The following is a 57,671-nucleotide window of genomic DNA, read 5'->3' on the forward strand; positions in this document are numbered from 1 at the left end:
GCAGTATCGCAACAGATCCGCGAGATCTTCGCTGAATATACGCCGCTGATCGAACCGCTATCGCTCGATGAGGCCTACCTCGATGTGACGGAGAATCTGAAGGGCATGGAGATCGCCACGGAGATCGCGCTGGAGATCCGCGCCAAGATCAAAGAAGTCACCGGGCTTAACGCGTCGGCCGGCATCTCCTACAACAAGTTCCTGGCGAAGATGGCAAGCGATCTGAACAAGCCGAATGGCCAGGCGGTCATCACCCCGAAGAACGGACCAGGTTTCGTCGAGGCCCTCCCCGTGAAGAAATTCCATGGCGTTGGGCCGGCCACCGCCGAGCGGATGAAACGGCATGGAATCGAGACGGGGCTTGATCTTAAGTCGAAGTCCCTCGCCTTCCTTCAGCAGCACTTTGGCAAGTCCGGTCCGTATTTCTACGGCATTGCCCGTGGGATCGACGAACGCCGGGTTAGACCTGATCGCATCCGGAAGTCCGTCGGCGCGGAAGACACCTTCGTTGAAGACATCGACAATTTCGATCTCGCCAAAGCCGAGCTGCGGCCATTGGCCGAGAAAGTCCGGCGCTACTGCGAGGCGCACGAGATCACGGGAAAGACCGTAACAGTCAAAATCAAATACTCGGATTTCAGCCAGGCGACACGGAGCCAGACAGTGTCGGGAGCCGTCTCCGACGTCGACCAGATGCTGGAGATTGCGGAATTCCTGCTTGCCTCGGTGTTCCCGTTCAAACGTCCAGTGCGGCTCCTGGGGATAACCCTGTCGTCCCTTAACACGGAAGAAAGCGGGCGAGAACCGCAGCTCGATCTGGGGCTTTGATGCAGCCGGGCCTGAAAACGAAAAAGCCTGCCGCGGGAGGAGATGCGGCAGGCTTTTCGAAAAGAACCGAACAGCGACCGGGAGGAGGAGTGCCGCTGTTCCTACAGACGTCCCTGGGAGGAGGAGTGGGCCGTCTGAAACTCGAAGCTCTGCGGGAGGAGGTGCATCGCTTCGATGAAACCAAGATACCCATTCTCTCCGCACATTAAATAGACTTTGCTGCAGTGCAGCTCTGCGGGAAATGCACGGCCTAATTCTGATGAGAGCGATCTCCAACTCCGGGCTTCGTGGCAGGCCAGGCACGGAAACGCCCGCGTCATCAGCGGGCGTAGTGTCATTCAGGATGGGCAGGAAAATGTCGCTTAGCGAGCGACCGACTGGCGGGCAACGCTTTGGATGTCGGCACGATTGATACCGAGGTCCTGCAGCTCGCGCGAGCTCATGCGGCCAAGTTCGGAAACGGTCTGACGGTACTTGCGCCAGTTGTTGAAGGAGCGTGCTACGTTCATGATGATCCCCTTTCGTGAGGTCTCTTGACGCCAGCAACCTTGCTTCGGCTCCAACGTCGTTTCGATGGTTGGGATATAAGCCCTTGCCCGGCCGTCGATAAGGCACAAGGTCTCAGGTCGGCCATGCGCTCAAAGCATGGGTCCAACCAGAAATGTGCTGAAGGGGGCTATCAGGCCCGGAACCGGTCGAAGGCAGTGAGGCGTTTGATTGGAGGATCGGCGTCTGGATAACGGTAGATTTCGGCTCTGAGATAGCGGAGTTCATCGTCAAGCGCATCTTCACCCACCTCAATCCACCAGGATTTCGGGCGGCCATCGCTTCCGTCGGACCAGCGGCAGCCTCGGACCTTGAGATGATCCTTCATATCGAACGGCTGTTCTCCGCAAAGATCCGCACACGCGACTTTTGACTTACTTCATAGAGATCGGCGAAAGCGATTGAGGCCGATCCATCCACTCCTCGAGCGAGAACCTCGAAAAGTGCGAAACAATCATCAACGGCCCGATGACCGTCATGGAAATAGCCCGCTTGCCCGATCAGGTAACCGAGCTTGGTGCCCCATATCCCCGCGACGCCCAATCGATCTCGGAGTTGGAGCACGCCCAAGCCTTGCCCATGGAGCAGCACCGGTGTTGGTGCCGGGTTGGGCACTTTAAATGCTGTCTACGGCCCAGCCCCATAGTTAATCCATTGAGATCCTCCTGCCATTCACCTGGACAACGAGATCGACTGCGTTTCTTGCGAGAGGTGTGGGCCAGTCTCGTCGACTCGAAGGACGAAGGTATCAAAATCTCTGAAAATCGAAGGCACGCGCGAATTCGAATTCCGCGAGGAGAATTTCAGCCGCAACTCCGTCGCGGTCGGAAAGAATCTTGCATTTGAACTTGTGAGATGAATGCTATCGCCCAACTGTTCGTCACTAAGTGCAGCAATAAACCGCTCGCTATCATAAGAATCGACATTGCCTCGGCGAATGGCACTTTGACATAGCATTGCGAGGTAGTGCGTCCTGCTCTTGCCAGACATCCAATGCGATAACCGTCTCAACTGATAGGAATACAGTGTCCAAACGGTGCCCGACTTAGCCGCAAAGGCACAGATATCGCGCGGAGTAACAATCAGTTGGCCGGTGCTCTCGAGATGGGAGAGAACCGTCAAGGCATTTGCATCGTCAAGGAGAATCAGCCGATCAACACCTCCCAAATCTATGTGCGGAATCTGCTCGAAGGAATAACGCCGGTCGCTTGGTTTTCCGCGAGCAACAACTAGTTCGAACCGATCAGAAGGCCCTTTAAGCTGATACACCTGCCCATGCTCAGCTTCGGCAGATTCTCGGATTTCCCAACCTTTCAGACGAGTAATGTTCTCAATTGTCTTGCAATGCCTGTTCCATCCCATCCCCTCTGAAGGCAGATGATCAACGATGATCGCGGCGTCAATTCGCCGCTTCCGCTTTGTACTTGTTGGGATCTGTTCACGCGTGAAATCCGGAAAGAACAAGCGAGCAATATCATCACTCTCTGCATCGGGCCTTCTGTCACTTTCACTCAGAAAAGCAATACCGGCAGTCGACCCAACTCCAAGCTTCCTGCATCTCTCGTAGATTTGAGCCCATGCGTCATTTGACCGATCCGGTCCTAAACCGCTTGCGCGCATAAAAATACTCTTGTCGAACGGAACGGACCATCTATTTCTTTCGGTCGTGTTGGCGCTGAGCAAGTTGACAGCATCTCGCAACTCCCCGGAAATGACATTTTGAGTAAAGCCGGAGGGGCTTCGCCGTGTAATGATGATTGTTGGGTGAGGGTAGCGCGAGAGCGCCTCGGTCTCGGCGCGTGACAGCCTGGGTGTAGCTTTTGTCCGTAATGCCAAACCCAACGGCCTTCTTTGCGCATAATGCATAGTGGCAGGTTCAATATGTCCATATGCATCGTCGAGTAAGAAACCTACAAATGATGGTCCTTCGAAACCGACCGAGTCAGCGATAAACTGTTCCGACTGGCCGGGCGGATAAACGCCGATAGAATCGATCCTTGCACTTAAGTTGGGATCCGTTGGCGGAGTGCCTTCGTCGGCAACGTAGACCAACGCGTCGAGGGACGACAAATCAAAACTCAAACTACGCGGATAAGCCGTTTCACCTCGGGAGCTCGGAAGGCGATAATTCCAACCCTCGCTTGCCTGCTCGTAGAGCCCGCGCAAATCGCGAAGTGTGTTTTCAATGATGTCTCTTAGCAGAGCCCAAGACCGGCTTTGCGTGGATCCGGGCACTGTACCCCGCACAATAACCTGTCTTCCCTCAACACGAAGGGTGACCGGCCCCAGGGCCGCCATGTCCGATAAGTCTCGCTGGGAGGCTTTTTTCCGCACCAGCGTTGCATTGACATCTTCTGTCAGGATCGCCAGGTCCCTCCATCGGTCGGCGACGTCAGGTCTGTCGCGCCTCATTTTTTCGTAAATCTTATTGGCGAGAGTGTTTCGATCGGCATGGAGGCCGAGGAATTCGGCCACCTCAAGCGCCAATAGGGGGCGTTCTAACAAAAAACGGCCATGAAGTGCTGTTTCCAGTTCTCTGCGGTTTTCGTCGCCTTGACCCACGATAGTCTTGCCGCCAAGGCCAAACGCCCAGTACGGCCACTCACCAATCTGGCTGTTGTTTCTTGGGGCATCCAGAATCTTAGTTTCCTGCGGCTGCAGAGGTGCAAAGCCGGCAACACGCCCATCTTCGTCTCGCTCTTCAACTAGCAGCGCGTTTGACATCGGATGAGAGAAGACAGGAATCAGGAATCCGGTTTTCTTTTCTATTGGATCAGCAAGGCCGACCAACTCGCATCGCTCGATCCTATCGCTCATGCGAACTGCCCCTGATCGGTCAGGAATGTATCGACCTTCTCATACAATGCGTGCGCGAATGACAATGGATCGGACCGCCCATAAGTCTTGTACGGAAGGGGAACCGCGTTGGCACATTCTTGCAAAGCCTCCTGCATGTCGGGGTCGCTGAGAAGAGCAGCGGGCGCCACGACGGCACGTAATGCTGTCTTCAACGATACTGCGGTAGAAAACTGCACCTCAATCGTGCCGCACCGATCATCGATCGCGCGCATGGATGGATCGGCAATCAGTCGCGCATATGCCCTGGACGACGCGCGCGTTATCGGAATCTTGCGTTCCGCGAGGGTGGGAAGCTGGTCGTAATAATTTCGATTTGTGTCGTAGAATGCACTAATGAGGCGCATGGGCTGCATCCCTGATGTCCCCAGCTCGAATTCTTCTAACGTCAAACCAGGTCCGAGTAGAGGCGTGTAACGGGCGAAGCCACCGCTATCAAACGGGAGAACCCGAATCGCGGAACTTAAGACTGTTGGATCGATGACAAGGCAAACTGGTGCCAAATCAATAAGGCTGCTCGGACCAGATCCGGCGGCTGGTTTGTAGGCAGGGCGGCCATAGAACATGTATAAAAGATCGGTCTTATAAACGGGGCAGCTTGTAGGACCAAGACTCCGTTCCTCTAACGCTCTCATGGAAGCAAGTGCAGTCGTACAGTGCATCAAATGGAGGTTCGGCGCCGCAGGAATCGCGCTCCGAATAAAGTCTTTTATAGCGACTGGCATGATTTCGGTTCTCGGCACAGAATTTAAGTGATCAAATTGGGATCACCGCGGAGCGCGAAAGAGCCGCGGCTGATGATGACGAAAGTAACCATCTTTTTTTGCAATCGCCACGGCGACAAGCAAATCGAATTGATAACCTACCTGGGCCTTTAGGCGAGACGTTACACGATTCACGTAGATCCAACGGCTGCCGCTCAGAACCGGAAGCAATTCTCCTTTTCTCGATTCCACCAGGCACAAATCTCGTGGGTCTGAGGAGTTCTTGAATAGGAACAGGCCGACTTGATCTCGCCGGCGATATCGGCTCGCCTTATAAAAAGGGACTGAATTGAGCCGGATATCAGAGACCTCATGCTCAAAGCCCCTCGCCTCCAGGACTTGCTTGGTCATTCTCCCCGCCATCTGCTTGAAGCGATCCAGCAAGATCGGCTCACCAATTTCTTCGAGCAAGATGTCTTCGACAGGTGCGAGCGCAGGCTGGCCGAGATCACTTGCCGTCTCCATTCGCAAGACTACATCCGCGCGGTTCAGTACCTGCCATAGCTTTTGGCCCGGGGTACTTGCGTACTCTGAAGCAAATTGTGCGGCGTCAAAGTCATCCATATCAAGACCCAATTAGACCGGGTAAAATCACCCTGCATCTAGCTTAGATAACCGGGCGAAATCACCCGGTCAAGGCGATTCCGAAAAATATTACACCTCCTGTGTTCCGCCCGACATTTTCCGCATGACGCGCGATGACTTTCTCGTCGATTCGCTGGAAGCAGACCAGGACCAGCTGTTAAGGGGCGTTAGTCGCATCAACCACGAGTCTCTCTCGCTCATTGAGGTTGTCGAAAAACTGGTCACGATTGGACCCCGCTTCGCATCGAAGGTTTTGACAATCATGGAACGTCCAAAAAGCTGGCTAAATCTTGGCTTCGTTCACGCTCGGTGCGGACGCGTTCCCCACGGGCCATCAAAGTATTTACCTTAGAGCAATACGGTAAGGCGAATCGCTTTCTAGTTCGAGGCCCAATGATCCGCTTTCTTCTTGACCGATTCCCATGCGTCGCAGTGCTGGGGGTGTACATGGCCCCGGCGCTGTCATTCGTCTTCCCTGACCCCGAACTGTTCTATCTGAAGGGTGCGGCGCTCTATTTTCTTTTTACCGTAGCCTTATTTTTCATTTTGAATCTTCCGATGCCGCTGTCGTCGAACGCTCGAGCAAAAATTCTGAACCATGGTATTGTTCACTTCACATCGCCGCAAAACCGGCAAGGAATCGTCACCACTGAAGAAAGTGGACGCAATACGGTATGGGTAAAACCAAGCTGCGGCACGGTGGCAAACTTCCCAAACTTCATATGGCCCGGCCCGGCGGCCTTTTTCTTTTCGCACGAGCCAAACGCTTTGCAGCGCTTTGTCAATTTATGCGGTCGCCATCACGTTAATAGAAGCGCTCGTGTGGTTGTGGCTGGCGAGCACATTCCCGCCAAATGCTATACTCCCATATGGGATGGAAGCATCCTCATCGTAGGTGGATACAACGGCGTGGGTACCTTCCAAGAGAGCGACGAAATATAGTGGCCTACGTACCCAGCGTTATCTGAAATTCTGCGTCTTTGCCCCGACCTGATCGATGGGCCGATAGGTATCGATGAAACGCATACTTTCGGCAAGCGGCGCAAATGGGGCGCGCGAGGCATTAAGTATTTTTCTGTTTAAGAGCCTGCCGCAAGGCGGCGGGTAGGCTACGGCACTCGGCAATCCGGGAGCCTAGCAGCCCCACCACCCACTCGTGGTGACGCTCAGGTATCGCCATTCGAGCGCCTCTGAGGCCATTGAAGACCACCTCTGCGATACCGTCGGAGCCGAGCGCGGAGGCCACCCGCTTGCAGTTCAGGATATCGGCAGTCGCCAGGATTTCGACGGTAGGAAATCTTTCGCCAGCAATCCTAATTGCCTTCCGCTCGTCTATCACGGCGCCGCGGTTCAGCGAAACCGCAAGCGAAAGCGTTGCGGCCTCGCCATCATCGAGCGTACTGACGGCATCACCGCTGATGAGGCTCTCGAATATAAGTTCACTCTCGTCGTCAAAGGGCAGGAATATCAAAAGGCCGCGCTGTACGAGGGCCTCCGCCATTGCAGCGTCGTTTCGCCCATTTAAGCGATCGAGAACTAGTTCGTCGCGAACAATGTCGCTCGCGCAAAACGTCGTGCCATAGGACCGGATGATATCCTCCGCTCTCCCTGTCGCGTTGAGGTTGATGATGACGCTGGAGTCGACGACGACGGGCACGGGGACATTACCGGAGGATGGAGGTTGCCGCATTGGCCCCGCTTTCCTCGGCGTCTATGTCGCTTAGCAAATCACGCACCTGCACCCGATCGAGATGCAGCAGTCTTGCGAGCTGGCCTTCGCTGAGAAGGCCGCGTTGTGCGGCTTGATACGCCATCAAACTCGTTTTGAGTGAAACCGGAAGGGCCGCTTCGTCCTTTAGCCGGTCGCTCTTGTCAGCATCACCAAGCACCTGCCGAGCCTGATCGTCGGTGATGTCGCCGTTGGCTTTAAACCAGTCCCACGTTCCTCTTTTGGTCAGCTGAAGCTCCTCGAGTCGACGTACAATGGCCTCCCGGGATACGTGAAAAATGTGCGCTAGGACGATGACATGGCGGCGGGTCAGGCTTGACGATCCTGCAGTCACTTCCGCAAATTTTTGTCGAACGGCCTGTGCCGGGGTTAAAAAACCGCGTGCGAATGCGTTTGCATATTTCTCTTCTCGCGAGCTCTCGAGTTCGTCGATTTCATTGACCTCGGCGTCCATCCGCGTGGATACCAAATGCCCGAGCTCATGCGCGGCCGTTTGGGTCCTACGGTCGAGAGGATGGTTGGCATTCAGGAGAATGCAGGCGCCGACACTCTCATCGAACGCAAACAGTCCGGAGATCTTTGCCGCGAGACGCCGGGAGTAGACACGTACCCCCATCTGCAGTTCGAGCAACGACACGATATCTGCGACCGGCGCCAGACCAAGGCCGAGCCAGTGGCGGAGTTCGAGGGCGTGCTGTTCTGCCTGTTGCCGAACATCGCCGGTAAGAATACGCCGCTCGGGCGGAAGGTTTCGCACATGCTCGATACCCAACAAGCTCTCCAGCTCGACCTCGGCGCGAACCAGTTGAGCCATCAGCTCGGCGGCCTCCGTGACAGCCTTTTCCTCATTTTCTCCAAGCTTGCGGAATTTTGGCGTCAACTCGACGTGGACCGCTTCCTTACGCAAAAGTCCGTTTGCGCTCGTTCCGAACAGACGAGCGAGCTGCTGCAATTCCGCGATTTTGACACGCCTTGCACCTTTCTCCATCGCCACCAGAGTCGTTCGAGCGACACCAATGGCTTCGGCGGCATCTGCCTGGGTCCTGCCAGCGCTTTCACGCGCGACACGCAGGCGCTCGCCGATTTGCTCCTGCGTCAGCTGATCGGTGACCTCGCTCATCGCGATGAGACCAGCCACTGAGCTATGAATGACTTGGGTCCGAGATACTTCATAAAGGCCTTCCATTCTATTTCATGCTGTTCTAGCAAACCGTGCAGCTCCCTTTCAGCCTCGGCGTGCGTCAGACCTAGTTCCTGTGACAAAAGCCAGGCGTGTCGGCTCACCCGTTTGCGGTTGACGAGTGAAGAGCGCAAATCGGCGAGATGATCAAGATGCAAAGCGCCAGCGATTGCGTAATGTTCCATCGCGCCGGTGATCTTGTTGAAACCCTTTGCGGCGCCATTTGCAAAATCGTGGGTATGCAGATTTTCCCAGATGTAATTTTCTTTGGGCTCATCGACGCGAGCTGCGTGAAAGCTCAGTCTCCGCAACATGCATGCCGCACAAATCCCGCAATGGCGCCGTTTCCCATTGACCGACGAATTGCGATTTTGCTGCCAGCATGAGCGCGTTTCCTGGAATTCCTTCGGATCGACGCCAAGAGCTGCGAATTCGCTAAGGGTCTGGCCTTTGGTCTTCCATAGACGCGGGAGCCTATAGGCGACCTGATGGTCCAGAATTGCGGCAACGAACCGTTCCATTTTGCCAAAGAACCGCGGATGATTTCGGTAGTCCTCGTATCCGTGACTGGTCTGAACCAATGACGGCCCTAGTGCCCCCTGCCCGCTTTCGGGCATGACGATGTCACGCGTGCCGACGAGATAGGCGGCGATGGCGCTCAGAAGCGTGAACTTGAAGCCGCGGCTTCGAACAGACGATTCCCTGATCCCACCGGGGCCGACAGTGACTTTGAACGGGATTTTGAGAAAGGGAGCTTTGCGGCTTTTGTGGTTCGGCCGATCATCCGATTTAGATCCCACGCGAACCCGGATCAGCTGGTCGGTCCGCCCACCGGCGGTGAGGAGCGCGGTGACCGCCCTTGAGTCCAGGCCATCGCTGAACGGCGTTACGGTCTTGGAGGTATCGTCGAATTCGAGGCGGCTTTGCCGGCCGATGTCCTGTCCAGCGGGCGAGCGTGATTTGTAAAACTCGATCTTCCATTTATCGCCGGTTAGAAATTTCAGAGCCGATGCCAGCGCGTCTCCGACCTCAGGTGACTGCCATTTCTCGAAGTTGGCATCTTGGACAGGCAAGCAAAGCTCGATGCTTCGGATCCACCCCAAGGCCGGTCGTCTAATCGTTTTGTCGCAGAATTCGACGGCAGCGATCAGCACCATGAGATCATAGATGCGGCTGTTCCAGTTTTTGGTCCGATAGTCGTCGAGATCCTTCATATTGAACACAATGGATTTACCGAGTTCTACTGTCTGCCACCCCTCCATATGGTGCGCGCCTGGCTCGGTGACGGCCACGCGGACTGCTGGGTACTCGCCTTGTAAGACCTTCATTGCAGCGGCACCCCTTCATCAAGACCATCGTGAACGGATGGTGCCCTCAAGACCGTCGCGGACGTATCGCCGATGATTGACAGCGCCATTCGCGAGAAGGAGCCGTTCGCGTCCATAGCATCCACCGTTTGAGCCAAGCGAACCCGAATATCGAGAGAGGCTCCGCGGCCCTCTTTAACGAGATAATGTTCTTCCGAAGAACGGGAATTCGCCGAGAGACGTTCAGTTAGGGCGGTGGCTACCGCTTCGCGAACAGCGTCCCGTCCGTTTAATCCAGCATGGACTGCCATCTGCGCGCATTCGATGGCACTCGCTGCCAAAGGCTGAATGGCCGGATCGTCTCGCAGCTGGCTCAGCTGCCCCTGAACAAGATCGGGGAGCCTGCTGAAAAGATCATTGCCATCGACGATGCTCATGAACTGCCGCATTGCGGGCGCAAGTTCGATAGTTGCGTCGCGCAACAGGGCCGCCTCGGCTGCCTCGCAGAGCTGTGTAATTGCGAATGCGGGCTTGGACGCCCATTCAGCGAGCTTCCTGTATCTCGGACGCAAAGGCAGACTTTTATGCGGACCATCGCTCATTCGAATCTCCTAATGTCAGATATCTTGATAAAATTTATCTGACATGTCAATATACATCTGTCGGTCGCCAGATTCGAATGTCACAACTGAACGAATGGAGAGTGTGGAATGGATAAGTACCGAAATTTCGCGCAGCTCCGCGTAGAGGAGGAATCGGGTGCATTCGCTCTCGACTTAAGTGATCGGGGCACAGCAGCAGTGATCATCGCTCCTCACGGCGGCAAAATCGAACCCGGGACGTCGGAACTGGCGCGAGCGGTCGCAGGAACCACATACAGTGTCTACGTATTCGAGGGCCTGAAGGCGAACGACAACCGCCATCTGCATCTCACATCGACAAATTTCGACGAGCCCCATGGCGACATGCTGGTGAAGAGCAGTCAGTTCGCAATCGCTTTCCACGGCTGCGTCGGCGCGGACGAGGTGATCTACGTTGGGGGGCTCCACGACGAATTGATCGATCTATTGCGGGAAAATCTGCTGGAGCGCGGGTTCACCGTCGCTCGTCATGCGAACGCAGATCTCCAAGGAACGAGTGCGGCAAATATTTGTAACCGAGGCCGTTCTGGAAGCGGGGTGCAATTTGAAATCACCCGCAGCTTACGCGACCGCCTTTTAGATAAAAAGCTGGGTAGTAAGCGACCCTCCATGGGTGACCTTGTTGATGCTGTGAGGAATGCTATCAACTTTCACGAGAATCGCACAAGCTTACTTTGATTGAAAATTTCCAGCGCACAGGGGAGTGATGCGTGGCCGAGTATTTCACTGACACAGAATATGGAAAGCGCCCGCGCAATATAGAAGAGATCGATGAGCGTGTCTGGGCTGGTCTGCTCACTTTGATCCGGATGAGGATCGACGATGGGTCTTTCGGCTATCGATTTCCGCTCCGATGCCCTGACGGAAATGCCGCGTACGGCTGTGACGAGCAGGCTTTCAAGCGAATTTTATCTGTCGAAGTGCCCTGGCTGGACTGGCCACCCGCGATCGACGAGGTGCCGGAAACGCCCATTGTATTGGATCTTCTGGTGTTTTGCGCAGAGTCCGCAGGCAAACCCGTTTCGGAGGGGCACCATGGATACTTCAATCACGATCATCTGAGCTGGGATCGAGAGCCTGGCCTCGAACGATTTGCCGCCGACGTGAACCGTCTTTTCGCCCGCAGTGGCGTGGGGTTCGAGATGAAAGCCGATGGCGGCATACAGCGGCTGATGCCTGCAGCTTTCGCAGAAATCGTCGGCTGGACGGTCTATCAGACGGGGGACAGCGAGACAGACGCTCTGCTAGAGCGGTCAATGAAACTGATCAACTCTGCGAAGATCGACGATCGAAAGGATGGGCTCGAGAAGATTTGGGATGCATTCGAGCGAATCAAGACGATTGAGCCAGGCGCAAACAAAAAAGCGCAAGCGGACGCCCTCCTGGACCGTGCCGCCACCAGCGGCTCGCGTTTCCGCCAGGAGCTCGGCACTGAGGCATCAGCGCTTACTTCGATCGGCAACACGTTCCGCATCCGGCACAGCGAGACAGGTCAAGAAAATCTAAGCCGGCCGGAATACCTCGACTATCTGTTTTTCCGGATGTTGTCTTTCATTCAACTCGCCCTGAAGACCACAGGCAGGACCACGAGCTGAAAGCCCAGGGGAGTATTGATGGCGCGTATAAGAAAAATTGAGATAAGGAATTTTCGTAGCATTGCTACGTTCGATTGGTTTCCGAACCCAGGCATCAATTGCTTGATCGGCCCAGGGGACAGCGGAAAATCGACGATCCTAGACGCTATAGATTTATGCCTTGGTGCTCGCAGGAACATTGTTTTCTCGGATGACGATTTCTATAATTTGGATACGGCAAACCCGATCTGTATTGCCGTGACCCTCAGCGAGCTCGATGGAAATCTGCGTTCCCTGGAAACGTATGGGGCTTGGTTGCGAGGGTTCCATCCCGTCAGTGGGGTCATAGAAGACGAGCCAGGCAATGGCCTGGAAACTGTACTAACCGTGCAGCTCAAGGTGGCAGATGACCTGGAACCGCAATGGTCCTTGGTTTCCGAACGCGCGACAGCGCAAGGCCTCGAACGAAATCTGTCGTGGGCCGATCGCCTCGTCCTATCCCCCACGCGCCTGGGTGAAAGCTCGGAGAGCAATCTTAGTTGGAAAAGAGGTTCCATTCTTAACAAAGTGTCCGGGGAGCGAGCGGATCTCGGTGCGTCCCTGGCCCGGGCTGTACGAGACGCGCGTGCGTCTTTCGGGAATGCGGCCGAGTTGCAGCTGGGTCAGGCACTCGCGACCGTGCAAGCTACCGCAACGCGCCTGGGGGTTCCTACCGGACCAAAGGTTCAAGCTCTCCTCGACGCGCATTCTGTGAGCATTTCGAGCGGAACCATCTCGCTCCATGGGAGCAACGGCGTGCCGTTAAGGGATTTGGGGCTCGGATCGATGCGGCTTTTAATCGCTGGCTTGCAAAGGCATGTCGCTGGTACGTCACCCATCATGCTTGCTGACGAACTTGAATATGGTCTTGAACCCCATCGTATCATTGCGTTACTTGGAGAGTTGGGAGCGAAAGATCCGGTCGCGCAATTTCAAGTATTTGTAACCACCCATTCTCCCGTTGCAGTTCGCGAACTCTATGCCACCCAGCTACATGTCGTACGCAGATATGGCGCACAGCACTATGTAAACTGGCTTGGCAATTCGCCTGATGTTCAAGGAACGATAAGATTATTCCCCGACGCCCTTTTGGCACGGTCGATCGTGGTCTGCGAGGGGGCGACAGAAATTGGACTGCTGCGGGGTCTCGACCTCGGCTCCCAAACCGCCAGCACGCCGTCTTTCGCCGCGATGGGCGCATCCCTGGTCGATGGAGGTGGAGATACCACGTTTGCCCGTGCTCTGGCTTTTCAAAAAATGGGCTATCGTACCGCAATCCTCCGGGACAGCGACGTTGCTGCAAATCCCGACTTAGAAAGCCAGTTTCGAAAAGATGGGAGCGCTGTTTTTTCGTGGCGTCCAGGCTACGCGCTTGAGGATGAACTCTTCGCCTGTGTGAGCCTCAACGCGCTCAACCAACTGATCGCCCGTGCCATCGATCTAAAGGAAGAGCAGGTCGTGGACGACCATATTCGTTCTACCTCGAACGGCGCACATTCTCTTTCCAGCCTGGCTACGTCGCTAATACAGCCGGGCTTAATTCCGGAAGTCAGATCCATGCTCGGTCGCGCGTCGCGTACGAAAAAAGGTTGGTTCAAGTCTATCACGGCAATGGAAGCGGTCGCGAGAGACATCGTCATACCCGACTGGCAAAACTGTTCATCAGACCTCAGAACACCGATAGACATGTTATTTGGATGGATGCGTGCCTCCTGACCTCCTCACTATCGAACGGGGTTCCGTCGTCGCGCCGGCTGGCTGCGGGAAAACCGAGCTTCTGGCGCGCGCGCTCACGCGTCACACCGGCCGGCTTCCCGTACTTGTCCTAACGCACACGAATGCGGGCGTCATGGCATTGCGGACGCGACTGAACAAGTCGGGTGTCAGTCCGAGCTCCTACAAGCTCACCACAATCGACGGCTGGTCCATGCGATTGATCACACTATTCCCGCATCGATCATCACACGATCCGGGGATCATGAACGGCCGGTTTCCGCAATATGGGGAAATTCGTCGCTTTGCCGCGAACCTTATCGAAAGCGGGCATTTGAGCGATATCATAAAGGGAACGTATTCGCGCGTCCTGATCGACGAATACCAAGACTGCTCCACGCTCCAGCACCGCATCGCAGTGGCTCTTTCCCAAGTGCTGCCGACTTGCGTGGTGGGTGACCCGATGCAGGCAATTTTCGGATTTGATCGGTCGGATCCTTTACCCGACTGGGATCGATCCGTGCTGGACTACTTTCAGCCTGCTGGTTTTCTGAATGACCCACACCGATGGCTTAACGCCGGGACAGCGCAACTGGGGCATTGGCTTTTGTCAGCTCGGACTGCATTACAATCCGGCGTTAAGGTTGACATCAGAAGTGCGCCTCCGCAACTAACCTGGATCCCGTTGGATGGATCCAACGGAGATCACCCACGAATGCTCGCTGCCGGCCGGATGGTGGCGCCGACGCCCGGCGGGACCGTGCTTATAATGGGAGATAGCCGCAACCCTTCTGGACAACAGCGTTTCGCAAGCCAAGTGCCTGGCGCAATTACTGTGGAGTCGGTGGATCTCAAAGATCTCGTCACTTTTGCCGAACGTTTCCAGTTGAACGCGCCCGATGCTACACGCGTGCTCGTGGAATTCGCTCAGCAACTCATGACGAACCTCAGCGGCCCCGAAATGCTGCAACGCCTCGATACTCTCAGGCGCGGACAAGAGAGGAAGCCTGCTACAGAAGCCGAATCCGCAGCATTGGCGTTTGAGGTCGACCGGAGCTACTCAAGGGCGGCCTCTCTACTCTCCGCTCTCAATAAACAGGGCGGCGTGAGGGTTTACCGTCCGGCAGTGTTCAGAGGATGTTTGCAGTCTTTAGGCCGCGCTGATCAGGATGGATGTTCATTTGCTGAAGCCGCGATTGCGACAAGGGAGCAGAACCGGCTCGCCGGCCGTGCACTGCCGAATCGCGCAGTAGGAAGTACCCTGCTTCTGAAGGGGCTGGAAGCTGATGTTGCTGTTATATTAAATGCCGACGAGTTGGATACCAAACATCTTTATGTGGCTTTGACCAGAGGGTCGCGCCAAGTGGTCGTCTGCTCGAAGTCCCCATTGCTTGGATGAGAAATTTCTGTTCAGGCAAATGCACCTGCTTCACCAGTGCGGTACCGCCGTTTTTCGCATATTGGTCGGCCGTGATCCCAGGTGTCGCCGTGATTTCACACTACTCGATGGTCTGCCGGATATCAGCACGTAGAACCGTTTACGCCTGCGCCGTCCTTCATCAAGGCTGTCTCAGACCATATTCCTGCCAAGCTAGGCGCGCGTGGCCCCAAGCCAAACGATTCCACCGTGATCTCGAAGACCACTCGCAAGCAAGTCCTGCCAGGAGCCAGCCTTCGCCGCGGAGGTCTTCTTCGTAAGAGGGAAAATCCTCGGACGGTTGCATCAGAAAGCCAAAGAGGACGTCGTGTGATTGACGCACGCTGCGCCGGGAATATTGTCCAGCAAACCACGTTTCAAACGCAAATCACAGACTACATCGATGGCTAGCCCAGCGAGCTGCACGAATGAAAACTCACGGACGGATTATGTATGTTAAACTTGTTTGATCCCCGATTTCCGGAAGCAAAACTCCACGATCACTTTCGTCTCATCAACGCCCACCCCGACTATGCTAAGGTCAAGCCTGTCATCCAAGACTGGGCGACTGGCTTGCTGGATAGGAGGGGCGAGAGCCAAAAATTCATCAAGGAGTTTCAATCGACGTTCAATTCTTCGATGTGGGAGCTATATCTCAACAGGGCTCTGATCGATTTGGGATGTAGTGTGGACTTTTCGAAGTCGGCGCCGGATTTCTTCGTCCGAGGACCCGGAAACTACGAGTTCAACATAGAAGCTGTCATCTCTGATCAGCCTCCGACTGCGAAGCAGCGGAAAACCTTTGACGAGCAGGATTTCAAAAACCGTGGTGCGCTGAAACTTGCTGGGAAGATCAGGGATAAGGTGGATCTTTACCGCGGAAGCAATGGAAAGAAGCACCCGTATTCCTCGATGAGCCACGTGTGCGGTCGGCCATTTGTCATAGCGATCGCCCCATTCGATAGCGACCTCTCGCTCACGCAAAACAACGAACTCATCAACATGGTCCTTTTTGGCTTGGCGCCGCCTGTGCTCGAAGGGCAAGACCAAGGAAAGCAAGACAAGATAACCTATCTCCTGAAGCCTTCGGGTGCGCCAGTTGAGATGGGAATTTTCACGAACGACTCGTTCACGGAGATCAGCGCCGTCTTCTTTTCGACAGTCGGGACCTTTGGAAAAGCCGTCGTTGAAAGTAAAATTGCTAGGCTCGTCCGGGCAACGCGCTACAGGCTGATCGACAAGGACCAGGTTGAACCCGGTTCGCAGCTCTGGCAGGTCGGGACGCACCGGTTTCAGCTCGCTGCGCGGAACTACCTCCTCACGCAACGACGAGAAACCGAGCACCAGATCGGCGGTGCAGATATGCTTATTCAACACTCGTCGTTTCATCGTGAAACCCATCTGGATGGGCTTCAGGTCTATTTCAATCCTTATGCAGACGTGCCGTTTGACCCTAAATTCCCATGGCCCGAAGAAGTCGCTCTCAATTATTACGATGTCGAAAGCGGTGAGCACATCCAAGCGCATCCTGACGGCGCGCTCGTTTCAAGGCAGGTTTATGAAATAACCCCAGAATCCATTCGGCTTCTGCTCGGCACATATGGCTTCCTTTGACGATGGGAGCCGACTCGTGGAATGCAAGTTTCACGAGGCGCTGACTGGTTTAAACGCCGAGAAACAAGCCCCCCGGCTAGTCGTCTCTTTTCAGAGACGAGAACATCGACCGGAGATCTTCATTGGAGAAACCCCTGTCGTAGGCGGGCCGCGACTGGCCGGACGACTGCGAGCGGGGCGCTGAACCTCTCGTTTCCTCCATCCGCTGTCGATAATCCTCCATTTGTTGGATTGACGCGAGCCGCTCGTCGAAGTCCTTTCGTTTCCAGTAGAACGCAGACGTCGAAGTCAGGCTTTCGATCTTATCGAAATGATCCAACCACTCTCCAATTACCTGCTCAGCATCTTGGTCCTTGCTGATCGAGCTCAATTCGAGGACATCCCCCGCTTCTTCAGCTGCCTCATTGAAATTGCGATAGAATTCCTCCGACATTTCGACCGGTGAGGCCACGAGGCTCGTCGCGAGCTCGGAGAGTTCTTCAATCTCCATCGCGTACTCACGTTCTGAAGAAACATACCTGTATACCTCCAGCCTGAGATATCTTCCGTAGGCTTTGGCATGAGGAAGATGGCTGTACACACCGGTCTCTAGCTCGCCGACGAATACTGGAAGCTTCGCGGTCACCGTCCAGAAGAGTTTCTCAAGCCCTTGCCTACGGAGGTGCTGGCAGAAGTCGGCATTACCAGTTTTGAGAACGAGTTCGCCGACGAAACCTGTGAGGTCATGTAGGGCAATCTTCCCAGTGACTGATGAGCCCGACAAAGCTTCCAGCATCGATGCGGCGACCTGGTGCCGAACGCTTTCAGCAACCTGGGGATCGAGCTTTTTCCATATCGACAATGCTCCCGCCACTGTCGGTACGCAGCGAGCAAGCGTAGCAGCAACAGTGGCGTCTGAGGACTCGCGAGAAAGGTAATCTTGCACTGAAGGATTTATGAAGTTCGCCTTGTCATTCTCAATCACCACGAACGAGGACTTCACCTCGCGGAGCGTCTCTTCAAAGATCGAACCTCGCAGTTCTGCCCTCCTAATAGCGCCAAATTCCACGATCGCGCGATCGAAGAAGCTTCTGAGGGTGCCCAGTTGGATGCCGCTGTTGGAGTACCGGTCTTGTTCGGCAAAGAACATGCAATGGAGTAGGATCTGTGCCCTCCTGCTGATGTGCTGCTTGAATGCCTTCTCCCAAATCTTCTCCGGGTTGGCAAGCGTATCGAGAAATGCCTTCGGATAATCGGTTGCGGCCACATTCCGTTGCATCATCTCGTCCGTCATCCACTGGATGATGCGCGGCATGTAGTTGCGGTGATCCACAATCTGGCGAACCGTGTCACCTTTGAGAAGCGCATCGATCGAAGCTCGATCCATTTCCGAATGGTAGAGATGGTTATAAAGAATTCGCGCCTTCAATTCTCGGGTGTAGGTAGCGAGATTGAGCACCATCTCTGACATCTCGACCTTCCTGTCGTCGAGAGCCTCGGAAAGCTCCCGCGCGGCGTTGAAGATATAGGCCCGCGTCGTGAGGATAAACCGCTTTGTCTTGTCCCTATGTACCATGGACATGAACCGCGCGATTTTTCCGTCGTCGCGTGCCAGAGAAGCTGCATCGAGCCTGATCTTCCCCAGAAAATCGTCGAAGACAAAGACCTGTGGTGTGTCGCGTCGAAATGCTCGGAAGGCGTCATTGATTGAAGCGACCGATGCAAGCTCCCAGCCCTCGTCGCTGTATTCTGCGACAAGTACCTGAGCGAGGGTCGTCTTGCCGACTCCTGGGGGGCCCGAAATGATTAGGCAGTGTGTTGCCTTCAGGATTTCCGCGGATCGGTTGAGGCTCGGATTGACGACAAAGACCTTCAAAATCCGTTCGATTTCCTCAGCTGTCGCTTCGGTGAATACCGCAATGTCACTCTTGAGCAGTCTGTCAAGCACCGCAGCACTGGATAGCCAAAGCTTGATGTGCCGCCTCTCTACCGCGGAATGTTTCGCGAGGTAGCCGTTCAACTCCGAGCGTCCCCAGACACGAGATGAATCGACTGAGGGATGCTCCAGCAAGGATACCAGTTTAGCCTTTCTGTTTGGGGTCAGAGGTTGCGACGTAAGGAGGTAGTACTCCGACGGTTTCAGCGTTGCTACGTTCTTCTTCTCCGCCTTCACCGCCTTCTGCAGGTCCGACCAGGTGCTGTTCTTGTAGTGCTTCGCCTGGATGATGAGGTCGCCGTCGGCTCTGGCGTGACGGCCATCGACACCGCCGTCAGCGCCTTCGGAGAACGTCTCGAACCGAAGCCTGGTTTCCGCTGCCACCAGATCTGCGCATAAACGCTCGAACTCGATCGGCGACAAGTTGGCGAAATCGTATCGGTCGGACACTGGCATGCGACTCCTGGGAGAACTATGCCGTCATGCTACCAATGGAATACGGTCCGTCCATATATTCCTTCTCGCAGATAGTTAGGAGTACCCCCGTCCCCAACTTTTTCCCTAGCCGTTCCAATCTCAATGGCTTCATCCAGCAATGGCGTGAAAGACGACGACGCGCTCGATATCCGCCTGAAAGCTCGCGACTATCTCACAGGGTCCACTCTCGAGTTTAGAAAAAGCGTGACTGAGAATAGCAGTATTGTGCACCCAGCAACCGCGGATCATAAATGGCCCTGGGCGATGTGAAGTTTCGCTCAGATTATCCCCCACGCCCGAAACCTCCCCCTGCCCGTCATCTCCCTGAGGCCGAGCTCCAAAACAATCCGCCGCGCTGCCTGCGGCGTGACGTCGAGGGTGTTCGCCACCATGCCGGCCGACACCAGCGGTTTTGCCATGACCAGCTCAACCAGCTCCGGCAGTTTCGAAGACGTTCGTCTTCCCGTCAATTTGCGTTCCATCATCTGTCGCGCCAGCGCCAGCCGGGCATGCTCTTTCAGACCAATCTCAGCCGCCGCGATCAAGCCTTGCGTGATCGCGATCAACCGGGTTTCGCGATCACGATGCCGGCGCCGATCGACGGGAATGGTTTTGAGGCCGAGATTGATGGTGGCGAGATGGGCGCCGGTGGTGACGCCGGCATCGCGCAGGATCGAGGCGGCCAGTAGCCGGCCGAGCCACGGCGCATGCTGCAGTACCGACAATTCATTCCAGGCATCGAGCGCGACAATCGCCTGCAGCACCGCCGGCAGGTCACGCGCTTGCCGCAACACACCGCGCCATTCCTCAAGTCGCTCGTCCTCGTCCCAGTCGAGATCGTAAACCAGCGGATCCTTTTCCGGGGCGCCGGCGCGGCTGGGCCGTTTTGCCTGTTCGATCGCCGCTTCCGATCGGGCCAGCACTGCATCGATGGCGGCGAATTCGGCGTCGAGCGGGCTGACACCATCATCGACCTCTTCCCCCTCCACTCCTCCGACCGGACAGTCGGCGGCCGCCTCGACCTCGCTGCTCGCAGTGGTGTCAGCCGACGCCACCGTCGCCGCCTGGCCCCGCAGGCTCCGGAGCCCATCGGCAGATAGCGTCCAAGCGGGCGGATTCGCGGAAATCCGTCGGCGAGTTTTCAGGACGTCGCGGGCGATGGTCAGTTCATGGGTGGGCGTGCGAATATCTTTCGTGGCGTCGTGGAGGACGAGGTCTTCGAGATGCACCAACTCGCCGTCGATCCACAGCGAGGCGCAGGCGTCAGCAAAATGGAATCGTTCGATCGATCCCTGGCCAACCGGTGAGCGAGCGATGCGCTCATCTAGACGCGCCAACTCGATACCAGCGCGAAAAGCGGGCTCCATCAGGGCTGTCATGCTGATTTTAGCAAAATCGTAAACCATTGAAATCATAGTAAATGATTTGTTAAAGGAACTCTATGTAATTATTGCGGTTCGCCACATTGTATGATTGTCGGTTGGGCTTCTAACCATCGATAACTGCCGCTTATCGATGGTAGATCGACAGAGGCCGCGAATCCGTCTAATCTGGGCCAAACCCCGCACAGTAAAGGTTTTTTCATGGAAGATCGCGTCCGTTTCGCCCTCGAAAAGCTGCTCAATATCGCCCATCAGAATACCGGCCAGGGCGGCCGCGTCGCCAACTTCCTGCTGGCCTGGTGGAACGCCGAGGTGCATGGCGGTTTCGATCTCACCGATCTGGCCAATGTCGATCGCGAGGTTGCCGAGGATATGGCGACGATCTTCACCTGGCTCGCGCGTGAAGAGGACCTCTCCTACCCCCACGACTATCGCAGCGAAATCGAGCAGATCATCGCTCGCTGGCGGCCGCAGGCAAAGCCAGCGTGATGGCGAACGCTCACAAGTCAGTTGCTCTATCCGGGGTCCAGCGGCGATCCGTCGAGCTTGACACGATCGCATCAGTGTTGCCGATCGATCGTCGCGACGAGCTGGCCGAGCTGCTCACCGACAAAGACATCGAGACGCTGCGTCATCTGGTCAACGAGGGCATGGGCGCCAACACGCTGCGGGCGCTGACCTCGGACCTTGCCTACCTTGAAGCCTGGGGGCTGGCGGCGACCAAAAAATCCTTGCCCTGGCCGGCGCCCGAAGCACTGCTTTTAAAATTCGTCGCCCATCATCTCTGGGACCCGCAGCACCGCGAAACTGATCCCGATCACGGCATGCCGGCCGACGTTGACGAGAACCTCCGGAGCCAAGGATTCCTCAAATCCGTCGGCCCGCACGCGCCGGCGACGGTGCGGCGGCGGCTGGCCAATTGGTCGACGCTGACCAAATGGCGCGGTTTTGACGGCGCCTTCGCCTCCCCTGCCCTCAAATCCGCCATTCGTCTGGCGATCCGAGCCGCGCCAAGACAACGTCTTCGCAAGAGCGCCAAGGCGGTCACCGGCGACGTCCTGGCAAGACTGCTGGCGACCTGCGCGACCGAGAGCCTGCGCGACCTGCGTGACCGCGCAATATTGATGGTGGCGTTTGCGTCCGGCGGCCGTCGCCGCAGCGAGATCGCCGGCTTGCGCCGTGAGCAGCTGACCGTCGAGCCGCCGATCCCAGTGGAGAATGGCGCCCCCCTCCCCTCTCTCTCCATCCATCTCGGTCGCACCAAGACCAGCAGTGGGGAACAGGATGATGTCGTCTATCTGACCGGCCGGCCGGTAGAGGCGCTCGATGCCTGGCTGGGCGCCGCGAAGATCGAAAGCGGAAGCGTGTTTCGGGCCATCGGGCGATGGGGGACTGTTTCGCGGCGCGCGATCGATCCGCAGTCGGTCAATGCCATTATCAAGCAACGGGCGGTGTTGGCTGGATTGGAGAGCGGGGAGTTTTCGGCGCACGGATTGCGGTCGGGATACCTCACGGAAGCCGCCAACCGCGGTATTCCCCTCCCTGAGGCAATGGAGCAGTCACGACACCGATCGGTACAGCAGGCCTCCAGCTACTACAACAACAGCACACGACGGACAGGTCGGGCAGCCCGTATGATTTAACCGCGATAGCGAACGGTTTCTCTATTAAACTCTAGCGTGGTTCGCCCAACGAAAAATGATATGCAAGTTGTGTAGCCTCGGAGAAGGAGCGATGAGGATGAATGACAATCCGGCAGTCAGGGTGGTCCTTTTGACTGAGCAAGCCACTCCACCAGAATACAAAACGAGCGGCTCAGCGGGAGCTGACCTCTTCGCGGCATTCAACGGCCCAGCCATAGTCTTGGGGCCAGGCCAGCGAGCAAACATTCCAACGGGAATTTGCATAGAAATTCCCGAATCCATGGAAGCACAGGTTCGTCCGCGATCAGGCCTTGCGTCGCACCATGGAGTAACCGTCCTGAACTCCCCTGGTACGATCGACAGTGACTATCGCGGCGAGGTTATCGTCATCCTTTTAAATACCTCCGAGACCTCCTACACAATCAAATCAGGAGATCGCATCGCACAGATGGTGATCGCCCCGGTGGTCAAGGCGGCATTTGACACCGTTACGAAGCTTGGTAGCTCCGCCCGGGGCCATTCCGGTCTGGGGAGTACCGGAAGCTAGCCCCAAAATGTCGCATTGCGCCACCCTCAGCGTGTCCATGGGATCTTCTTAATGATCCATTTGTTCACTTCTGAAAGATCCGGGGCACTGGCGTCGAGTTTGGCTTTCAGGGACTCTTCACTGGCGGGCGTCAGTTTCATTCTTTGAAGCGCGAGGCTAAGTAAGAATTCGCTTAGCGCTTCGCCGTGCGGCAGATGCTGCAAATCTACCATTCTCCCGACTAGGTCCGCCATACGTTCACTTTCGATTGGGGCATCGCGATAGTCGAGTTCGATCGGGAGGGACGCCCTGATAAAGGCCGCTTGTATTATCCCATCGTTGAAGCGGAAGAATGTCTCGGCTGCAATAACACAGTGGTTATACGCATCATTGAGGAGCCGTTCGGATTGCATCGAGTCCTTTCCCGAGCGGATGTTTGCCACAATGGCCGCTATCGTGGTGAACACGTCTGCTTGAGACGACGTTGAACAGTTCACGGTACGGGGCCAAAAAGCGAAATTATCTCTTAGTTTAAGTTTGCCACCCAGCCCTTCAAGGAACAAATTGTCGATGAGACCAAGGGAGCTATCCAATTCCCCCAGGCGCTTTTCGAGTTCATTTGGAAGATTGTCGTCCTCAACGAGCAGCGCTCGTTCCGCGTGCCAGCTCTCCGCTAGCCGTTCTCGATCAATCAAGATGTCAAACCATTTGTGGAATTTATACGTAGGCTGCTCCAGGTTGCTCTTCAGCGCCGAGGAGAAGGCAGGAGAGGAAGGCATCGCTGCGGTAGTAATGTAGATCCTGTGAGAGGCAGGCGCGTATTTCCGGAGCGCTCGACTCGCCATAAGGAACTCCGCGCCGTGGCCAGTGGCACCTCCAACAACTACGACTGGGGCTTCGCAGATTTCCCAATCCATTTTCCCGGACTCGATTTCCTTCAGAGTAAGGATCCGGCACTCCACCAACTGTCCTCCCTGCGCGTGCACTTCAGCCGTGATGGCCGAAGCAAGCGTTTTGGACGAGGGGTCATCGTCAAAATGAACGATCGCACGTGTCGAAGCCGGAATACTCGTCGCCACGAGTGTTCTAACCCATTTCCTGAAGAAGTCGGTAAGGACCAATTTTTCTACGTCAATCCAAATAGCTCTCCGCGAATTGGCGATAAGGCTTGACTTATAGGCTCGAAAGACTTCCTGCCCTACTAATTGGGGCAGAAATCCTTTCACAACGTCAGGCTTGTCGTCAAGCTTGGGGACGATCGCTCTGGGGCCGTCGGGAACCGCATGGAAATGCTCACCGATCAGGTTGATAGGCCGGCTGTTTTTGGGGTCAATTCGCGTGGTCTCCGGTCGGATCCCATGTGGGTTCAGCTCGCCATCGTAAACTAGGTCCGCAAGAGTAGTCGTGTTGGGAACGCTGGCCGGAGCCGTGGAAAACAGCGTCACAACCATCTTCGGGTCGGCAACCACCTTCGAGATCCCCTTAGCCATTTCCCCCGACTGGGAGGCGGAGATAAGCACCAGCTCCTTCCTGTCTTTGTGGAAGGGGTGCGTATCTTTGCCATCATAGGACTTGAACGTCGTTATGACTGGAACGGTTTTTCGATCCTTCATAAGCACGGCCGCGAAGGCCAGACTGGCGATTGCCGACGTGTCGACATGGATCCTCTGAACGTCATCGGTCAGCAATTCAAGGATCCAGAACGCGCAGAAAAAAATTTCCGCCCCCTCCGCCAATGCGTGTGCCGCTCGCAGAAAGCGACTGTCTGCTCGGCCTGAAGGCTTCATAAAATGCGCGGTTGGCCCGGCTTCTAGTAATCCTCCGCGATCGCGAAAGAGCTTGGTCAGCCCCTGCCGCCGAATTGGCTCCAAGTTGAGAGTCTTAGGAGGGTCAGCTCGGAAGGCCCGCAAAAATCGCACATGTCCGCAGCGGTCGTATACATAAGCGCCGATTGGAACGTCACGTGCAATTGGCGCAAAGATATCATCCAACTCGTCACCGAGATCGGTGAGAACCTTGGTCAATAATTCCGGGAATAGGATTACCACCAATTCGGGCGACAGATCATTTCTCGTCTGGTCGGAAACAGCTGTCGTCAGATCGTTGGCATCGAATTCACCCGGCCCAGAAAAGATTACGAGCGTTGAAGCCCCATTGGGCGCCTCAGCGCTCCGGCATCGAAACGAATAGAGGCTATTCATTGATTACGCTCTCGGTTCAAAGGCAACATTGCGGTTATGAGAGTTCCATCTGCCCATGCGCGAGGCTGATTAGGTCGGCCACCGTCAATCGAGTCCTCCAAACCTTCGTCAACGTCGGATTGGTGTCCAGGTACGCCGGCGACGTGGACAAGTGAAAGCCTTCCAGAACGAACGCGAATGAACCCACCATTATCGCTGACAACGCGCATTATTCTAAAAAGCCCGTTACCGCTCGTCTCGCCTCCTTTGGTTGTCCCACCCTTTCGAAAGCATGAAAGTATGGCTTCGAACTCATCGTCGATTGATATTTGACTACCAAGAATTCCCGTGGAAACTCGCCCCTTCTTCTGTAGCCACGTTTGGGCCATCCCAGCGCCGCTGTCAAAAATAGACATCTCCACAAACTGTGCGTGTTGGGCTGCTGGGTGATCGGGCCGCCAGGCTTGAAAGTAGTCCTCAATCGGTCTGTGCCCGGATGCACTTGGAACAAGCTTATCTCGCTTAATGTACCTGGAGCCGATGAGGACCCCCCGGACGGACCTCCTATAGGCATTGCCTGCGGCGTCGGCCTGGGCGTGTTCATGTGTGTTCAGAAAAGCCTCGTACATGAGGCTGGCTGCAGCACTTATTAGTCGCGGATCACTGATAGGACGAGATCGAGGAACGATCACCCCTCCGGCTGCATGGAGCAAATCGGCAAAATCGCGGCGGCTTCTGACCTGATCGCTGTTTGGGCTGTAGAGACGGTTGGGGCGTGCCAGACGTTTAGCGTTATCGATGCATATTAAAGGAATGGTCGTTTTTGCGAACTCTCGGAGATCTCTGAGGTGGCCGAAGTGCATCGCTTCAACAAACGGCAAGGCTGTTTCCATGGCCTTAGATCGCTCGATCGCCGCATTTCCGTATCCGCGAATTGCCCGAGCAAAATTCAACGCCACCAGACCGACCGCGGTACGTGAAAAGTGCCCAATCGACACCTCGTCGTTCCCATCCGCGTAAATTCGCAAAGGGGTATTTTCAGTTGCTCGACGGGCCCAGGTGATAACCAGCTGCAACAGAGAAGCCTGACCGCCAATCGCATCAGCTTTTAACGTGTTCGGTAGTCTTAGTTCCTGTTCAGGGTCTGCCCAGAGATTGTCGAGATAGGTCTCGAAATCACCGAGCGAGAAGCTCTTCTCGACACTAAGCAATCCTTCTTCCTCCAGCCCTGAGCGCGATATCGGCAGATCTACCAGCCTGCTGGTTTCAATTGTCTTATAGTGTCAGCCTACAGCTTAGCCCACTTGAACCCGCGCGCACATTGCGGAGCCGCACCTGACTTGGTTCACAGGGCACTGACGGTCAGAAGACAAAGGCTATAGATTCATTTGGAGAACCAAAGATATCAGTCGACGGTGTCCAAGGTCCGAACCGCACCGGTTTGCGGGAGGCGCTGAATGTGACCGAGGTTACCGGAGGACGTTGGTTTAGGTTATGCGGCCAAGGCCTGATGCGTTTACCATATGAGGTTCAGCGATTTCAATGGTTTAATGTGTCGTCAGCTGACAACAGCGCGCACTTCTATCGTTCAGACAGACGTCACTGGCTGGTTCACCTCTTCATGCACGCATCGCCCCTTCTGAATTGACCTTGAGGAGCGCCAGAAGCATCGGGCCGAGAGAAAACTCGCCGCGCCGTGTTCTTGACGTGAGATCACGAAGATATCCCCCGGCCGAATTGATGTGCCCTGCCCGTTCAAGTATAGCAGCCATCGCGACGGCCGCATTTTCGGCGCCCATATCTCCGCCTGATCAGTGTCCAGGAGCGGTAGCGCTCGACGAGCGCCCGATGCACGCGAGAAGCTTTACCGGAACCGCCGAATTCTTACGTTTAAGTGCCAAACGACATGAAGCGCACATAGCGTTCCAGCGCCATCAATACATCTCAATGCTATCAAGTGATTGTATTGTATACTAAAACCACGAAAAAAAACGGCTGACAAGCCTACGGGGGCGCTGCCCCTTGGATGTTCCCTTACGGGAAGCCCATCCTCCACCGATCATCAACCCGCGCGTTGAGATCTCTCTCCGTTTGCCTTGAGCAGCGCCATCAGCATAGGTCCCAGCGAAAACCCTCCAAGCTCCGCGCGCTTCGTAAGATCGCGCAGATATCCGCCGGCCGAATTTATGAAGCTCGATCTCTCAAGAATGCACGCCATTGCCACCGCCGCGTTTTCCGCCGTCATGGCAACGCACGCTTCCTCGTAGGCCGACGGACTGACCCCGAGCATTGATCGAACCACGACTGCAGCGGACATCAGGTCGCGCCAGCACGCAACCGTCCCGCCAGGGCCGTACATCGCAATATCCGGGCATGCCTTCAGCACCATCCCAAGCGGGAAGGCTTTTATCGGCTCACGCAGAACCCGGATGGCTTGGCTCGATTTCGCCCCCTGCTCTTTTTCAGAGCGCGGTTCAGATTCATAGATGGATTCGGTATTTGAATTCTGTATGTGGCGTTCATTTTGGACAGCATTGCCATCCGTTTTTTCAGAATTTACCTGCATTTCCAGCAGGTTGATGATTTCTTCGCGTAACATCTCCATTTCCTCGGCAACCGGCTCCATATCAGCGGCTGTGGGGCTCTTCGGAACCCTCGCCATGAGGCCGATGTAATGCTCTTCGATCATGCCCCAATCACCGGCAGCTCCCTCCTCAACGGCCGCGGAGATGAGCTTGCGAACGTCGCGCAGGCAGATCGACAGCCGTTCTTTGGTCAGTCGGAGGGCTTTACGGTCGGCAGCGACTTGCTGAGCCATGTGGGCGAGTTCTTCAGACCTTGCGAGCATTGGAGCCAGGCTGAAGCCAAACGCGTCCTTGATGGAGCCTGAGCCATCCTTGTGCGCATAGCGCTTCCCGTTCGGACTGTCCTTGCGGATAATCAGACCGGCATCGACAAGTGCCGCCAGGTGACGGCGAAGCGTTGTGCCGGTTATACCGTGTGCCCGCACCGTCAACTGATTGTTCGACGGGAATACGATCAGTCCACGCTCATCGGACAATTGCTGCTCCGGATAGAACGACAACAGGGCGTTCAATACCGATAGCGCCCTATCTGTCAGGCCGAGAACGATCCGTGCCTCACACGCGTCGCGAAACACTTTCCATTTATCGACCGACTTGCCGGGCTTTATGTCTGCTGTGGCCAGCTGACCTTTCACCAGGGCAAGCGTCATCGGCCGCCGCCCAAAGGGCGTCGTCACACTTCCAACCTGCATTTTCTTTCACCTTCTAAAAGGCAACAGAAATCAGCTCACCAAAAACAGTGCCAAAGACTCTTGACTGTGATTCGGGGAAATGCGATTCTCGATCTTGCTAAGGATAACGAGAGAGGCTTCCACGGTTTACCGTTTGGGGGCCTTTTTCTTTTGCGGTTTAATCTCCATTATGTTCGGGTTTTGACCGTCTGTACTCCTCGTACAGTCGATCCATTCGGCCGGAAAGCCAATCGCTGAAGGGCTTCGCTTCGAGATTCGAAAGCTCTATCGCAACCTTCTTAGACTTGGCGTTCATGACCAAATTCAATGAACTATCACTCGACGTCCATTCCTTCGCGGACTGCACGCTCTTAGGCTTCTTTGCCGCCGATTTCAGTTTGTACCGCTTCAGATATTCGTGGAGATCGTCGAACCGTTTGTCGCCCGCGAGTTCGATAAACTCGGCGGTTCCTGCATAGTCCGTTGCGACCCTCAGAAGGGCAGGGGCGAGCAGCAGTTGGCGCAAGCTCAACCATTTATCACGGCCGATCTTCTTGCATGCGCCGAGCACCGTTATGACTGGCGAAGGAACGATCTCGACAACACCAAGCATCTTCGAAAGCATGGCCTCATCAATCGCGAGCGATGACTTGATCGCATCCTTCGTCAGTCCCGATGCAAGGAGGTTCTGTGCGAAATATGCGCGTTCTATGAATGACAGATTCGAGCGGGCGGAGTTTTCCTGCCCTTGCGCGATGGCAGAGGTGACGTCGTCCAACTTCTTGACGACGGCCTTGACCGGTATTTCAAGCTCCCGAGCGACCCGCAGACGTCGATGGCCAAAAACGACCATATAGCGCTTGTCGTCCACTGAACTCGGTCGAACCAGAATTGGCGTGGTTTGCCCGGACGCTTTGATCGCCTCCTTGAGTTCTTGGAACTCTTCGCCATCCTCGGAAAGGCGGTCGGCAACAAAGGAAACGTCAATCAACCGCGGATCCAGATCCACGATCACCTCGCCTTTCATCAGCTTCTTGCTGTTCTCGGCCAGATCCTCGATGGACCGAACGACTGTCTTCGCCGCACCTGTCATGCCGTAGCCGGGCTTCGTTGGCGTCTGGTTGGCCGAGATGGAAGCCATGTCTAATTTCGCAAATGGATTTTCACGGGACATAACCGACCTCCAGCTTTCCCCTCAACCTCGATAAGCCATTGGCTCGTCTCATCAAAACGGGCATTAAAACGGCTGACAAGTTCATAGTTTCCGCCCCCATGAGCCGTGTATAAGTTCCATGATTTCGCCGTTGGCTGCATTCAGGCTTTCCATGGCACGGTCGTAGGTGGAACGAACGAAATCGCCTCGCTCGACCTCATACAAGGTCTGCTTCTTTATCGAAGCATCGGAAATTGCAGTCGACTTCAGGACGTGATTTCGCAGCATTTGCTGGGCAAACATGGATTGCATGAACCCGACCATCTGCGCTTGCGGGATGTCGGTCGGCTCGAAGCGCGTAACAAGATAGCGGAACCATTCGACACGCATCTCGGCGCCAGCCTCTGCGACCGGGCCCATGATTCCACCCAACATCATCAGGAACTGGCTCATCGACATGATGTCTAGCATCTGGGGATGGATAGTGATCAGAATGCCTGTGGAGGCCATAAGCGCCGTGATCGTCAGGTATCCCAGCTGTGGCGGGCAATCGATCACGACCACGTCGTATCTGTCATCCACCTGCTTCAGCGCATTGAAAATGCGCATGTAGAACAACCGACCATCCTCTCCCTTCTTTGAGGAGATTGCCAGGGGTACGTCATACTCGTATTCCTGCAGAACCAGATTTGCAGGAACTACATCAAGGCCAGGAATGTTGGTTGGCTGGATAACGTCCGTTATAAATTTCCGCTCATCATCAAAACGAAGCGCCTCGTACAATGACGCAGTATCATCGAGTTCTGGCTGAATTCCGAACAGGGAAGTCAGCGAAGCCTGGGGATCGAGGTCGACCGCAAGTACGCGATGGCCGGTGAGGGCGAGATATTGCGCAAGGTGCGCTGCTGTCGTAGTCTTTCCGCTTCCGCCCTTGAAATTCACTACAGATACGACCTGCATCGGCTCGGCTTCACGACGCCGAGGCACGTAGTACCTCTTGTCGGATTTTTTGTTGGCCTCAAGATAGTCTCGAAGCTCCAACATCTGGTCAGCCGTATAATAGCGCCGTCCACTGACCGATTCTATTTCGGGTCCCTTGCCCTCCGAATGAATTTGTCGAAGATGGCTTTGGGTGACGCCGATGAAGTCAGCCACTTCTCCCAGTTGGAATTTGCGCAATCCTTTGCGAGCATCGGGGGGATATTGCTGGCTGCGCAGCATATGCAACGCATTTGAGATCTTCGCCCCTTGCTGGGCAATCTCGATATCAAATCGGTTGGGCTGCGAATGGCTCATTTTGCAAACTATTCCTCGGGAGGCTAAACTTTCGAAAAAATGGCCCCATAGCCATAATTTTCGCAACTATCTCCCGATTCTCAAATCGCCGCAAGAGATTTAAGGTTAACAAAGGGTTAACCGGAAATCGACAGATTGCACGTTTACAAATTCTTTTTGTTGCGTTTTCATGTATTTAGCAACTGGCATGGCCTGTCGCGTTCACGGTCTGTTTTACTGTGAATCCTACAAATGCGCCCGCTTATGTGGGCGCACAGGGCCGCCCTCAATCACTCTTTGTCGCTTGGCCTGCTCAACTCACGTTGAGTGCGACTTGTAGGATTCTACAACTGCCGCCCGATTCCAATCTGTGTTGATTTCCTCGCCGTCCAACAACGACGGAGAAAATCATGCAGGTTCTCGCTTTCTCAACGCCCCGGACGATCCAAGAAGCGCATCTCCTTCACATCCACTACCAGCTTCGAGCGCGGGTGTTTTCCGATCGCCTGGGTTGGGAAGTCGATGTAACGGCCGGGTGTGAGTCAGATAGCTTTGACGCACTTCGGCCGACCTATGTTCTCGCGATCGCAGAGACCGGCCAACTGGCGGGATGCGCGAGGCTCCTTCCTACGCTTGGGCCGACAATGGTGGCGGACGTTTTCTCGTCGCTTCTTCCCGGCGGTCGACTCAACGGTCATGCCGCGATGATCGAGAGTTCCCGCTTCTGCGTCGACACTACGCTCGCGGAGGGGAGGGGGAACGGCTCGGTCCACGAGGCGACGCTGACTATGCTTGCGGGGATCATCGAATGGTCCATGGCGAATGGCTACACCGAGATTGTCACGGTGACCGATCTTCGGTTCGAGCGCATCCTCGCTCGCGTCGGATGGCCGCTGCAGCGTTTGGGCGAACCCAAGAAGATTGGCGTGACGATCGCCGTCGCCGGCACCCTCCCAGCCGATCGCGACACGTTCCTAAGGCTCCGCCCCGCCAACTTCCGTTCTGAACTCACCCCTGTCAGCCAGGCAGCGTAAGGAGAAATCCGTGAACCAGCTTCGATCTCACCCCCGACTTGTCCGCAAACTTCAGGAGGCACTCGGCGATCAGCTTTGTGTTGCCCTGGACGACGCGAATGTCGTCGAGATTATGCTCAATCCGGACGGAAAGCTGTTCATCGAACGCCTGGGTCACGGCGTTGCGCCTGCCGGCGAGATGTCGTCTGCTGCCGCGGAGATGGTGATCGGAACTGTGGCGCATGCGCTTCAATCCGAAGTGGACACGGAGCAGCCGATCATCTCCGGCGAGCTGCCGATCGGCGGTCACCGCTTCGAGGGTCTTTTGCCTCCCGTCGTCGCCAAGCCTGCCTTCACCATTCGGCGTCGGGCATCACGCCTCATTCCGCTTGAGGACTATGTCCGCACTGGCGTGATGACGGACTACCAGGCCTCCACGATCCGCAGCGCCATTTCCGCGAGGCTCAACATAGTCATTTCCGGGGGAACAGGCTCGGGCAAGACGACGCTTGCGAATGCCGTTATCAACGAGATCGTCAAATCGACGCCGGAGGACCGCCTCGTCATTCTTGAGGATACCGCGGAAATCCAATGCGCGGCCGAAAACGCCGTTCTCCTCCATACCAGCGATACGATCGATATGGCGCGGCTCTTAAAGAGCACCATGCGGCTGCGTCCCGACCGGATCGTCGTTGGCGAAGTCCGCGACGGTGCGGCCTTGACCTTGCTCAAGGCCTGGAACACCGGCCACCCGGGCGGCGTGGCGACCATTCACTCCAACACTGCCATGTCGGCGCTACGCCGTCTTGAGCAGCTCACGGCCGAGGCAAGTCAGCAGCCGATGCACGAGGTCATCGGAGAGGCCGTCGACCTGGTCATCTCGATCGAGCGGACGCCGCGCGGCCGGCTTGTTCGCGACATCATCCAAGTCGAGCGATTCATCAACGGACAGTACGAGATCGAATCCGATCAGCTCACCGAAGAACAGGAGGCGCGCCATGTCGCGTAAGCATGCACTCATCGCAGCCGCGCTCGTGGCGACGCCCATCATTCTTGCCTCGGTCGCGCCGGCGCTCGCCAGTTCCGGCGGAAGCCTCCCATGGGAAGGGCCACTGCAGCAGATTCAGGAGTCGATAACCGGCCCGGTCGCGGGTGCGATCGCGCTTGCAGCCGTGGCCATCGCCGGCGGAATGCTCATCTTCGGCGGTGAACTCAACGATTTCGCGCGTCGACTTGTGTATGTCGTTCTTGTCGCCGGCATCCTGCTCGGCGCCACCAACATTGTCGGCCTGTTCGGTGCGACCGGCGCTTCGATCGGGCTATCCGACGAGCAGGTCATCTCAATTGGTTCGAACGAAGGAGGGGAGGGCGATCATGGCTGAGTCCCTGTCCGGCCTGCGGCGCAACCGCATCCATCGCGCGCTCTCCCGCCCGAACCTACTCATGGGCGCCGACCGGGAGCTGGTGCTGATCACCGGTCTTGCAGCGGTGATCCTGATCTTCGTCGTGCTTACGGCCTATTCGGCGCTTTTCGGCGTCGCTGTCTGGGTCGTGATCGTCGGGCTGCTCAGGATGATGGCGAAGGCCGATCCGCACATGCGGCAGGTCTATATCAGGCACATTTCCTACAAGCCCTATTACAAGGCGACCACTTCGCCGTGGCGGCGGTACTGAGGAGGCGGCCATGGTAGCTCTCAAACGCTTCCGGGTGACCGGCCCATCCTTTGCCGATCTCGTTCCCTATGCCGGCCTTGTCGACAATGGTGTCCTCCTCTTAAAGGACGGAAGTCTGATGGCCGGCTGGTATTTCGCTGGCCCGGACTCCGAAAGCGCGACCGACCTCGAGCGCAACGAGCTGTCGAGGCAGATCAATGCCGTTCTGTCGCGGCTCGGAAGCGGGTGGATGATCCAGGTCGAGGCCATCCGCATTCCGACGGTCGACTATCCCACAGAAGACCGTTGCCATTTCCCGGACCCGGTGACCCGCGCGATCGATGCCGAGCGTCGGGCGCATTTCGCGCGCGAGCAGGGGCATTTCGAGAGCAAGCATGCGCTGATCCTGACCTACCGGCCCCTCGAGTCCAAAAAGACCGCTCTCAGCAAATACATCTATTCGGATGAGGAAAGCCGGAAAAAATCCTACGCGGACACGGTGCTCTTCGTGTTCAAGAACGCGGTGCGAGAGCTTGAGCAGTATTTTGCCAACACTCTTTCGATCCGGCGAATGGAAACCCGCGAAACGGTCGAAAGGGGAGGGGAGCGAATTGCCCGATACGACGAGCTGCTGCAGTTCGCGCGGTTCTGCACCACCGGGGAAAGCCATCCGATCAGGCTTCCTGATGTTCCCATGTATCTTGACTGGATCGCGACGGCCGAGCTTGAGCACGGACTGACGCCAAAGGTCGAAAACCGTTTCCTCGGCGTCGTTGCGATCGACGGTCTGCCGGCCGAGAGCTGGCCCGGTATTCTCAACAGCCTAGACCTGATGCCGCTGACCTATCGATGGTCATCGCGCTTCATTTTCCTTGATGCCGAGGAGGCCCGGCAAAAGCTCGAACGCACACGCAAGAAATGGCAGCAGAAGGTCCGGCCGTTCTTCGACCAGATATTCCAGACACAAAGTCGATCCGTCGACCAGGACGCGATGACCATGGTGGTCGAGACGGAGGATGCCATCGCACAGGCCTCGTCGCAGCTGGTTGCCTATGGCTATTACACACCGGTCGTCGTGCTGTTCGACAGCGATCGAGAAGCACTGCAGGAAAAGGCCGAAGCGATCCGGCGGCTGATCCAGGCGGAAGGTTTCGGTGCGCGGATCGAAACGTTGAACGCCACCGACGCCTATCTCGGTAGCCTGCCGGGAAACTGGTATTGCAACATCCGTGAGCCGCTGATCAACACCAGCAATCTCGCCGACTTGATCCCGCTGAACTCGGTCTGGTCCGGAAACCCGGTTGCGCCATGCCCCTTTTACCCACCGAATTCCCCGCCCTTGATGCAGGTTGCGAGCGGATCGACAGCGTTCCATCTGAACCTGCACGTCGATGATGTCGGCCACACACTGATTTTCGGTCCAACCGGCTCAGGCAAGTCGACGCTTCTGGCCCTGATCGCCGCGCAGTTTCGCCGGTACGAAAATGCACAGATCTTCGCCTTTGACAAAGGCAGTTCACTTCTCCCCCTGACGCTCGCAGCCGGCGGCGCTCATTATGAGATCGGCGGCGACAATGCGGAAGAGGGGAGGGCATTGGCCTTCTGCCCACTCTCCGAACTCAAAAGTGATGCCGACCGGGCTTGGGCGACGGAATGGATCGAGATGCTGGTCGGTCTGCAGGGCGTCACCATCACCCCCGATCATCGTAACGCAATCTCTCGGCAGGTCGGACTGATGGCGAGTGCATCAGGTCGCTCGCTCTCGGATTTCGTCAGCGGCGTGCAGCTGCGCGAGATCAAGGATGCGTTGCACCACTACACCGTCGATGGCCCGATGGGCCAGCTCCTCGATGCGGAAGAAGACGGCCTCACGCTCGGAGCCTTCCAGACTTTCGAGATCGAGCAACTGATGAATATGGGCGAGCGCAATCTCGTGCCGGTGCTGACCTACCTGTTCCGCCGGATCGAGAAGCGCCTGGATGGGTCGCCGAGCCTGATCGTGCTCGACGAGGCCTGGCTGATGCTCGGCCACCCTGTGTTCCGTAACAAGATTCGCGAGTGGCTCAAGGTGTTGCGCAAGGCGAATTGCGCAGTCGTTCTCGCGACCCAATCGATCTCCGATGCCGAACGGTCGGGCATTATTGACGTGCTGAAGGAATCCTGCCCCACCAAGATTTGCCTTCCGAATGGCGCCGCCCGGGAGTCGGGAACGCGCGAATTCTACGAGCGCATCGGCTTCAACGAGCGGCAGATCGAGATCGTCGCTACCGCCATGCCGAAGCGCGAATACTACGTCGCCACGCCAGAAGGCCGGCGGCTCTTCAACATGTCGCTTGGGCCTGTCGCGCTGAGCTTTGTCGGCGCGTCGGGCAAAGAGGACCTCAAACGCATCCGCACACTGAAATCCGAACATGACCACGACTGGCCGATCCACTGGCTTGAAACGAGAGGAGTTCACGATGCCGCATCGCTATGTAAATAGATGGCTCACCAGCTTGGCGGCCGCCGCTCTCACGATCGGAGCCGTAGGCGCAGTTCAAGCCGGCACGGCGACCGGCGCAGCGACGGAATGGACGCAGCTCGCCAACAATGCGCAGCTCGTGGACCTCATGAAAAGCTCCGGCATCCAGGTCGACAATCAGCTGACCCAGATCAGCCAGCTTGCAGAGCAGATTCAGAACCAGCTGATGATCTACGAGAACATGCTGCAAAACACCGCGCAGCTTCCTGACCACGTCTGGGGGCAGGTTGAAAGCGATCTCAACCAGTTGCGCAGTATCGTCGACCAGGGACAGGGCATCGCCTTTTCGATGGGAAATGCGGACGACGTTCTTCAGCAACGCTTTCAGAGCTATGCCGATCTCAAGACGAATTTGCCGGACAACGCAACGTTCTCCTCGACCTATCAGTCCTGGTCGAACACCAACCGTGACACCATCGCCAGCTCGCTGAAGGCGGCGAGCCTCACCGCCGATCAGTTCGATAGCGAGGAAGATACGATGTCCTCGCTGCGGTCGATGTCCGAGACGGCTGACGGGCAGGTGAAGGCTTTGCAGGTCGGGCACGAGATCGCCGCTCAGCAAGTCGCGCAAATGCAAAAGCTTCGCGGTCTCGCCTCCCAACAGATGACGATGATGGGAACCTGGCTGCAGACGGAACAGACCGACAAGGACCTGGCGCAGGCGCGCCGGGAAAAGTTCTTCAACGCCGAGGTCAAGAGCGTTCCGGACGGCCAGAAAATGGAGCCGCGCTGGTGAGCCGCCCAGTCCTGATTGCCTTGGTACTGGCTGTCGCCGCTGCATCGTCTGCAGCGACAATACTGATCGTCAATTTCCGAAATACAGGCAAACCTGTGCTCTCCGAGGAGCAGCGCGCCGTCCGGGAAAAATTCTTCGGCTCCAGCAAAGAGCTGCCGCTAATCAAGGATGGTCAGGACATGCGCCCGAAATGGTGAAACCAACTGTTGCACGTTCATTCCTGACTACAGGTCTCTTTGTCCTCGCCTATGCCGTTCCCGCATTCGCGCGGGAGGGACAGGTCCTCACGGAGCTGGAAAACCAGGTCTCGTCCGCCGCGAAGGGCTGGGAAACCACCATCATGGAGGCGGCGAAATCCCTCTTCTGGATTCTCGCAACGATCGAGATCGGCATTGCGGCCGTCTGGCTGGCGATCCAGTCGGCCTCGCTGGACAGCTGGTTCGCCGAACTGGTGCGGCGGATCATGTTCATCGGGTTCTTCGCATTCGTTCTGACCCAAGGCCCGACCTTTGCGCGAGCGGTGGTCGACAGCCTTTTCCAGATTGGCGCCGGCGGTGGTTCAGCGTCTCCCGCTGAAGTGTTCGATGCCGGCATCCGCGTCGCCTCCCAAATGTCGCAACAGGCACAGTTCGGGGTGTTCGAAGACAATGCGCTCGCCATTGCCGCCGTTCTCGCCATGGGCATCGTTGTCATCTCCTTTTCCCTGGTTGCAGCTATTTTCGTGTCGGTCATGGTCGAAATGTATGTCGGCTTGCTTGCCGGCATGATCATGCTCGGACTCGGCGGCTCATCCTTCACAAAAGACTTTGCTGTTCGCTACCTCGTCTACGCCTTCGGCGTCGGCATGAAACTCATGGCCTTGGTGATGATCGCCAAGATCGGATCGAACGTCCTGCTTGGCCTGGCCCAAGCTCCGACGGCCTCATCGGATCAGTTCGTCACGACCTTGGCCATCGCCGGTATCTCCGTCGTCGTCTTCATCATCGCCATGTATGTCCCGAACATCATCCAGGGCGTTGTCCAGGGCGCATCGGTCTCTGGTGGCATGGAGGCAATCCGGCACGGCGGGCAAGCGGCGTCCTTCGCCGCCGGTGCTGGTTTCCTCGCCACCGGCGCTGCCGGTGCGGGCTTCGCGGCTGCGCAGGCGGCCCGCGCCGCAGGCTCCTCGGTCGCAGGTGCCGCACTTCGCGGCATGGGTGCGAGCTTCAGTTCCGGCGCGCTAGCAGCTGGATCCGCCGCGAAGGAAAAGGCAATCGGCTCTCCGGGCGCTTATGCCGGGTCCATTCTCGGACTAGCTAATGCCAAGCTCGATCAACAGCGCGGCGGTCATAGCGGACCGAAGCCTCCTCCCGAACGCAACGACAAACCGTAATCGAGACAAGGGAAGAATAAATGGCAGCGAACCGCGCCCCGGAAAACCCGTATCTTGCCGCCCGCCAGGAATGGAGCGAACGCTACGGCTCCTATGTGAAGGCCGCAGCAGCATGGCGCATTGTTGGTGTGCTCGGCCTGGTCATGGCCGTCATCGGCTTCAGCTACGCGATGTATCTGAGCACGCAGGTGAGGCTGGTGCCTTACATCGTCGAGGTCGACAAGCTCGGAACGGCAGTCACGGCAGGCTTTCCGGAGCAGATCGAGTATGCCGATGTCCGCGTGGTGCGCGCCACACTCGGTAACTTCGTCACGAGCTTTCGCTCGATCACTCCGGATGCGGTGGTGCAAAAGCAATATATTGACCGCACCTACGCCCTTCTTCGCACGTCCGATCCGTCGACGGAGAAGGTCAACGCCTGGTTCCGAGGCAATTCTCCGTTCGAGAAGGCGAAGTCTTCGACAGTTGCCATCGAGGTCAACAACATCGTGGCGCTTTCGAACCAGACCTATCAGATCGACTGGACGGAATACGAGCGGGATCGCAAGGGCAAGGAGATCGGCACGCGGCGGTTCCGCGGCATCGCAACGGTGACACTCACCGCGCCACAGGATGAGGCGACGATCCGCCTCAATCCGATCGGCCTCTACGTCCGGGATTTCGACTGGACGGCACAGCTTTAAGGGCAGGGATTCTTTCAATGAAAAAAACGAGATTGATCGCAGCCGCCGGCTGCATAGCCGGACTCTTGCTTGCGGCGGGCGCGCAGGCGCAAAGCATGACGAACAACGAGGTGAAGGGAACAAATCTTTCCAGGAAGTGGCGCGGCGCGCCGGGACTGGTCACGACGGGACCGGACGGAAAGGTGATCTTCCTGTTCGGCGAAACACAACCTTCCGTCGTCTGCTCTCCTTTACAGGTCTGCGATATCGAACTTCAGGGTGGCGAGATCGTTCGCGACGTCCTCGTCGGCGACACCGTGCGCTGGAAGGTAGAGCCGGCCACCTCGGGGGCCACAGGTGGACAGGCGATCCATCTCATCGTCAAACCATCTGAGCCAGGCCTTCTCACCTCGATGGTCGTCACCACGTCACGTCGAACCTATCACATCCAGCTCAAATCCCATCCCAGCCAGTACATGGCGCGCATTGGCTTCGAATATCCAGAAGACGTTTCCACCAAGCTCGCCGACATCAACGCCCGTCTCGAAACGGGCGGCATTCCGGGCACCGCACCGGACAAGCTGAACTTCTCCTACTCGGTGAGCGGGAGCGCGCCCTGGAAACCGAAGCGGGTCTATTCTGACGGGGTGAAGACCTACATCCAGCTCCCGAAGTCGATCTCCGGTCAGGATGCACCTGTGCTTTTCGTCGTCTCCGGCGGTCAAAATCGCATCGTCAATTACCGGATGAAGAACGACATGATGACCGTCGATTATGCGATCGACAGGGCGATCCTCGTTTCCGGTGTCGGTTGGCGGCAGCAGAAGATCACCATCCGGCGGGGAGGCTGAACCATGCGGAAGCTATTCGCATTCTTCATCGCGGTCGCGCTGCTCTCCGGTTGCCAAACGGCGGACGACGCGTTGACCACCAGTTCCACGCCTGTGGCCGTCACCGGACCGGCTGCAAGCGCCATCGCCGGTGACATGGCAAGTCGTCTGGCTGAACAGATCGGCTCGGCCGGTGCTACGACCACGATCAAAATGGAGACGAACACATCGGAGTTCGCATCCGCCCTCGAGGCGGCCCTGAAGGGTTGGGGCTACACAGTCGTCACGGACGGCAAAGTCGCCAAAGACGTCAAGCCGGTCGAGCTTGCCTATGCAATCGAGGGCTTCGACGGACAGGTGCTGGTGCAGGTCTCGACGCCTTCCATCGCTCTTGGCCGCGCTTACACGCCGACGGCGGCGGGCGCGACGCCGGCCAGTCCCCTTTCGATCATGCAGCGCAACTGACGGAGATTAACATGGTCCAGTCGCTCCAGCTTGGCACGTCGAGCCAAGCCGACGATCAGCAGGGCATGCGGCGGCTCAACCGCCTGCCGATTATCGTCGCCATCATTATCATCGTGCTGTTCGTCGGCATGGTCGTGATTGGTCTGTCGTTGCGCGGGCTTTCCTTCAATCGTGGCGACATCGAGAGTAATTCCAACAGCCCTGCGACCAGTTTCGGCGACCAGCTTAAACGGGGTGTCACCGACGGCATTATCGGTGAGCCAGAAAAGCGGGAGGTGTTTCAGCCGACGCCCGTCGTCGCGGAGATAGAGGAAAAGCATGAACCGGTCGTCGAGCGCCAACCAACAGATCGACAAGATCGCCGACAAAGGCTCGAATCCGAAGAGGAGTGGAAGGCTCGCCTGAAGCGAGAGCAGGATGAGCAATATATGCGCGAGGCACAACGCCAGCGGATGGCGCGTCTCCAGGCTCGTTCCACGGCGCTCGATTCGCCGCTAAAGGTAGACATTTCCGATGTCGAGAAGGCTGCAAACTCCACCAATGACACCGGCCGCCAGCCGACAAATATCGCAGCAAACAGCGCTTCAGACCTTTATGCCGCCGCCATGAAATCCGACCTGATGGGACAGAACGTCGATCAGAACGGGCAGACGTCGAAAGAGGATTTCTTCAATCAGGACATCAAAGATCTCGGCTACCTGCCAAACCAGGTCGTGCCACAGATGTCACCCAATGAATTGAAGCGAGGTTCGGTCATCCCGGCGACACTGATCACCGGCCTCAATTCCGACCTGCCAGGCCGCATTACCGCTCAGGTCAGCCAGAGTGTCTACGACAGTGCGACCGGCTATCGCCTTCTCATTCCGCAAGGCGCAAAGCTGTTCGGCCGCTACGATTCCAAGGTCTCTTTCGGCCAGGAACGCGTTCTCGTCGTCTGGACAGACCTCATATTTCCGAATGGGTCTACCCTGCAGATCGGTGGCATGGCCGGAACGGACGCCGAAGGATATGGGGGCTTCCAGGACAAGGTCGACCGCCATCTCTGGAGGACCTTCGGTTCTGCAGCACTGGTGGCGATCATCGGGACTGGGATCGATATGTCGATGCCCGAAAGTTCGACGCTCGCGATGCAGGATACCGCCTCGGATGCAGCACGACGGAATTTTGCAGAGTCATTCGGCCGGGTAGCGGAAGAGACGATCTCGAAGAATCTGAACGTTCAGCCGACGATTCGCATCCGACCGGGCTACAAGTTCAACGTCCTGGTCGACCAGGACATTATTTTTCCGTCTACCTATGGCGGCCGGTAACCGGCTCAGGAATCTTTTCGCTATTTCGATATGCGCGACAGGGTCGTCCCGCGCGGCGAAACCGGGCTTCGCTAAAATCTTTCCTCAAATTATCATATTTTAGATCGTGGGGGCTTGAATACTCGGTAGAGGTGAGTAGACCTATCAGTTGCAACGACCGTGGATACGCTTCGCGTAGAAGGCAACTTCGTTTTCATCGGAAACGAATGGGGACAGAGAATTCGCAACGGCGCAACGGGTGGGAGGCTCGCGGTGGCGCAATAGGAGAAAAGTCAGTGGACGGTGACCTTCGCTCTCTCATCGATATGACAGAAGCCGCGCACGATGAACGTATGATCAAGAGCGCTCTGAAGACATTTGCGCACGCATGTGGCTTCGAGCGTTTTGCTTATCTGCAGACTGAGGGATTGGAAATCCGCACATTCAACTCCTATCCGGAGGAATGGCAGGGCGTCTATCTCGAAAGCCAGTATTCCCGCATCGACCCGGTCGTCACGGAAGCCAAGCGTCGCATGGAAATGTTTTCCTGGACGGCCGACGATTGGCCCGCTCGTGGAACCTCCGAACTCAGGCGCTTTCGGGACCAGGCGATCGATCACGGCATTCGCAGTGGGGTGACGATACCCGTCGAAGGAAGTTTCGGCTCCACGATGATGCTGACATTTGCATCCTCAGCGAAGACGGCTGATGTTTCAAAACTGCTGGTTGCGCAAAAAGCGATCCGGGCGGTTCTGGCAATCCATTACCGCCTGAAGATCATCGCTGCGACCACTATTGTCGCCCCGAAACGGTTGCTTTCACCAAGAGAAGCCATGTGCCTCATGTGGGCGGCAAAGGGCAAAAGCGCCCCGGAAACCGCAATGTTGACGGGGATCAACCCGAGGACGGTGCAGCACTATCTCGATAAAGCGCGCGAAAAGCTTGACGCGGCGACCGTTCCGCAACTTGTAGCGATCGCCAAAGACCACGGTCTGGTATAAGCGTCAGTCTTCGCCATCCAGGGGAACATCAGGCACAAAGCCAAGCGCATCGATGATTTCCGAAAGTTCTTCCTGCTGGGCTTCGGATTTTTTCTGACGCGCGGCATACTCATCCTGCAGGCTTTTGAGTACGGCGGCGGAAACCGACGGATCGGCGCTCGCGCGAGTCCATTCCTCATAGACAGCCTCATCGGCGGCAATAAGATGGCGGTGCTCACGGATTGCAGCAACCGCCAGCACCTCTAGTTCTGCCTCCTGCATAGAACTGTAGCGAGATGAGCCCACATCGTTCATCCGCTTCTCCCTAACTTCATTCTCCGCTGCCCGGACCTAAGTCTGCGGCCCTTAGTATATTGGTTGGGCGCCACCGCAATATCCACTGACCGTCATCCCTCGAATATTTCTCGACTAGGAGCGACTGGGATCCTGTGCAAATTCATCTCGCGCCTCCCCGTACCGACGTCGAAGAGGTGTACGGACTTGAACGAGACTGCCTTGCTCATTTGCTTAAAAGATACGACCCTCGCTTGAGTTGTCGAGAATACTCCGTGGTAGCATACTCATCAAGTCGCTGTTCTCTCCATCATGGAGATTCGAGAGGTATTTGCGCGAAATTTGCGAGCTGCACGGCAGGCTAAAGGCTTGTCCCAGGAGGAGCTCGCGCATCGCGCGGATATCGATCGCACCTATATCAGTTCGCTAGAGCGTAGCGTTTACAATGCAAGCATCGATGTCGTTGACCGTTTGGCGACTGTCTTGGGCATCGAAGCCTGTGAGTTGCTGAAGCGGCCCCCGGAAGGGCCACAGATGCCAATCGCCGAGCTTGACGATTAAGAGACGTTGTCTCGCGGACTGCCGGATTCATGCCCGGCCAGCAATGACGAGAATTCATTTGTGCCAACCACATTGCGAATTACCCGCGCATCATATATATTCTTTTGAAGGAGAATAATTATGGCTGCAGCACTTCGCGAATACACACCCACTGAGGCGGCTGCCGTGAGTGAGATCGGCATTAAGTCGGTACACAACGCGATCGACAAACGCATTATTGGAAGACCCTCTACCAGCCACCGAAGCCGTGCGATCACCGACGATGATCTGCTGCGCCTGAAGCTCTGGTTCGGCGTCGGTTCGATCCTCTCCGCCGAGCGCCGGAAGCGCCTCTTTGCTGCCATCGACGAAAATCCTGAAGCTGACACGGTCAGAGCAGACGACTATCTTATCGTCGACGTCGCGAGAGCGAGGGAGCACTTGGCCGCTCGTGGCGAAGCGCTCAGGGAAGCGGACAAGATCATCCACAGCGTGAAAGGCGTGGTTGGAGGCGAGCCGGTCTTCAAAGGCACTCGCGTTCCAGTCCGAACAGTCGCCGCGATGAAATTGCAAGGCGCTGCCACGGAAGAGATCGTCGAGGGCTATCCGGCTCTCACTGCGCGGATGGTGAACCTTGCCGAAATCTGGGTAGCCGCTCATCCTGCCCGTGGACGGCCACGAAAGTTGTCGGAGCAGGGACTGAAAGTGAAGTCGGTGAAGCGCTTGCCTCTCGGAAAGGCCGGTACCGAAAAGCCCTCGGGCACGGCTTCGTGAAGTTTCTCATCGATGAGTGCCTGCACACATCGCTCGTGGCCGTGGCTCAAGAGCACCGCCACGATTGCTTTCACGTCAATTGGCTGGGCTTGAGCGGCGAGACCGATTGGGATCTGATGCCTCGGATCATCGCGGAAGATTTTACCTTCGTGACGAACAATGCCCGTGACTTCAGGAAACTCCATGCGCGGGAGGATCTGCACGCTGGCCTGGTGATCATCGTGCCACAGGTCCTGCCGGTGCAGCAACGGGAATTGTTCACGCTCGTTCTGGAGGAACTCGCCGGTTCTCCGGATTTGGTGAACGAAGTGATCGAGATCGCCATCGAAGTGGGCGAGGCACTGCTGACGCGCTATGCACTGCCAGAGTGAAGATCAATTCCGCCGATGCGGGACAGATTGATCAGAATCCCCGCGTGCCCGCTGCCTCCAACGCCCCTCTTCCTCGGTGAGACGTATGCCTTCGCTGCGGCATGCGCAGACCGCATCCTTGAAGACCTATAGTAGCGCGTTGACCCTCTCAGACTGAACTTTCGTGAGGGCACGATGTTTTCGTACTGGCTGGCCTCCGCAACAAACCCAAACATTATGCAGCTGGCTCACACAAATTTCATGCGTCGGAAACGCACTAATTTCATGCTTTTGGACTCGCGCTGAGTTCTCGCTCGACTGAACGTGCCTCACGCGAAGAGACGAACTCAACGCTATTGCTGACCACCAATGCGAGATAGATCGACCCGTATCCCCGCAGTGCCAATTTTCTTTTCGTCCGAGGTTTCTGCCTCAGTCCGCTCCCGAGCCCCGGCATCGACTGTATCCGCCTCCGATTTAAGGGCCCGCGGTTCCTCTTGGTTGGCTAGTGCCCCGCCGGGGTCATCCGCCTGAAACACACTCACGCCCTCGAACTCGCCAGTCTTCCATGCGTAAACCGCATCCTCGAAAATCTGCGGGAACACGTCTTTGCTCGTGGGGTTGCCATACCATTTCGCAACGATCCTAAGGACCTTGGCAAACATCGCCGTGCCTTTGCGAAGGTTTTGGCAGGCATCGACAAGGTCGGGTTTCAGATCCGTCGGTTCCTTCACTCCCACGCCAGCGGGGAACTGGGTCAGCCCAACGCGAACGACCGCCTGACCAGCATATTGCCGTACGATCGCCATCGCCTCCTCGGCCGATGCCGCTTTCGGAACGAGGATCAATCGGCCGCCCGATTTGACGGTCACGGCGAAGGGATCAGCCGAGCCCGCTGCCATCACGAATTGCTCGACGAGCGCGGGCTTGAGAGAAGGGTCTGCGCATTCTTTTATCAGGGCGGCCTCTAGCATGGTGTCTCCTCTGCGCTCAGGTGTTGAAGGCAATAACAAGCGGTTTTGCGAAGAGCTTTGCCCAGGCAGTGGCAGCGGCGCGCTGAATGGCGACGATCGACGTCCCTTCGGTCCACCAGCCGTTTCCCACGGCGACGACAAAATCCGGATCGTGCAGCATGGACTGAAGGATCGGCCAAACAATCAGTTGCTCGTAGCAGATCAGTGGTGCCGCGCGGCGACCACCGATGGAGACAACCGGGTTCGTGAAGAAATCCGCCCGAGCGCCGCCGCTCTCCCCAAACCAGGATCGCCAAGGCTGCCACATCGAACCAGGAACCGGCATGCGTTCACGATAGAGGATGCTGCTTCCGCCGTTCCTGTCGATCGCGACGAGGACATTGTCGTAGCCGGTGGCATCGACCATGGTGGCGCCGGCGATGACCGTCGCATCGGTATCGCCGGACGCCCCCGTCCAAAGCCGCGCCACGGTCGGTGTCCAGAAACCGAGCGCAGTTTCCGGCAGCACCACAAAGCGTGCGCCATCGCTGGCCGCATTCCGCACCGTTGCGATCAGGTCACGCTGGCGGTGAAGATCGACGTCCCGACCGAGCGAAGCGCCCAATTTGAGGTCGACACCGCGCCAGCCATTGGGTAGATGCGGCTCGGTCCACGATGCGGCGGACCACAGCCAAAGGCCTATCAAGGCGATGGCGACAGCTGGCCAAATGCGGGTTACGAGGCCCGCAAGGCCAGCTGTCATGAAGCCCAATCCCCACCATCCCCAGCCCGGAAACAGAACACCGGCGGCGGTGATAGGATGCGCCCAGCCCGTGATGCCGAATGGCGGGATGGTCATGATGACGGCAGCGAGAAAATAGCGAAACGGACGGACACTCTCCTTGTTCGTCCAGAGCACCAGATGCACCGCGACAAAACCCAAAGACGCGCACAGCCAGAGCAGCAGGCCCGGCCAGATATCCGACGAATAGAAGGTGGCCACGCCTTGCGGCAAACCACGTGCTGCGGCCAGGAAATATCCGGCGGAGACAAGTGCCGCGACCAATCTCGTTTGCGCGATCGACCACAGAACGGGAAACCCCAGTGCGACGGGAAGGAGCAACATATAGCCGCTCCAGCCCACCACGCCGACCGCAATCGAAGCGAATATCAGCAGCACCGGCCGAAGGTAATCACGGCACATAGGTGAACACCTCCTGCGCCAGGCCGAGGATGCCGGAAGCTGGCACCGGACCGAAGTATCGGGAGTCGTAGGAGCCGGGGAATGCGGAATGCAGGAAGACATATCCTGGCGGGACGATGCCGCTCGGAAAGCGCGCCAACGGCCGGCCTTTTCCATCTCGTAGTGCGAGACTGGAAGACGAAACCCGCCGCCTATCCACGCTCACGTTGACGCCGATTTCGACATGCTGTCCTGCAACGGCGATCACTGTCTTGATCAACGGTGCAACGTCGCCCGGGCAGGAACCAGAACGGAGATAGCCTCGTGCCCTCGCTGCCCGCATCGCCGCAGTTTCCGGCGCGCAGATGAACAGGAGGTCGTCGACTGCTGCCGGTCGATGAAGCGGGATGATGCGCCACAGACCGAGTGGCTCGCTCGGTGTCAGATTGATGCGGTAGCCGCCGGCGACGGCAGTCACCACCAGCAGGATGGTGGCCACAGCCGCCATCGACAGAACTACACTGGCTCGGCGTTGCGGTGTGGTCATGGACCGGCGGGTTGCAGCCAAGGTCATTTCAGCGAGAGCCCTTGGCTCTTGGTTTGCCGCAGCGTCTCGGCCTGCTTGAGCGCTTCCGTCGTTCGTTCATAAGCGGCAAGTTGCTGGACCGTACGCATGGAATTCCACGCAGACTGGACCTCCGCCTTCTGGCCGGCCGTCATTCCTGCTGTGACGGTCTCGAAAGTCTTGCCATCAGTGTCTTTCGCAGCCAAAGGCAGGAAGGTCCGTTCCCCGAAGCGTTCGGAAACCGCCTTGGCGAAACCTTCGAGTTCTGCTTTCACCATCTTGTCGGCGAGCGCGTATTCGAGGCCAGCCGGAAGATCGTTTCGATCGATCGCATCGCGCACGCGTTCGAGCGTTTGCTTGGCGGCTGGAGAGAGCGCCGGGATATCGACCGAAACCTTGAGTCGGACCGCGCGCTCCTCCGTCTCATGTTTGAATTCGGCCTCGGCCCGCTCACGAAGGTAGCGTTCAAGATTTCGGGCAAGTGCCGGCACATTGGCGAGCGCTTTTTCCCGGTCCTGCTTGTCGCCACGGCTCGCGAGAAGACCGGTCTTGCCCTTGAGCGCGCCAAAGCTCTCTGGCTCGCCGGCAATCCTTGCCAAGGTGGACTGCGCGACCGACTGGTCCTTCAACATGGTATCGACATTGATCGCCTTGAAGGCAGATTCCGGCTGCGCGTAGACGAGCTGGAAGCGGGTCGAGACGTCGTCCCATTGCTTCTTGAGCCCGGGATCGGCGGCGATCTTGTCTTCGACGGCCTGGTCGAGCGATTTCGGGAAGGTGGTGATGCCTGATACCATGGGCTTGGCCTCCTTGATTGTGTCCGGGATGGATTGCTTGGTGCTGCCGCGGACCAGTCCGAGTGCCGCACCGATGGCGGCTAGACGGGCGCCGAGGTCGGCGAGTTTCTGTTTCTGCCGGACGGCCCATTGGAGCCGATCGTGTCCGATCGTGCGGGCGACATTCATGAGGTGCAGGCCGCGGGCTTCGGCAAAGCGCAACGCCTGACGATAGAGAGCGCTCTTCTCGTAGTCGAGGGTCGTCTCCTTGGCGTTCCGGCGCGACAGGATCGGGATGAGGCCGCCGGATTTCGCAAATGAGCGACTGCCGTAGTAGACGGCGAGATCCTCACGATGGCGCGTCATGGCCACATAGGTGAGATGCCGGTCCAATGAAAGGGAAGCAAGCACCTTCACCCGGTCGACGGTCGCGCCCTGGCTCTTGTGGATCGTCGTGGCATAGCCGTGGTCGAGGTTGTTGTAGAAGCGCTGCTCGATCGTGACCTGGCGACGATGTTCCCCTTCGCCGATCTCAGCGACGATCCGGGAGGGTGCGGCTTCAAGCACCTTTGCGAGCATGCCGTTCTTGACGCCAAGGCTGCCCTCGTTCTTGAGGAACACGATCTGGTCGCCGGTCGCAAACATGCGGGTTCCGTCCTCTGTCTTGAACGTAAATCCGTGTGCGACGACGCCACGCTCGACCAGCTTGGCGCGGGCCATATCGTTGAGCTTTCGGACGTCGCGGCGAAGGTGTGCGAAGATCAGGCTGGTCTTCGAAGGGTCGTAGTCCCGGTCCCAAGCTGCGATCAGGCTTTCGACGGCCTCGTCCTTCAGTCTCAAGCCAATCATTCGACCATGGGCGGTGTAGGCATCGACAGCCTTGCGGACATTGCCACGCGCCAGATCGAGCGAGACATCGCGCATCCATTGCTGGCGCTGGCGGTAGATCGTCTCGAGTTCGGCATAGCCGATGCGATCGACGATCGCACGGAAGGCGGCGCCCGCTTCGATCGGTTGAAGCTGTTCCGGATCGCCGACAAGGACGAGTTTGGCGCCGGCCCTGGTGACGGCTTCGACGAAGAGCGCCATCTGCCGTGACGACACCATGCCGGCCTCGTCGAGTACGAAAACAGTCTTGTCGTCGAGCTGGTTGCGGCCCTGGTTCCAGCGAAGCTCCCACGACGACAGCGTGCGGGAAACGATGCCAGCTTCCTTCTCCAAACCTTCGGCGGCTTTGCCAGCCAACGCTCCGCCAACCACACGATAGCCGGCCGTTTCCCACGCCTCGCGGGCAGCCTTCATCATCGTGGTCTTGCCGGCGCCGGCGCGGCCGATAACAGCGGCAATCCGCGTGGCCCCTGCGACATGCTCGATCGCCGTTCGCTGCTCATCCGACAGACGGGAATGGCGCGCAAAGGTCGCCTGCAGCACCGCCTCACGGACGCCATGGGAGGCGCGACCGGAGAGCCAGATCGCCCGATTGGCCATCTCGGCTTCAAGCCGGATCATCTGGCGCGTGGTGTACTTCGCGGGTGTCCGAATACCTGTCACAAAGTTGATCCGCTCGCGTTCGAGCCGGAGCGCCTCCGGACTTTGCAGAATACGGATCATCAGACTTTGGAACAGAACGGCATCGTCGATATAGCGATACAACACTTTCGCAACATCGCGTTCGTCGAAGACGCTCTTCTCCCGCGTGATCAGGTCGAGCACGATCTCCGGACGGCGCTGGATGCGGCGGGCGTTCTCGCTGCGGCGCTCCTCCTGAAGCTCGATGCGTTCGAGTTTGGGAGCCGAGGTCTCCGACTTGTGGTCGGATTGCTCGGCCTTGCGATCGATGGCCTTGGCGCCGACGCCGAGGTGAATGGTTGGCTCGAGGTCGATGCCCTGCTTTTCGAAGGAACGGCCATCGATGCGGATATCGAGGTCGGCAAGCGCCAGATGTTTGTTCTGGCAGGCAAACCAGCCGTCGCGAAACGCATTGAAATCCTCAGTGCTACCGGCCCACAGCTGATAGACGATTTTGCCGGCGTCATTTCGGATTGGCTTGCCATCCGGGCCGAGCACCGCGACCTTCTTCGAACCGAAACCGTCTTCGGTCAGCGGGCGCAATGTGGTCATGAGGTGGACGTGAGGATTGCCCGGGGCGTCGTGATAGACCCAGTCCGCGACCATGCCCTGCGCGGTGATGTGCCGCTCCACAAAGTCGCGCATGAGCGCGATGTTCTGCTCGGCCGTCAGCTCGAGCGGCAGGGCTATGGTGACGTCCTTGGCGAGCTGCGCGTCGGATCGCTTCTCAAAGCCCTCCACTTTGTTCCAGAAGGCCTCGGATGCCCCAGCGACCGAGCGATCGGCAATCATGCCGCGCACCCATTCCGGCGCGTCGGCAGGGATCACGAACTCCTCGTGCAGCAGCCCCTGTTTTCGCGTGTAGTCGATCGTCCGGGCTTCCCGCTCAAACTTCATCTTGGCGCAATGTCGATACGCCGCCGACAGGACAGCGCTGCGGCCGGAGCCACGAGCGACGACGCTGACGGAGAAGTGAGGGACGGCCACGGCGGAGTTCTCTCCCGGTTGCGAACGAAATCAAAGGGTTCGTCGGGAGCGGGAGACCCAGTCCGGGCCTCAGCAAGGGCGTCGCGTCGGCGACGTATAATTGCGCCCTTGGATCCGCTCCTTCGGAACGGCGGGATCATCCGCAAAAGCATCGCCCTTGGCGATTGTAGGATTCACAGTAGTGCGTTCCGCACTGTCGTCCGGAAAACTGGGCTCGAAAGACAAGCTTTCTCGCCCAAAGGAGACGACCGGACATGAAAAAGGCTTCCGCGAAAATCCGCGACGAAATCGCCAAGCTGCAGGAACAGCTCAAGGTCGCCGAGACAAGGGAAGCCGAACGCATCGGCAGGATCGCGCTCAAGGCGGGTCTTGGCGAGATCGAGATCGACGAGGCGGAGCTTCAGGCTGCGTTTGAGCAAATGACCAAGCGATTTCGCGGAGGGCAGGGGGGTACGACCGGAGGGAAAAATGGCGCCGGCGATAGCAGCGGCGCAACGTCGACCACGGCGGTCGCGTCTGGCGCGGCTAACGGCGGCAATGGCGAGGCTTGAGCGGATGGCGAGGACGATGACATCCGATGCCCGCAAGAAAGACACGCGGGAGAAGATCGAGCTCGGCGGCCTGATCGTCAAGGCCGGTTTGCGATACGAAAAGCGAGCGCTTCTGCTGGGAGCACTCATTGACGTCGCCCGGAAAATTCACGGCGACGAAAGCGAGCGAGCGAGGCTCGCGGCGATCGGTGCGGAGGCTTTCGGCAATGACGCATGAATAAGATCGCGCTCGTCACGGCGCCCATCGCGCTAATGATCCTCGTCACAACAGGCATGACGGGGATCGAACATTGGCTATCCGGCTTTGGGAAGACCGACGCCGCCCGACTGATGCTCGGTCGGGCCGGGATCGCCTTGCCCTATATCGGGGCAGCCGCCATCGGCATCATACTTCTGTTCGCGAGCGCCGGCTCAATGAACATCAAGCTCGCCGCATGGGGCGTTGTCGGCGGCAGCAGTGCGACGATCCTGGTCGCTGCACTGCGCGAGACCGTGCGACTTGTCGCACTCCTCGACCAGCTTCCAGTGGCTCGATCGACGCTCTCCTACGCGGACCCGGCAACGATGATCGGGGCAGGGGCGGCGCTCATGTCCGCCAGCTTTGCGCTTCGCGTCGCGTTTGTCGGCAATGCGGCGTTCGCGCGATCAGAGCCGAAGCGCATTCGCGGCAGGCGCGCATTGCATGGTGAAGCTGAGTGGATGAAATCGACGGAGGCCGGAAAGCTCTTTCCGGATGCCGGCGGCATCGTCATCGGCGAGCGCTACCGTGTCGACAAGGACAGCACGGCGGCTCAATCGTTCCGGGCGGACAGCGCGCAGACGTGGGGCGCCGGCGGCAAGTCGCCGCTGCTCTGCTTCGACGGCTCGTTCGGTTCCTCGCACGGCATCGTCTTTGCAGGTTCGGGCGGTTTCAAGACGACCTCGGTGACAATCCCGACCGCGCTCAAATGGGGGGGCACATTGGTCGTGCTGGATCCGTCCAACGAAGTCGCGCCCATGGTGATTAGACACCGGTCAAACGCAGGACGCGACGTCCGTATCCTCGATCCCGGAAATCGCGACACCGGCTTCAATGCTCTCGCCTGGATCGGGCGACATGGTGGCACGAAAGAAGAGGATATCGCTGCCGTCGCCTCATGGATCATGAGCGACAGCGGCGGCGCGCGCGGCGTGCGTGACGACTTCTTTCGCGCCTCGGCATTGCAGCTTCTCACCGCGCTGATTGCCGATGTCTGCCTGTCTGGCCACACGGAAGAAGAGGACCAGACACTCCGTCAGGTCCGCAAGAACCTGTCCGAGCCGGAGCCCAAGCTGCGCGCGCGATTGCAGTCGATCTACGACAATTCGGAATCCGACTTCGTGAAGGAGAACGTTGCCGCCTTCGTCAACATGACGCCCGAAACCTTTAGCGGCGTCTATGCCAATGCGGTGAAGGAGACGCACTGGCTATCCTATTCGAACTATGCGGCTCTCGTCTCCGGCTCCAGCTTCTCAACCGACGAACTCGCAACGGGCGATATCGACGTGTTCATCAACATCGACCTGAAGACGCTGGAGACGCATTCGGGCCTGGCGCGCGTCATCATCGGATCATTCCTGAACGCCATCTACAATCGCGACGGGCAAATGAAGGGGCGAGCGCTTTTCCTTTTGGACGAGGTGGCCCGACTTGGCTACATGCGGGTTCTGGAAACCGCGCGTGACGCCGGCCGCAGGTACGGCATCACGCTGTTGATGATCTATCAGTCGATCGGCCAAATGCGCGAAACCTATGGCGGACGCGACGCGGCGAGCAAATGGTTCGAGAGTGCGAGCTGGATTTCCTTTTCCGCGATCAATGATCCGGAAACGGCGGATTACATCTCGAAGCGGTGTGGCACGACCACCGTGGAGATCGACCAGGTCAGCCGCAGCTTCCAATCGAAAGGATCGTCGCGCACGCGCTCGAAGCAGCTCGCCGCGCGGCCGCTAATCCAGTCGCATGAGGTTCTGCGGATGCGAGCCGATGAACAAATTGTCTTTACGGCCGGGAACGCACCGCTCAGATGTGGACGCGCGATCTGGTTCCGGCGAGCCGATATGAGGGCATGCGTCGGCGAAAACCGGTTTCAAAAAGCCTGAGGACTGCCGTAAGCCTTCAGGGTATATTTCTTTCGCCGTTGGCCCTAATCAGACATCGTTGTCAGGGCCTCCCCGATCTGAGCGCATAGATGCTCGATGAAGGTTTGGGCGCCATTGTCACTCTTGGATCGTTGGTTAACGATGATTGCGAGGTCGAACGGGATTTCCATTTCGAATGGCCGCGAGACCAAGCCGATCTTCGAATAGAACCGCGCGGTCAGAGGGTCGACCAACGTGATCGCGTCGCTTCCGGCGACAAAGCCGCATGCCAGAAAGGACTGAAAGGTTTCGGCCTCGATGTTGCCCTGCAGACGTTCGAGCAGTGTCCGGCCGTTCATGCTCCGAGCCATATAGTCCGCACCGAGCGAAATAAACGGAAAGCGCTGAAGGTCAGTCATGGAAATAGTCTCGTTGCTCGTCAGGGGATGATTGGCGTCCATCGCGCAGACGTTGGGAAAGCGGAACTTGTTGACGAGTACAGTGTCCAGCATCGAGACCCCGCCGTCGACGATCCCGACGTCCAGGCGTTGCGATGCCACCTCTGCGACGATGTTTGAAGAACTGCGAACTGAGACATTCGCAATCGCGCCTGGGTGGTTGTTCTTGAACCGTCGCATCACCGTTGGGACGAGGTCGAGCGACGCCGCTGCGAGTGCCCCGATGCGCAGCCTACTGAGCCTCAAGTCCCGAATGTTTCGCGCGGCTGACATCAGTTCTCGCGCGCTTTTGAAGCTACTCGCAACTTCTGCATGAAACATGATCGCCTGAGGTGTCGGAATCAGGCGGCCCTTCGTCCTGTCGAAGAGTGTCAATTCGCAATCCACTTCAAGGTCCTGCAAGAGACGGCTGACGCTCGGTTGCGAGATGTGCAGGGCGATGGCGGCCGACGAGACCGACCCCGTCCGCATGATCATGTCGAACGCTTCGAGCTGTCTGATGCTGAGACCCGAGAACCGCATGACGCACCCTATAGTATTTATGCATACCATAAGAAAATAACAGTCTTTGTCATGTCGCGCGAGGGGTGATCAACTGGGTTCAGAAGTTTGATTTTAGGTGAACTATGGCGCACAAGAACCTGATATTTATCTGCACAGACCAGATGCGCTTCGACGCTCTTTCCATCAACGGAAATCCCATAGTCCGGACGTCGAACATTGACGGTATTGGTTCGCGTGGAATGGTCTTCCGCAGGCATTATACCCCTAACCAGATTTGTTCCCCAAGCAGGGCGAGCATGGCGACAGGTCTCTATCCAAGGCATCATGGCCTGTGGCGGAATGGGGTGACCCTCGACCCTGAAATTCCCAACCTATGGCGCTTCTTGCAGGACAAAGGTTACAGCACACATGCGTCAGGAAAGCTGCACTATCAACCGCTTCTCGCGCCTGAGAGCTACGCAATGCCGGAATCGCTTGCGTTCTGGGAGCGGCCCGATGCCGATTGCTGGCGCGGTCCCTATTATGGGTTCGATACCGTCGATCTCGTCCTTGGCGAAGCCAATGAATCGACCAAGGCGGGGCACTATGCCGAGTGGCTCAAACGACATCATCCGGAGACAGTGTGTCTCTACGAACCTGAGGCGTCGTCAAGCGAACGCGCATCCGATCTGACGGAGGTTTGGAAAAGCGCCGTCCCGAACGAGTTGCACTATACAAGCTGGATCACGGATCGTGCAATCGCCTTTCTGCAAGCTGCCGACAAGGAGAAACCCTTCTGTCTCTACGTCTCCTATCCTGATCCGCATCATCCCTTCACGCCGCCCGCGCCCTATTCCGACATGTTCGAGCCCAAGGCCATGCCCCGACCGCATGTCCGTCCTGGCGAGTTGGCCCTCATGCCCGCTTACCTGGGGACCGGCGACGATCCAACCGCGAACGCCTATATTCCGGAAGGAAGTCCGATCCGCGAACAGGGCTTTCTGCTGAAGACCGACACTATTTCCGAAGAGACGATGGGTCGTGTGATCGCTCATACGTTCGGGATGGTGCAGATGATCGACGACAGTGTCGGCAAGCTTCTGGCCGCGCTTCGCGAGACCGGAAGGGAAGACGATACGTTCGTGATCTTCACATCGGACCACGGAGAGTTGCTTGGCGATCATGGACTGCTGCGAAAGGGACCGCCGCCGTATCGGCAGTTGATCCAAGTGCCGCTGCTGATCTCGGGTCCGTCCATAAACGGGGGCTCGGTCACCGATGCCCTCACAAGCCACATCGACCTGTTCGCGACGCTGGGACAGCTGCTTGTCAACGGTGCGCCTGCGACCGATGGGGTCTCTCTGGTTCCCATCCTGTCGGGAGATGTGCGGGATGTTCGCGAGCATCTGTTCACCGAATACCACCCCCGCAAGGATCGGGAACTCTACAACCAGACCATCGTCTCCAAGGACTGGCGGCTGACCCTGTATCCGAACCAGCGGGAATGGGGAGAGTTTTTCGACCTCAATGCCGACCCCTGGGAACATCGGAACCTCTTCGACGACACGGTTTATTCGCCGAAGATCAATGATCTGACGAAGCACCTGCTCGAAAACATGCCCCCCCGATCATCACTACCCAACCAACCGCTGGGCGCATATTAACCGCTTGAGGAGACGAGACATGACGGACACCATCTTTTCGCAGATCTCATCCACACGTCGCTCGCTGCTTATTGGTACGGGCGCGATGGCATTTGCAGTGGCCATGCCAGTTTTTGGCTTTGCCGAGACACCGAAAAAGGGCGGGGCACTTCGCATCGGTATTAACGGCGGATCGTCGACCGACAGCCTCGACCCAACGCAACTGGTGGGGAGCTTCTCGATCAACGTTTCCCGGCAAATCTACAATACGCTCGTGGAAATCGACGACAGCGGGAAACCTTCTCCCGAACTGGCGGAAAGCTGGGAGGCTTCCGACGGCAACAAGAAGTGGACGATCCGGCTGCGCAAGGGTGTCGTCTTTCACAACGGCAAGACGCTCACGGCCGACGACGTTAAGTATTCGCTGGAACTGCATATGGGAACCGCGACGAAATCCAAGGCCAAGGCTCTGGCGTCAGGGATAAACGCCGTCAATGCACCTGCGGCTGACCAGGTCGAAATCACATTGTCATCCCCGAATCCCGACATGGATTTCGTTCTCTCAGACCTGCATTTCGCGATCGTCCCGAAGGGCTTCAACGACTGGGCAAATCCGATCGGAACAGGCCCTTTCAAAGTCGCAACCTTCTCTCCCGGTGTTGCGGCAAAGACGACGCGGAACGAATCGTACTGGCGAGCGGATCGTGGGCATGTCGACGAGGTGCAAACGACCGTTATCAACGACATGACCGCCCGTGTCTCGGCATTGCAAAGCGGGTCGATCGATATCGCCAACGGGATCGACTACAAGATAGCCAGCTTGATGAAGCGCCTGCCGAACATCGCGCTCGTCGTTACGGAAGGAAAGCAGCATTTCACCTTTCCGATGGACGCAAGGGTCGCGCCCTTCAACAACGTCGATGTCGCGCTTGCCCTGAAGGCGGCGGTAGACCGCGAGCAGATCGTCAACCTTTTGATGTTCGGTTATGGCAAAATCGGCAACGACCAGCCGATCGCCCAGTCCGATCCGGATTTCAACCCCAACATCCCACAGAGGGCGTACGACCCTGAGAAGGCGAAATTCCATCTAAAAAAGGCAGGGCTGAATGAACTGCAGGTGGAACTGAGCGCCTCTCCAACGCCTTTCGAACAGGCGGTCAATGCCGCTGAGCTGATGTCGGAAAAGGCAAGGACCAGTGGCATCACAATTTCCATAAAGCGCGAACCCGACGATGGTTACTGGGGCAACGTCTGGATGAAGCGTCCTTGGGCTGCCTCATTCTGGGCAGGTCGCCCTTCGGCCAGCATGATGCTCTCGTCGGTTTATCAATCCGACGCACCCTGGAACGAGACGCACTGGGAAAACGAAAAGTTCGACAATCTGCTGGTGGAAGCCCGATCCCTGGGCGATCAAACGAAGCGTCGGGAGATTTACCATGTGCTTCAGCAAATGATCCATGACGAATGCCCGACCATCATTCCGGTGTTTGCGAGCTGGATCGACGCTGCCCGAAAGGAGGTCAAGGGGTTCGTTCCCAATCCGAATTTCATGCTGAGCGACCATCGCGTAGCGGAGCGGGTATGGCTTGATCGATAGGTGGGTTTCCACTCAAGCTACGACTTCTAGCCGGAAACGCCAAAGGGGGGAACCTCGGGGCCGATGCTGCACGATCTCGACCAGAGCAAGACCGATTTGAGCGAGTTTCATCGCAAGCAGGCTGGGACTATCCGCATCACGACCGTCCAGCATACGGCGCACGGTGCGGCTGGTGCGATCGTTCTGATTGAACGGCTTCAGATAGGTCGACGGGAGAGGGATTTAGGCTTGGTGAAAGGGAGGGGGCAACCATCCATTTTTTCCATGGGATGAGATTGAGAGGGGCGGCGCAGTGCCCATTCATAGCCGTACCGGTCGGTCGCCGTGACCGCTTGTCGCGGCGGGTCGGCCATGCAGCTTGCCGGCACGGGATACCCCCGATCACCTTCCCACCCTTCGTTTCGCCCGGACAGGATCGCAACCCGGCTGGGCGGAAACGGATTGCGGGCTCCGGTCGTGGTGCGCCTAGAGCCGTGTGACATCGGCGCCTCGCCCCATCCTTCACGAAAATGAATCGGTCGCAGGTGATTGATTCAAATGTGTCGTTGGACGTCGCGGTCCTGTTTGCCGATCATGCCAGCATGATTGCACAACCCTACCACCTCTATATCGAACGATCCGATCCGGCTAAGAACATGGCGCGATATTATGCCATGGAGATCGGACCGACGATGTTCGGAGAGGCCTGCCTGACCCGACGATGGGGACGGATCGGTAAGCGTGGGCA

Annotated in this window: 54 protein-coding genes and 2 pseudogenes (2 of these 56 running past the window's edge); 33 read left to right on the forward strand and 23 right to left on the reverse strand. The window is 57.4% G+C overall.

All coding sequences use genetic code 11. The features are described 5' to 3' along the window. On the forward strand, positions 1-828 hold the 3' portion of the coding sequence (gene dinB / locus ASC96_RS33695) for a DNA polymerase IV (protein WP_060502060.1). Its footprint begins 255 nt before the window's first position; 828 of the gene's 1,083 nt are visible here — the last part of the coding sequence; its start codon lies beyond the left edge, outside the window; its stop codon occupies positions 826-828. Between the two features lie 362 nt (positions 829-1,190). Here the strand turns inward: dinB and ASC96_RS31540 are convergent, their stop codons facing one another. The 5 genes and pseudogenes from ASC96_RS31540 to ASC96_RS04800 all read right to left on the reverse strand — a co-directional run bounded on the left by ASC96_RS31540 (position 1,191) and on the right by ASC96_RS04800 (position 5,558). After that, positions 1,191-1,337, reverse strand: coding sequence for a DUF1127 domain-containing protein (locus tag ASC96_RS31540; protein ID WP_082511945.1), 147 nt, complete (start codon positions 1,335-1,337; stop codon positions 1,191-1,193). Positions 1,338-1,507: 170 nt separating this feature from the next. After that, a pseudogene (locus ASC96_RS04785) lies at positions 1,508-1,952 on the reverse strand (3'-5' exonuclease); the annotation flags it as partial. 94 nt (positions 1,953-2,046) lie between these two features. Beyond that, the gene (locus ASC96_RS04790; RefSeq protein WP_060501921.1) at positions 2,047-4,191 is read right to left on the reverse strand and encodes a hypothetical protein; all 2,145 of its coding nucleotides are present in this window, start codon (positions 4,189-4,191) and stop codon (positions 2,047-2,049) included. After that, positions 4,188-4,796 (reverse strand): hypothetical protein, encoded by a 609-nt coding sequence (locus ASC96_RS04795; RefSeq protein WP_156397391.1) that lies wholly within the window; start codon positions 4,794-4,796, stop codon positions 4,188-4,190. The genes ASC96_RS04790 and ASC96_RS04795 overlap by 4 nt, the downstream gene beginning before the upstream one ends. Before the next feature lie 201 nt (positions 4,797-4,997). Further along, entirely contained in the window at positions 4,998-5,558 is a 561-nt protein-coding gene (locus tag ASC96_RS04800) for a hypothetical protein (RefSeq protein WP_060501923.1), read from the reverse strand. A gap of 468 nt (positions 5,559-6,026) precedes the next feature. On the opposite strand from ASC96_RS04800, the gene ASC96_RS04805 reads away from it, so the two are divergent. Further along, complete coding sequence (locus ASC96_RS04805) at positions 6,027-6,521, forward strand: hypothetical protein (protein WP_156397393.1); 495 nt, start codon at positions 6,027-6,029, stop codon at positions 6,519-6,521. A gap of 121 nt (positions 6,522-6,642) precedes the next feature. Here the strand turns inward: ASC96_RS04805 and ASC96_RS04810 are convergent, their stop codons facing one another. Genes ASC96_RS04810 through ASC96_RS04825 form a run of 4 tightly spaced genes read right to left on the reverse strand, consistent with a single transcriptional unit; the run spans position 6,643 to position 10,397 of the window. Further along, entirely contained in the window at positions 6,643-7,236 is a 594-nt protein-coding gene (locus ASC96_RS04810; RefSeq protein ID WP_244481871.1) for a hypothetical protein, read from the reverse strand. 7 nt (positions 7,237-7,243) lie between these two features. Beyond that, positions 7,244-8,428 carry an XRE family transcriptional regulator gene (locus ASC96_RS04815; protein WP_060502061.1) on the reverse strand — a complete coding sequence of 395 codons (1,185 nt, stop codon included), beginning with the start codon at positions 8,426-8,428 and terminating at the stop codon, positions 7,244-7,246. Continuing rightward, on the reverse strand, positions 8,425-9,816 hold the full coding sequence (locus tag ASC96_RS04820) for a 7-cyano-7-deazaguanine synthase (protein ID WP_060501926.1): 1,392 nt from the start codon (positions 9,814-9,816) through the stop codon (positions 8,425-8,427). Before ASC96_RS04820 ends, ASC96_RS04815 begins: the two co-directional genes overlap by 4 nt. Continuing rightward, a complete protein-coding gene (locus ASC96_RS04825) occupies positions 9,813-10,397 on the reverse strand; it encodes a hypothetical protein (protein ID WP_060501927.1) in 585 nt (194 codons plus the stop codon). The genes ASC96_RS04820 and ASC96_RS04825 overlap by 4 nt, the downstream gene beginning before the upstream one ends. Positions 10,398-10,505: 108 nt before the next feature. Here ASC96_RS04825 and ASC96_RS04830 point away from each other — a divergent pair, with 108 nt between their 5' ends. From ASC96_RS04830 to ASC96_RS33700, 5 genes are all read left to right on the forward strand, one after another. After that, on the forward strand, positions 10,506-11,114 hold the full coding sequence (locus ASC96_RS04830; protein ID WP_060501928.1) for a poly-gamma-glutamate hydrolase family protein: 609 nt from the start codon (positions 10,506-10,508) through the stop codon (positions 11,112-11,114). Between the two features lie 32 nt (positions 11,115-11,146). Next, positions 11,147-12,031 carry a hypothetical protein gene (locus tag ASC96_RS04835; protein WP_082511946.1) on the forward strand — a complete coding sequence of 295 codons (885 nt, stop codon included), beginning with the start codon at positions 11,147-11,149 and terminating at the stop codon, positions 12,029-12,031. A gap of 18 nt (positions 12,032-12,049) precedes the next feature. After that, a complete protein-coding gene (locus tag ASC96_RS04840) occupies positions 12,050-13,765 on the forward strand; it encodes an ATP-binding protein (protein WP_060501929.1) in 1,716 nt (571 codons plus the stop codon). After that, positions 13,755-15,161 (forward strand): UvrD-helicase domain-containing protein, encoded by a 1,407-nt coding sequence (locus ASC96_RS04845; protein ID WP_060501930.1) that lies wholly within the window; start codon positions 13,755-13,757, stop codon positions 15,159-15,161. The genes ASC96_RS04840 and ASC96_RS04845 overlap by 11 nt, the downstream gene beginning before the upstream one ends. A gap of 471 nt (positions 15,162-15,632) precedes the next feature. Beyond that, on the forward strand, positions 15,633-16,793 hold the full coding sequence (locus ASC96_RS33700) for a hypothetical protein (RefSeq protein WP_060501931.1): 1,161 nt from the start codon (positions 15,633-15,635) through the stop codon (positions 16,791-16,793). Between the two features lie 76 nt (positions 16,794-16,869). Here ASC96_RS33700 and ASC96_RS32470 read toward each other — a convergent pair whose 3' ends face one another. Together ASC96_RS32470 and ASC96_RS04865 are read right to left on the reverse strand one after the other, a co-directional pair. Further along, the gene (locus ASC96_RS32470) at positions 16,870-19,158 is read right to left on the reverse strand and encodes a restriction endonuclease (protein WP_210171861.1); all 2,289 of its coding nucleotides are present in this window, start codon (positions 19,156-19,158) and stop codon (positions 16,870-16,872) included. Positions 19,159-19,463: 305 nt separating this feature from the next. Beyond that, entirely contained in the window at positions 19,464-20,600 is a 1,137-nt protein-coding gene (locus ASC96_RS04865) for an RHE_PE00001 family protein (protein ID WP_060501932.1), read from the reverse strand. A gap of 168 nt (positions 20,601-20,768) precedes the next feature. Here ASC96_RS04865 and ASC96_RS04870 point away from each other — a divergent pair, with 168 nt between their 5' ends. The 3 genes from ASC96_RS04870 (at position 20,769) to dut (ending at position 22,757) form a co-directional block, all read left to right on the forward strand. Further along, positions 20,769-21,056 carry a hypothetical protein gene (locus ASC96_RS04870; protein ID WP_060501933.1) on the forward strand — a complete coding sequence of 96 codons (288 nt, stop codon included), beginning with the start codon at positions 20,769-20,771 and terminating at the stop codon, positions 21,054-21,056. Further along, complete coding sequence (locus ASC96_RS04875; RefSeq protein ID WP_060501934.1) at positions 21,056-22,210, forward strand: site-specific integrase; 1,155 nt, start codon at positions 21,056-21,058, stop codon at positions 22,208-22,210. The genes ASC96_RS04870 and ASC96_RS04875 overlap by 1 nt, the downstream gene beginning before the upstream one ends. A 97-nt stretch (positions 22,211-22,307) precedes the next feature. Continuing rightward, entirely contained in the window at positions 22,308-22,757 is a 450-nt protein-coding gene (gene dut / locus ASC96_RS04880; protein ID WP_060502064.1) for a dUTP diphosphatase, read from the forward strand. Between the two features lie 26 nt (positions 22,758-22,783). On the opposite strand, the gene ASC96_RS04885 is transcribed toward dut, so the two are convergent. The 6 genes and pseudogenes from ASC96_RS04885 to repA form a co-directional block, all read right to left on the reverse strand. Beyond that, positions 22,784-24,937: a hypothetical protein gene (locus ASC96_RS04885; RefSeq protein WP_060501935.1), complete on the reverse strand. Its 2,154-nt coding sequence runs from the start codon at positions 24,935-24,937 to the stop codon at positions 22,784-22,786. Further along, positions 24,934-26,127 (reverse strand): hypothetical protein, encoded by a 1,194-nt coding sequence (locus ASC96_RS04890; RefSeq protein ID WP_060501936.1) that lies wholly within the window; start codon positions 26,125-26,127, stop codon positions 24,934-24,936. The genes ASC96_RS04885 and ASC96_RS04890 overlap by 4 nt, the downstream gene beginning before the upstream one ends. 408 nt (positions 26,128-26,535) lie before the next feature. Next, positions 26,536-26,715, reverse strand: a pseudogene (gene repC, locus ASC96_RS04895) (replication initiation protein RepC); the annotation flags it as partial. A 263-nt stretch (positions 26,716-26,978) separates the two neighbouring features. After that, positions 26,979-28,193: a plasmid replication protein RepC gene (gene repC, locus ASC96_RS04900; protein ID WP_060501938.1), complete on the reverse strand. Its 1,215-nt coding sequence runs from the start codon at positions 28,191-28,193 to the stop codon at positions 26,979-26,981. Between the two features lie 157 nt (positions 28,194-28,350). Beyond that, positions 28,351-29,346 (reverse strand): plasmid partitioning protein RepB, encoded by a 996-nt coding sequence (gene repB / locus ASC96_RS04905; protein ID WP_060501939.1) that lies wholly within the window; start codon positions 29,344-29,346, stop codon positions 28,351-28,353. A gap of 81 nt (positions 29,347-29,427) precedes the next feature. After that, on the reverse strand, positions 29,428-30,621 hold the full coding sequence (gene repA, locus ASC96_RS04910; RefSeq protein ID WP_060501940.1) for a plasmid partitioning protein RepA: 1,194 nt from the start codon (positions 30,619-30,621) through the stop codon (positions 29,428-29,430). Between the two features lie 389 nt (positions 30,622-31,010). On the opposite strand from repA, the gene ASC96_RS04915 reads away from it, so the two are divergent. From ASC96_RS04915 to ASC96_RS04975, 13 genes are all read left to right on the forward strand, one after another. Further along, positions 31,011-31,634: an acyl-homoserine-lactone synthase gene (locus tag ASC96_RS04915; RefSeq protein WP_060501941.1), complete on the forward strand. Its 624-nt coding sequence runs from the start codon at positions 31,011-31,013 to the stop codon at positions 31,632-31,634. Between the two features lie 10 nt (positions 31,635-31,644). Beyond that, complete coding sequence (gene trbB / locus ASC96_RS04920; protein WP_060501942.1) at positions 31,645-32,622, forward strand: P-type conjugative transfer ATPase TrbB; 978 nt, start codon at positions 31,645-31,647, stop codon at positions 32,620-32,622. Beyond that, entirely contained in the window at positions 32,612-32,995 is a 384-nt protein-coding gene (locus ASC96_RS04925) for a TrbC/VirB2 family protein (RefSeq protein WP_060501943.1), read from the forward strand. The genes trbB and ASC96_RS04925 overlap by 11 nt, the downstream gene beginning before the upstream one ends. After that, positions 32,988-33,287 (forward strand): conjugal transfer protein TrbD, encoded by a 300-nt coding sequence (locus ASC96_RS04930; RefSeq protein ID WP_034521145.1) that lies wholly within the window; start codon positions 32,988-32,990, stop codon positions 33,285-33,287. The genes ASC96_RS04925 and ASC96_RS04930 overlap by 8 nt, the downstream gene beginning before the upstream one ends. A gap of 10 nt (positions 33,288-33,297) precedes the next feature. Then, positions 33,298-35,748, forward strand: coding sequence for a conjugal transfer protein TrbE (locus ASC96_RS04935; RefSeq protein WP_060501944.1), 2,451 nt, complete (start codon positions 33,298-33,300; stop codon positions 35,746-35,748). After that, the gene (trbJ, locus tag ASC96_RS04940; protein WP_060501945.1) at positions 35,726-36,523 is read left to right on the forward strand and encodes a P-type conjugative transfer protein TrbJ; all 798 of its coding nucleotides are present in this window, start codon (positions 35,726-35,728) and stop codon (positions 36,521-36,523) included. Before ASC96_RS04935 ends, trbJ begins: the two co-directional genes overlap by 23 nt. Next, positions 36,520-36,720: an entry exclusion protein TrbK gene (gene trbK / locus ASC96_RS04945; RefSeq protein WP_060501946.1), complete on the forward strand. Its 201-nt coding sequence runs from the start codon at positions 36,520-36,522 to the stop codon at positions 36,718-36,720. Before trbJ ends, trbK begins: the two co-directional genes overlap by 4 nt. Then, entirely contained in the window at positions 36,714-37,895 is a 1,182-nt protein-coding gene (gene trbL, locus ASC96_RS04950; protein WP_060501947.1) for a P-type conjugative transfer protein TrbL, read from the forward strand. Before trbK ends, trbL begins: the two co-directional genes overlap by 7 nt. Positions 37,896-37,915: 20 nt before the next feature. Next, positions 37,916-38,578 carry a conjugal transfer protein TrbF gene (locus tag ASC96_RS04955; RefSeq protein WP_027668115.1) on the forward strand — a complete coding sequence of 221 codons (663 nt, stop codon included), beginning with the start codon at positions 37,916-37,918 and terminating at the stop codon, positions 38,576-38,578. Positions 38,579-38,595: 17 nt separating this feature from the next. Next, positions 38,596-39,408 (forward strand): P-type conjugative transfer protein TrbG, encoded by an 813-nt coding sequence (trbG, locus tag ASC96_RS04960; protein WP_060501948.1) that lies wholly within the window; start codon positions 38,596-38,598, stop codon positions 39,406-39,408. Between the two features lie 3 nt (positions 39,409-39,411). Next, positions 39,412-39,852: a conjugal transfer protein TrbH gene (gene trbH, locus ASC96_RS04965; protein WP_060501949.1), complete on the forward strand. Its 441-nt coding sequence runs from the start codon at positions 39,412-39,414 to the stop codon at positions 39,850-39,852. Between the two features lie 11 nt (positions 39,853-39,863). Then, positions 39,864-41,162 (forward strand): IncP-type conjugal transfer protein TrbI, encoded by a 1,299-nt coding sequence (trbI, locus tag ASC96_RS04970; RefSeq protein ID WP_060501950.1) that lies wholly within the window; start codon positions 39,864-39,866, stop codon positions 41,160-41,162. Between the two features lie 275 nt (positions 41,163-41,437). After that, on the forward strand, positions 41,438-42,142 hold the full coding sequence (locus ASC96_RS04975) for an autoinducer binding domain-containing protein (RefSeq protein WP_060501951.1): 705 nt from the start codon (positions 41,438-41,440) through the stop codon (positions 42,140-42,142). Between the two features lie 3 nt (positions 42,143-42,145). Here ASC96_RS04975 and ASC96_RS04980 read toward each other — a convergent pair whose 3' ends face one another. After that, positions 42,146-42,436 carry a transcriptional repressor TraM gene (locus ASC96_RS04980; protein WP_060501952.1) on the reverse strand — a complete coding sequence of 97 codons (291 nt, stop codon included), beginning with the start codon at positions 42,434-42,436 and terminating at the stop codon, positions 42,146-42,148. 291 nt (positions 42,437-42,727) lie between these two features. On the opposite strand from ASC96_RS04980, the gene ASC96_RS04985 reads away from it, so the two are divergent. The 3 genes from ASC96_RS04985 to ASC96_RS04995 all read left to right on the forward strand — a co-directional run bounded on the left by ASC96_RS04985 (position 42,728) and on the right by ASC96_RS04995 (position 44,100). Further along, positions 42,728-42,976 (forward strand): helix-turn-helix transcriptional regulator, encoded by a 249-nt coding sequence (locus tag ASC96_RS04985; RefSeq protein WP_060501953.1) that lies wholly within the window; start codon positions 42,728-42,730, stop codon positions 42,974-42,976. Between the two features lie 120 nt (positions 42,977-43,096). Then, complete coding sequence (locus ASC96_RS04990; protein ID WP_060501954.1) at positions 43,097-43,729, forward strand: DUF433 domain-containing protein; 633 nt, start codon at positions 43,097-43,099, stop codon at positions 43,727-43,729. Then, on the forward strand, positions 43,726-44,100 hold the full coding sequence (locus tag ASC96_RS04995; RefSeq protein WP_060501955.1) for a DUF5615 family PIN-like protein: 375 nt from the start codon (positions 43,726-43,728) through the stop codon (positions 44,098-44,100). The genes ASC96_RS04990 and ASC96_RS04995 overlap by 4 nt, the downstream gene beginning before the upstream one ends. Before the next feature lie 332 nt (positions 44,101-44,432). Here the strand turns inward: ASC96_RS04995 and ASC96_RS05000 are convergent, their stop codons facing one another. From ASC96_RS05000 to traA, 4 genes are read right to left on the reverse strand one after another with little or no spacing between them, the layout of a single operon-like run. Next, the gene (locus ASC96_RS05000) at positions 44,433-45,053 is read right to left on the reverse strand and encodes a TraH family protein (RefSeq protein ID WP_060501956.1); all 621 of its coding nucleotides are present in this window, start codon (positions 45,051-45,053) and stop codon (positions 44,433-44,435) included. A 16-nt stretch (positions 45,054-45,069) separates the two neighbouring features. Continuing rightward, positions 45,070-46,236: a conjugal transfer protein TraB gene (locus tag ASC96_RS05005; RefSeq protein ID WP_060501957.1), complete on the reverse strand. Its 1,167-nt coding sequence runs from the start codon at positions 46,234-46,236 to the stop codon at positions 45,070-45,072. Further along, a complete protein-coding gene (gene traF, locus ASC96_RS05010; RefSeq protein ID WP_060501958.1) occupies positions 46,226-46,789 on the reverse strand; it encodes a conjugative transfer signal peptidase TraF in 564 nt (187 codons plus the stop codon). The genes ASC96_RS05005 and traF overlap by 11 nt, the downstream gene beginning before the upstream one ends. After that, positions 46,786-50,112 carry a Ti-type conjugative transfer relaxase TraA gene (traA, locus tag ASC96_RS05015; RefSeq protein ID WP_060501959.1) on the reverse strand — a complete coding sequence of 1,109 codons (3,327 nt, stop codon included), beginning with the start codon at positions 50,110-50,112 and terminating at the stop codon, positions 46,786-46,788. Before traA ends, traF begins: the two co-directional genes overlap by 4 nt. 254 nt (positions 50,113-50,366) lie before the next feature. Here traA and traC point away from each other — a divergent pair, with 254 nt between their 5' ends. From traC to traG, 3 genes are read left to right on the forward strand one after another with little or no spacing between them, the layout of a single operon-like run. Continuing rightward, on the forward strand, positions 50,367-50,663 hold the full coding sequence (traC, locus tag ASC96_RS05020; protein WP_060501960.1) for a conjugal transfer protein TraC: 297 nt from the start codon (positions 50,367-50,369) through the stop codon (positions 50,661-50,663). Between the two features lie 4 nt (positions 50,664-50,667). Further along, a complete protein-coding gene (locus tag ASC96_RS05025) occupies positions 50,668-50,880 on the forward strand; it encodes a type IV conjugative transfer system coupling protein TraD (RefSeq protein WP_060501961.1) in 213 nt (70 codons plus the stop codon). Further along, positions 50,877-52,784, forward strand: coding sequence for a Ti-type conjugative transfer system protein TraG (gene traG, locus ASC96_RS05030; RefSeq protein WP_060501962.1), 1,908 nt, complete (start codon positions 50,877-50,879; stop codon positions 52,782-52,784). The genes ASC96_RS05025 and traG overlap by 4 nt, the downstream gene beginning before the upstream one ends. Before the next feature lie 44 nt (positions 52,785-52,828). Here traG and ASC96_RS05035 read toward each other — a convergent pair whose 3' ends face one another. Further along, complete coding sequence (locus tag ASC96_RS05035) at positions 52,829-53,743, reverse strand: LysR substrate-binding domain-containing protein (protein WP_060501963.1); 915 nt, start codon at positions 53,741-53,743, stop codon at positions 52,829-52,831. Positions 53,744-53,847: 104 nt separating this feature from the next. On the opposite strand from ASC96_RS05035, the gene ASC96_RS05040 reads away from it, so the two are divergent. The 4 genes from ASC96_RS05040 to ASC96_RS05055 all read left to right on the forward strand — a co-directional run. Next, on the forward strand, positions 53,848-55,368 hold the full coding sequence (locus tag ASC96_RS05040) for a sulfatase-like hydrolase/transferase (protein ID WP_082511949.1): 1,521 nt from the start codon (positions 53,848-53,850) through the stop codon (positions 55,366-55,368). A gap of 19 nt (positions 55,369-55,387) precedes the next feature. Beyond that, complete coding sequence (locus ASC96_RS05045; RefSeq protein WP_060501965.1) at positions 55,388-56,944, forward strand: ABC transporter substrate-binding protein; 1,557 nt, start codon at positions 55,388-55,390, stop codon at positions 56,942-56,944. 63 nt (positions 56,945-57,007) lie between these two features. Continuing rightward, entirely contained in the window at positions 57,008-57,217 is a 210-nt protein-coding gene (locus ASC96_RS05050; RefSeq protein ID WP_060501966.1) for a hypothetical protein, read from the forward strand. A 266-nt stretch (positions 57,218-57,483) separates the two neighbouring features. Then, positions 57,484-57,671 carry the 5' portion of a WGR domain-containing protein gene (locus ASC96_RS05055; protein WP_060502065.1) on the forward strand. The gene runs 121 nt beyond the window's last position, so only the first 188 of its 309 coding nucleotides appear in the window; its start codon is at positions 57,484-57,486; its stop codon lies off the right edge, out of view.

The sequence above is a fragment of the Rhizobium sp. Root1204 genome (genome assembly GCF_001424965.1).
Lineage (GTDB): Bacteria > Pseudomonadota > Alphaproteobacteria > Rhizobiales > Rhizobiaceae > Pararhizobium.

Coding starts and splice junctions, on each gene's coding strand:
- ASC96_RS31540 (WP_082511945.1), bottom strand. CDS start 1,337: ATGAACGTAGCACGCTCCTTCAACAACTGGCGCAAGTACCGTCAGACC.
- ASC96_RS04790 (WP_060501921.1), bottom strand. CDS start 4,191: ATGAGCGATAGGATCGAGCGATGCGAGTTGGTCGGCCTTGCTGATCCA.
- ASC96_RS04795 (WP_156397391.1), bottom strand. CDS start 4,796: ATGTTCTATGGCCGCCCTGCCTACAAACCAGCCGCCGGATCTGGTCCG.
- ASC96_RS04800 (WP_060501923.1), bottom strand. CDS start 5,558: ATGGATGACTTTGACGCCGCACAATTTGCTTCAGAGTACGCAAGTACC.
- ASC96_RS04805 (WP_156397393.1), top strand. CDS start 6,027: ATGGCCCCGGCGCTGTCATTCGTCTTCCCTGACCCCGAACTGTTCTAT.
- ASC96_RS04815 (WP_060502061.1), bottom strand. CDS start 8,428: ATGAGCGAGGTCACCGATCAGCTGACGCAGGAGCAAATCGGCGAGCGC.
- ASC96_RS04820 (WP_060501926.1), bottom strand. CDS start 9,816: ATGAAGGTCTTACAAGGCGAGTACCCAGCAGTCCGCGTGGCCGTCACC.
- ASC96_RS04825 (WP_060501927.1), bottom strand. CDS start 10,397: ATGAGCGATGGTCCGCATAAAAGTCTGCCTTTGCGTCCGAGATACAGG.
- ASC96_RS04830 (WP_060501928.1), top strand. CDS start 10,506: ATGGATAAGTACCGAAATTTCGCGCAGCTCCGCGTAGAGGAGGAATCG.
- ASC96_RS04840 (WP_060501929.1), top strand. CDS start 12,050: ATGGCGCGTATAAGAAAAATTGAGATAAGGAATTTTCGTAGCATTGCT.
- ASC96_RS33700 (WP_060501931.1), top strand. CDS start 15,633: ATGTTAAACTTGTTTGATCCCCGATTTCCGGAAGCAAAACTCCACGAT.
- ASC96_RS04865 (WP_060501932.1), bottom strand. CDS start 20,600: ATGATTTCAATGGTTTACGATTTTGCTAAAATCAGCATGACAGCCCTG.
- ASC96_RS04870 (WP_060501933.1), top strand. CDS start 20,769: ATGGAAGATCGCGTCCGTTTCGCCCTCGAAAAGCTGCTCAATATCGCC.
- ASC96_RS04875 (WP_060501934.1), top strand. CDS start 21,056: ATGGCGAACGCTCACAAGTCAGTTGCTCTATCCGGGGTCCAGCGGCGA.
- dut (WP_060502064.1), top strand. CDS start 22,308: ATGAATGACAATCCGGCAGTCAGGGTGGTCCTTTTGACTGAGCAAGCC.
- ASC96_RS04885 (WP_060501935.1), bottom strand. CDS start 24,937: ATGAATAGCCTCTATTCGTTTCGATGCCGGAGCGCTGAGGCGCCCAAT.
- repC (WP_060501938.1), bottom strand. CDS start 28,193: ATGCAGGTTGGAAGTGTGACGACGCCCTTTGGGCGGCGGCCGATGACG.
- repB (WP_060501939.1), bottom strand. CDS start 29,346: ATGTCCCGTGAAAATCCATTTGCGAAATTAGACATGGCTTCCATCTCG.
- repA (WP_060501940.1), bottom strand. CDS start 30,621: ATGAGCCATTCGCAGCCCAACCGATTTGATATCGAGATTGCCCAGCAA.
- ASC96_RS04915 (WP_060501941.1), top strand. CDS start 31,011: ATGCAGGTTCTCGCTTTCTCAACGCCCCGGACGATCCAAGAAGCGCAT.
- ASC96_RS04925 (WP_060501943.1), top strand. CDS start 32,612: ATGTCGCGTAAGCATGCACTCATCGCAGCCGCGCTCGTGGCGACGCCC.
- ASC96_RS04930 (WP_034521145.1), top strand. CDS start 32,988: ATGGCTGAGTCCCTGTCCGGCCTGCGGCGCAACCGCATCCATCGCGCG.
- ASC96_RS04935 (WP_060501944.1), top strand. CDS start 33,298: ATGGTAGCTCTCAAACGCTTCCGGGTGACCGGCCCATCCTTTGCCGAT.
- trbJ (WP_060501945.1), top strand. CDS start 35,726: ATGCCGCATCGCTATGTAAATAGATGGCTCACCAGCTTGGCGGCCGCC.
- trbL (WP_060501947.1), top strand. CDS start 36,714: ATGGTGAAACCAACTGTTGCACGTTCATTCCTGACTACAGGTCTCTTT.
- ASC96_RS04955 (WP_027668115.1), top strand. CDS start 37,916: ATGGCAGCGAACCGCGCCCCGGAAAACCCGTATCTTGCCGCCCGCCAG.
- trbG (WP_060501948.1), top strand. CDS start 38,596: ATGAAAAAAACGAGATTGATCGCAGCCGCCGGCTGCATAGCCGGACTC.
- trbH (WP_060501949.1), top strand. CDS start 39,412: ATGCGGAAGCTATTCGCATTCTTCATCGCGGTCGCGCTGCTCTCCGGT.
- trbI (WP_060501950.1), top strand. CDS start 39,864: ATGGTCCAGTCGCTCCAGCTTGGCACGTCGAGCCAAGCCGACGATCAG.
- ASC96_RS04980 (WP_060501952.1), bottom strand. CDS start 42,436: ATGAACGATGTGGGCTCATCTCGCTACAGTTCTATGCAGGAGGCAGAA.
- ASC96_RS04985 (WP_060501953.1), top strand. CDS start 42,728: ATGGAGATTCGAGAGGTATTTGCGCGAAATTTGCGAGCTGCACGGCAG.
- ASC96_RS04990 (WP_060501954.1), top strand. CDS start 43,097: ATGGCTGCAGCACTTCGCGAATACACACCCACTGAGGCGGCTGCCGTG.
- ASC96_RS05000 (WP_060501956.1), bottom strand. CDS start 45,053: ATGCTAGAGGCCGCCCTGATAAAAGAATGCGCAGACCCTTCTCTCAAG.
- ASC96_RS05005 (WP_060501957.1), bottom strand. CDS start 46,236: ATGTGCCGTGATTACCTTCGGCCGGTGCTGCTGATATTCGCTTCGATT.
- traF (WP_060501958.1), bottom strand. CDS start 46,789: ATGACCTTGGCTGCAACCCGCCGGTCCATGACCACACCGCAACGCCGA.
- traC (WP_060501960.1), top strand. CDS start 50,367: ATGAAAAAGGCTTCCGCGAAAATCCGCGACGAAATCGCCAAGCTGCAG.
- ASC96_RS05025 (WP_060501961.1), top strand. CDS start 50,668: ATGGCGAGGACGATGACATCCGATGCCCGCAAGAAAGACACGCGGGAG.
- traG (WP_060501962.1), top strand. CDS start 50,877: ATGAATAAGATCGCGCTCGTCACGGCGCCCATCGCGCTAATGATCCTC.
- ASC96_RS05035 (WP_060501963.1), bottom strand. CDS start 53,743: ATGCGGTTCTCGGGTCTCAGCATCAGACAGCTCGAAGCGTTCGACATG.
- ASC96_RS05040 (WP_082511949.1), top strand. CDS start 53,848: ATGGCGCACAAGAACCTGATATTTATCTGCACAGACCAGATGCGCTTC.
- ASC96_RS05045 (WP_060501965.1), top strand. CDS start 55,388: ATGACGGACACCATCTTTTCGCAGATCTCATCCACACGTCGCTCGCTG.
- ASC96_RS05050 (WP_060501966.1), top strand. CDS start 57,008: ATGCTGCACGATCTCGACCAGAGCAAGACCGATTTGAGCGAGTTTCAT.